The 57671-nt window shown below is 67.0% G+C and carries 49 protein-coding genes, 1 tRNA gene and 1 pseudogene (2 of these 51 only partly in view); 24 read left to right on the top strand and 27 right to left on the bottom strand.

Going from position 1 to position 57671, the window contains the following annotated elements; all coding sequences use genetic code 11:
- The 5 genes from AU193_RS09380 to metG all read right to left on the bottom strand — a co-directional run.
- On the bottom strand, positions 1 to 142 hold the 5' portion of the coding sequence (locus AU193_RS09380; protein WP_064422090.1) for an NAD(P)/FAD-dependent oxidoreductase. 1031 nt of this gene lie to the left of the window's left edge; 142 of the gene's 1173 nt are visible here — the first part of the coding sequence; its start codon is at positions 140 to 142; its stop codon lies off the left edge, out of view.
- Positions 143 to 269: 127 nt separating this feature from the next.
- Entirely contained in the window at positions 270 to 1175 is a 906-nt protein-coding gene (locus AU193_RS09375) for an RNA polymerase sigma-70 factor (protein WP_064422089.1), read from the bottom strand.
- Positions 1172 to 2377: an NAD(P)/FAD-dependent oxidoreductase gene (locus AU193_RS09370; RefSeq protein WP_064422088.1), complete on the bottom strand. Its 1206-nt coding sequence runs from the start codon at positions 2375 to 2377 to the stop codon at positions 1172 to 1174. The genes AU193_RS09375 and AU193_RS09370 overlap by 4 nt, the downstream gene beginning before the upstream one ends.
- A 62-nt stretch (positions 2378 to 2439) precedes the next feature.
- Complete coding sequence (gdhA, locus tag AU193_RS09365) at positions 2440 to 3789, bottom strand: NADP-specific glutamate dehydrogenase (protein ID WP_064422087.1); 1350 nt, start codon at positions 3787 to 3789, stop codon at positions 2440 to 2442.
- Between the two features lie 8 nt (positions 3790 to 3797).
- Positions 3798 to 5345 (bottom strand): methionine--tRNA ligase, encoded by a 1548-nt coding sequence (metG, locus tag AU193_RS09360; RefSeq protein WP_064422086.1) that lies wholly within the window; start codon positions 5343 to 5345, stop codon positions 3798 to 3800.
- Positions 5346 to 5369: 24 nt separating this feature from the next.
- On the opposite strand from metG, the gene AU193_RS09355 reads away from it, so the two are divergent.
- The 3 genes from AU193_RS09355 (at position 5370) to rsmA (ending at position 8356) form a co-directional block, all read left to right on the top strand.
- Complete coding sequence (locus AU193_RS09355) at positions 5370 to 6218, top strand: TatD family hydrolase (RefSeq protein ID WP_064422238.1); 849 nt, start codon at positions 5370 to 5372, stop codon at positions 6216 to 6218.
- A gap of 105 nt (positions 6219 to 6323) precedes the next feature.
- Positions 6324 to 7451: a resuscitation-promoting factor gene (locus AU193_RS09350; protein ID WP_064422085.1), complete on the top strand. Its 1128-nt coding sequence runs from the start codon at positions 6324 to 6326 to the stop codon at positions 7449 to 7451.
- Positions 7448 to 8356: a 16S rRNA (adenine(1518)-N(6)/adenine(1519)-N(6))-dimethyltransferase RsmA gene (gene rsmA / locus AU193_RS09345; RefSeq protein WP_064422084.1), complete on the top strand. Its 909-nt coding sequence runs from the start codon at positions 7448 to 7450 to the stop codon at positions 8354 to 8356. Before AU193_RS09350 ends, rsmA begins: the two co-directional genes overlap by 4 nt.
- A 9-nt stretch (positions 8357 to 8365) precedes the next feature.
- Here rsmA and AU193_RS09340 read toward each other — a convergent pair whose 3' ends face one another.
- Positions 8366 to 9157: a serine/threonine-protein kinase gene (locus AU193_RS09340; RefSeq protein ID WP_064422083.1), complete on the bottom strand. Its 792-nt coding sequence runs from the start codon at positions 9155 to 9157 to the stop codon at positions 8366 to 8368.
- An 80-nt stretch (positions 9158 to 9237) separates the two neighbouring features.
- Between AU193_RS09340 and AU193_RS09335 the strand changes: the two genes are divergently transcribed.
- From AU193_RS09335 to AU193_RS09320, 4 genes are all read left to right on the top strand, one after another.
- Positions 9238 to 10212 (top strand): 4-(cytidine 5'-diphospho)-2-C-methyl-D-erythritol kinase, encoded by a 975-nt coding sequence (locus AU193_RS09335; protein ID WP_064422082.1) that lies wholly within the window; start codon positions 9238 to 9240, stop codon positions 10210 to 10212.
- A 417-nt stretch (positions 10213 to 10629) separates the two neighbouring features.
- On the top strand, positions 10630 to 12264 hold the full coding sequence (locus tag AU193_RS09330) for a fatty acyl-AMP ligase (protein ID WP_064422081.1): 1635 nt from the start codon (positions 10630 to 10632) through the stop codon (positions 12262 to 12264).
- A 108-nt stretch (positions 12265 to 12372) separates the two neighbouring features.
- Positions 12373 to 13335, top strand: coding sequence for an ATP-binding cassette domain-containing protein (locus tag AU193_RS09325; protein ID WP_064422080.1), 963 nt, complete (start codon positions 12373 to 12375; stop codon positions 13333 to 13335).
- A 14-nt stretch (positions 13336 to 13349) separates the two neighbouring features.
- Positions 13350 to 14198, top strand: a complete 849-nt coding sequence (locus tag AU193_RS09320) for an ABC transporter permease (RefSeq protein ID WP_064422237.1) — start codon at positions 13350 to 13352, stop codon at positions 14196 to 14198.
- Here AU193_RS09320 and AU193_RS09315 read toward each other — a convergent pair.
- Positions 14195 to 15244, bottom strand: a complete 1050-nt coding sequence (locus AU193_RS09315; protein WP_064422079.1) for a phosphotransferase family protein — start codon at positions 15242 to 15244, stop codon at positions 14195 to 14197. The two genes, AU193_RS09320 and AU193_RS09315, sit on opposite strands and share 4 nt — an antisense overlap.
- A gap of 47 nt (positions 15245 to 15291) precedes the next feature.
- Entirely contained in the window at positions 15292 to 15852 is a 561-nt protein-coding gene (locus AU193_RS09310; protein WP_064422078.1) for a TetR/AcrR family transcriptional regulator, read from the bottom strand.
- Positions 15853 to 15972: 120 nt separating this feature from the next.
- Here AU193_RS09310 and AU193_RS09305 point away from each other — a divergent pair, with 120 nt between their 5' ends.
- Positions 15973 to 16905: a metal-dependent hydrolase gene (locus AU193_RS09305; RefSeq protein ID WP_064422077.1), complete on the top strand. Its 933-nt coding sequence runs from the start codon at positions 15973 to 15975 to the stop codon at positions 16903 to 16905.
- Between the two features lie 9 nt (positions 16906 to 16914).
- Positions 16915 to 18075, top strand: coding sequence for a hypothetical protein (locus AU193_RS09300; RefSeq protein ID WP_253867709.1), 1161 nt, complete (start codon positions 16915 to 16917; stop codon positions 18073 to 18075).
- Between the two features lie 65 nt (positions 18076 to 18140).
- Here the strand turns inward: AU193_RS09300 and pth are convergent, their stop codons facing one another.
- The 3 genes from pth to AU193_RS09285 form a co-directional block, all read right to left on the bottom strand.
- Positions 18141 to 18752, bottom strand: a complete 612-nt coding sequence (pth, locus tag AU193_RS09295; protein WP_064422075.1) for an aminoacyl-tRNA hydrolase — start codon at positions 18750 to 18752, stop codon at positions 18141 to 18143.
- A gap of 6 nt (positions 18753 to 18758) precedes the next feature.
- Positions 18759 to 19442, bottom strand: a complete 684-nt coding sequence (locus tag AU193_RS09290) for a 50S ribosomal protein L25/general stress protein Ctc (RefSeq protein WP_064422074.1) — start codon at positions 19440 to 19442, stop codon at positions 18759 to 18761.
- A 145-nt stretch (positions 19443 to 19587) separates the two neighbouring features.
- The gene (locus tag AU193_RS09285; RefSeq protein WP_064422073.1) at positions 19588 to 20460 is read right to left on the bottom strand and encodes an oxidoreductase; all 873 of its coding nucleotides are present in this window, start codon (positions 20458 to 20460) and stop codon (positions 19588 to 19590) included.
- A 115-nt stretch (positions 20461 to 20575) separates the two neighbouring features.
- On the opposite strand from AU193_RS09285, the gene AU193_RS09280 reads away from it, so the two are divergent.
- A complete protein-coding gene (locus tag AU193_RS09280) occupies positions 20576 to 21421 on the top strand; it encodes a hypothetical protein (RefSeq protein WP_064422072.1) in 846 nt (281 codons plus the stop codon).
- 83 nt (positions 21422 to 21504) lie between these two features.
- Here AU193_RS09280 and AU193_RS09275 read toward each other — a convergent pair whose 3' ends face one another.
- From AU193_RS09275 to AU193_RS09255, 5 genes are all read right to left on the bottom strand, one after another.
- Positions 21505 to 22185: an LpqN/LpqT family lipoprotein gene (locus tag AU193_RS09275; protein WP_082682899.1), complete on the bottom strand. Its 681-nt coding sequence runs from the start codon at positions 22183 to 22185 to the stop codon at positions 21505 to 21507.
- Positions 22182 to 22538: an arsenate reductase (glutaredoxin) gene (gene arsC, locus AU193_RS09270; RefSeq protein WP_064422071.1), complete on the bottom strand. Its 357-nt coding sequence runs from the start codon at positions 22536 to 22538 to the stop codon at positions 22182 to 22184. The genes AU193_RS09275 and arsC overlap by 4 nt, the downstream gene beginning before the upstream one ends.
- Entirely contained in the window at positions 22539 to 23519 is a 981-nt protein-coding gene (locus tag AU193_RS09265) for a ribose-phosphate diphosphokinase (RefSeq protein ID WP_064422070.1), read from the bottom strand.
- Positions 23520 to 23617: 98 nt separating this feature from the next.
- Positions 23618 to 25111 (bottom strand): bifunctional UDP-N-acetylglucosamine diphosphorylase/glucosamine-1-phosphate N-acetyltransferase GlmU, encoded by a 1494-nt coding sequence (gene glmU / locus AU193_RS09260; protein ID WP_064422069.1) that lies wholly within the window; start codon positions 25109 to 25111, stop codon positions 23618 to 23620.
- 85 nt (positions 25112 to 25196) lie between these two features.
- Positions 25197 to 25268, bottom strand: a tRNA-Gln gene (locus AU193_RS09255).
- 98 nt (positions 25269 to 25366) lie between these two features.
- Between AU193_RS09255 and AU193_RS09250 the strand changes: the two genes are divergently transcribed.
- The 10 genes from AU193_RS09250 (at position 25367) to AU193_RS09205 (ending at position 37407) form a co-directional block, all read left to right on the top strand.
- On the top strand, positions 25367 to 25972 hold the full coding sequence (locus AU193_RS09250) for a TetR/AcrR family transcriptional regulator (protein WP_064422068.1): 606 nt from the start codon (positions 25367 to 25369) through the stop codon (positions 25970 to 25972).
- A gap of 75 nt (positions 25973 to 26047) precedes the next feature.
- Positions 26048 to 29701, top strand: coding sequence for a transcription-repair coupling factor (gene mfd / locus AU193_RS09245; RefSeq protein WP_064422067.1), 3654 nt, complete (start codon positions 26048 to 26050; stop codon positions 29699 to 29701).
- Between the two features lie 107 nt (positions 29702 to 29808).
- Entirely contained in the window at positions 29809 to 30879 is a 1071-nt protein-coding gene (locus AU193_RS09240) for a nucleoside triphosphate pyrophosphohydrolase (RefSeq protein ID WP_064422066.1), read from the top strand.
- Between the two features lie 102 nt (positions 30880 to 30981).
- Complete coding sequence (locus AU193_RS09235; RefSeq protein WP_064422065.1) at positions 30982 to 31713, top strand: lytic transglycosylase domain-containing protein; 732 nt, start codon at positions 30982 to 30984, stop codon at positions 31711 to 31713.
- Positions 31714 to 31813: 100 nt separating this feature from the next.
- Positions 31814 to 33103, top strand: a complete 1290-nt coding sequence (gene eno, locus AU193_RS09230; protein WP_064422235.1) for a phosphopyruvate hydratase — start codon at positions 31814 to 31816, stop codon at positions 33101 to 33103.
- 14 nt (positions 33104 to 33117) lie between these two features.
- Positions 33118 to 33819 carry a septum formation initiator family protein gene (locus tag AU193_RS09225; protein WP_064422064.1) on the top strand — a complete coding sequence of 234 codons (702 nt, stop codon included), beginning with the start codon at positions 33118 to 33120 and terminating at the stop codon, positions 33817 to 33819.
- Complete coding sequence (locus AU193_RS09220; protein WP_064422063.1) at positions 33812 to 34309, top strand: DUF501 domain-containing protein; 498 nt, start codon at positions 33812 to 33814, stop codon at positions 34307 to 34309. The genes AU193_RS09225 and AU193_RS09220 overlap by 8 nt, the downstream gene beginning before the upstream one ends.
- Complete coding sequence (locus AU193_RS09215; protein WP_064422062.1) at positions 34302 to 35243, top strand: Ppx/GppA phosphatase family protein; 942 nt, start codon at positions 34302 to 34304, stop codon at positions 35241 to 35243. The genes AU193_RS09220 and AU193_RS09215 overlap by 8 nt, the downstream gene beginning before the upstream one ends.
- A 127-nt stretch (positions 35244 to 35370) precedes the next feature.
- Positions 35371 to 36366 carry a nitroreductase family protein gene (locus AU193_RS09210; protein ID WP_172798256.1) on the top strand — a complete coding sequence of 332 codons (996 nt, stop codon included), beginning with the start codon at positions 35371 to 35373 and terminating at the stop codon, positions 36364 to 36366.
- Between the two features lie 54 nt (positions 36367 to 36420).
- Positions 36421 to 37407, top strand: coding sequence for an NAD(P)H nitroreductase (locus AU193_RS09205; RefSeq protein ID WP_064422060.1), 987 nt, complete (start codon positions 36421 to 36423; stop codon positions 37405 to 37407).
- Between the two features lie 131 nt (positions 37408 to 37538).
- Here AU193_RS09205 and AU193_RS09200 read toward each other — a convergent pair whose 3' ends face one another.
- Positions 37539 to 38189: a response regulator transcription factor gene (locus tag AU193_RS09200; protein WP_064422059.1), complete on the bottom strand. Its 651-nt coding sequence runs from the start codon at positions 38187 to 38189 to the stop codon at positions 37539 to 37541.
- Positions 38190 to 38277: 88 nt separating this feature from the next.
- The gene (locus tag AU193_RS09195) at positions 38278 to 39339 is read right to left on the bottom strand and encodes a hypothetical protein (protein WP_064422058.1); all 1062 of its coding nucleotides are present in this window, start codon (positions 39337 to 39339) and stop codon (positions 38278 to 38280) included.
- Between the two features lie 181 nt (positions 39340 to 39520).
- Here AU193_RS09195 and AU193_RS09190 point away from each other — a divergent pair, with 181 nt between their 5' ends.
- Positions 39521 to 40411, top strand: coding sequence for a universal stress protein (locus AU193_RS09190; protein WP_064422057.1), 891 nt, complete (start codon positions 39521 to 39523; stop codon positions 40409 to 40411).
- Between the two features lie 17 nt (positions 40412 to 40428).
- Here the strand turns inward: AU193_RS09190 and ppsA are convergent, their stop codons facing one another.
- Positions 40429 to 42753, bottom strand: coding sequence for a phosphoenolpyruvate synthase (gene ppsA / locus AU193_RS09185; protein ID WP_064422056.1), 2325 nt, complete (start codon positions 42751 to 42753; stop codon positions 40429 to 40431).
- Positions 42754 to 42922: 169 nt separating this feature from the next.
- Between ppsA and otsB the strand changes: the two genes are divergently transcribed.
- Positions 42923 to 46627 (top strand): trehalose-phosphatase, encoded by a 3705-nt coding sequence (gene otsB / locus AU193_RS09180; RefSeq protein WP_064422055.1) that lies wholly within the window; start codon positions 42923 to 42925, stop codon positions 46625 to 46627.
- 9 nt (positions 46628 to 46636) lie between these two features.
- Here the strand turns inward: otsB and AU193_RS09175 are convergent, their stop codons facing one another.
- The 3 genes from AU193_RS09175 to fdxA all read right to left on the bottom strand — a co-directional run bounded on the left by AU193_RS09175 (position 46637) and on the right by fdxA (position 48915).
- Entirely contained in the window at positions 46637 to 47071 is a 435-nt protein-coding gene (locus tag AU193_RS09175; RefSeq protein ID WP_064422234.1) for a pyridoxamine 5'-phosphate oxidase family protein, read from the bottom strand.
- A 5-nt stretch (positions 47072 to 47076) separates the two neighbouring features.
- Positions 47077 to 48486: a wax ester/triacylglycerol synthase family O-acyltransferase gene (locus AU193_RS09170; RefSeq protein WP_064422054.1), complete on the bottom strand. Its 1410-nt coding sequence runs from the start codon at positions 48484 to 48486 to the stop codon at positions 47077 to 47079.
- Positions 48487 to 48576: 90 nt separating this feature from the next.
- Positions 48577 to 48915, bottom strand: a complete 339-nt coding sequence (fdxA, locus tag AU193_RS09165; RefSeq protein ID WP_064422233.1) for a ferredoxin — start codon at positions 48913 to 48915, stop codon at positions 48577 to 48579.
- A gap of 145 nt (positions 48916 to 49060) precedes the next feature.
- Here fdxA and AU193_RS09160 point away from each other — a divergent pair, with 145 nt between their 5' ends.
- On the top strand, positions 49061 to 51460 hold the full coding sequence (locus AU193_RS09160) for a glycoside hydrolase family 3 N-terminal domain-containing protein (RefSeq protein ID WP_064422232.1): 2400 nt from the start codon (positions 49061 to 49063) through the stop codon (positions 51458 to 51460).
- A gap of 1 nt (position 51461) precedes the next feature.
- Here the strand turns inward: AU193_RS09160 and AU193_RS09155 are convergent, their stop codons facing one another.
- Positions 51462 to 51914, bottom strand: coding sequence for a DoxX family protein (locus tag AU193_RS09155; protein ID WP_064422053.1), 453 nt, complete (start codon positions 51912 to 51914; stop codon positions 51462 to 51464).
- A gap of 92 nt (positions 51915 to 52006) precedes the next feature.
- On the opposite strand from AU193_RS09155, the gene AU193_RS09150 reads away from it, so the two are divergent.
- Positions 52007 to 52669, top strand: coding sequence for a metalloregulator ArsR/SmtB family transcription factor (locus AU193_RS09150; RefSeq protein ID WP_064422052.1), 663 nt, complete (start codon positions 52007 to 52009; stop codon positions 52667 to 52669).
- A gap of 1 nt (position 52670) precedes the next feature.
- Here the strand turns inward: AU193_RS09150 and narI are convergent.
- The 4 genes and pseudogenes from narI to AU193_RS09130 form a co-directional block, all read right to left on the bottom strand.
- Positions 52671 to 53405: pseudogene (narI, locus tag AU193_RS09145) on the bottom strand (respiratory nitrate reductase subunit gamma); the annotation flags it as partial.
- The gene (narJ, locus tag AU193_RS09140) at positions 53404 to 54057 is read right to left on the bottom strand and encodes a nitrate reductase molybdenum cofactor assembly chaperone (protein ID WP_064422050.1); all 654 of its coding nucleotides are present in this window, start codon (positions 54055 to 54057) and stop codon (positions 53404 to 53406) included. The pseudogene narI and the gene narJ, both read right to left, overlap by 2 nt.
- Positions 54054 to 55721 (bottom strand): nitrate reductase subunit beta, encoded by a 1668-nt coding sequence (narH, locus tag AU193_RS09135; protein ID WP_064422049.1) that lies wholly within the window; start codon positions 55719 to 55721, stop codon positions 54054 to 54056. Before narH ends, narJ begins: the two co-directional genes overlap by 4 nt.
- A protein-coding gene (locus AU193_RS09130) for a nitrate reductase subunit alpha (protein ID WP_064422048.1) crosses the window boundary here: on the bottom strand, positions 55718 to 57671 show its 3' portion. It continues 1742 nt past the right edge of the window; 1954 of the gene's 3696 nt are visible here — the last part of the coding sequence; its start codon lies beyond the right edge, outside the window; it ends in the stop codon at positions 55718 to 55720. The genes narH and AU193_RS09130 overlap by 4 nt, the downstream gene beginning before the upstream one ends.

Raw genomic sequence — 57671 nt, 5'->3', positions numbered from 1 at the left:
GCTGGTGCAGGCGAATACGTTCGACGAACTCGGCGCGCGGGTTCACCACGGTGACGCGGGCGTGCGGGGCGAGCCGGTTGGCCGCCATCACCCCGGCGTAACCGCCGCCGATCACAACGACGTTGTTGGTCATCTCGGTCATGTCGATCTCCTCGGGTCATCCGGCTCGCCGTGGCCGCCGGGGGTGGCGGTTCGGCTGAGAGCCGGTCTAACCTCGAGACACCGGGCACTTGGGCAGTGTGACATCTCGAGCCCGAATGTGGCAGAGGTCACTCGCGGCTGATGCTGCGGGGGATCGCGATGCCCGCGAGTTTATCCGGATTACGCACGGCGTACAGGTTGGTGATCTTGTCGTCGATCACCTCAAAGACGAAGAGGCCTTCCAGGTGATCGCCGGTGTAGATGACGACGGCAGGCGCGCTGTTGTAGATCGCCGTCTCGAAGCGCATCGCCGGCGTCTCCTTGGCCACCGCGAACAGCCGTGCCATGAGCGCGGCCACCCTGCGCGCACCGACCACCGGCCTGCGGATGGCGGTGGCCTTCCCGCCGTGGTCCGCGGTCCAGGTGACGCCGGGGGACAGCAACGACATCAGACCCTCCAGGTCACCGGTGGACGCCGCGGCCAGAAACTGTTCGGTGATCTGCTCGGTGCGCCGTTCGTCCACCGGGCCGAAGCGGTTGCGCCGCGCGTGGACGTGTTCACGAGCGCGGTGCGCCATTTGACGCACGGTCGACGCGGATCTGCCTACCGCGCCCGCGATCTCGTCGTAGTCGAAGCCGAACACCTCGCGCAGCACGAACACAGCGCGCTCGTCGGGTGTCAGTGTCTCGAGCAGCACCAGCATCGCCATTGAAACCGATTCGGCCAGCACGACATCGGACGCGGCGTCACGAGATTCGAGCAGCAGCGGTTCAGGGAGCCACGGACCGACGTACTCCTCGCGCCGACGTGACCTGGTGCGCAGCGCGTTCAGAGCTTCGCGGGTCACCAGTTGCGCCAGGTACGACTTCGTGTCGCGCACCGTGTCGAGATCGACCTCGGCCCATCGGAGATAGCTGTCCTGCAGCACATCGTCGGATTCGGTTGCGCTGCCCAGGATCTCGTAGGCGATCGTGAACAGCAGCGGCCGAAAGACGGTGAACCGCTCGGCATGTTCGCCCTGTGTGGTGGTCACGTCTGCGTGACCACCTTCGAGGGCAGCACCGGCTGGTGAGGCCGCGGACCGCCCTTGAGCCAGAATGTCCAGTCCGGTTTGCGGGCCGAGCGCCGCAGCGCCCACAGCGTGCCCTTGCAGACCGCTTCCTTGAACGTAGCGACCGCTCGTCCCGCGAAGTACACGTTCACCGGGGTGTCGTCCTTGCGAGTGAACTGCACCGTTGCGGCCCGCCGACCCAAGCTGATGCAGGACCCGGCGTACGCGTACTCGAACTCGACCGGCGTGGTCCCGGCTACACGGCTCAGCACGGTGTTCGCCGCCTGCGGGGCGAGCTGCGTCGCTGTGGCACAGCACATCCGCAGCGGCTCGTTCGACGGGGCCGCGCAGTCACCGACGGCGACGATACGCTCGTCGTCAACGCTGGTCAGAGTCTCGTCGGTGATGAGGCGACCTATGTCGTCGGTGCGGAGGCCGCTCACGGTCGCGAGGTCCGGCACGCCGAACCCGGCGGTCCATACGGTGAGTGCGGTCGGGCGCACCGCGCCGTCGGCAAAGACGACCGCGTCGGCGCGTAGCTCGGCGACCGTGTCGTTCTCCATGAGCGTCACGCCGAGCTTGGCCAGAGTCCTGGCGGTGGAGCGTCGGCCAGGTTCGGACAGTGACGGCCCCAGGCGCCCACCGCAGACCAGCGTCACGTTGCGGCCCTGCTCGGCGAGTTCCGCGGCGGTCTCGATACCCGTCAGGCCGGCGCCGACGACGGTGATGGGAGCGGCGGGATGGAGTTGTTCCAGTGCGGTGCGCAGCCGCTGCGCCTGTTCGAGTTCGGCGATGGGATAGGCGAATTGGGCTGCCCCGGGGATGGCTGTCGGAACGGTGCCGGTGCTCCCGACGGCGTAGATGACGAAGTCGTAGTCGAGCTCGCGACCGGAGGCCAGACGGACGGTGCGCGCTGCGGTGTCGATGCGGACCGCGGTGTCGATCACGAGCCGGATGCCCTCGCCGAGCAGCGTGCCGTAGTCGACTCCGGCGTCGTACCCGCCCGCCACCATCTGGTGCAGCCGGATTCGCTCGACGAACTTGGGCCTTGGGTTGACCAGCGTGACGTCGACGTTGTCGCGTACGCGAAGGTGGTTGGCCGCCAGGACCCCGGAGTAGCCGCCGCCGATGACGACGACCCGAGTGAGGTGGAATTCGTGTGTGCGTGCGATGAATCCAGTCATGCCCTCTAGACACCGGCCGTCGGCGGGGCGTGACAATATGTGACGTGCGTCACATCGGTTGCTCAGACCAGGCCCAGCGCCAGCATCGCGTCGGCCACCCGGATGAATCCCGCGATGTTCGCACCGGCCACGTAGTTGCCGGGCTGGCCGTACTCGTCTGCGGTGACGAGGCAGCGGTTGTGGATCCGCCGCATGATCTGCTCCAGGCGCTGTTCGGTTTCGACGAACGTCCAGGAGTCGCGCGACGCGTTCTGTTGCATCTCCAACGCGCTGGTGGCGACACCACCCGCGTTGGCCGCCTTACCGGGCGCGAACGTCACGCCGGCCCTTGCGAAGTGCTTGAGCGCGGTGGGTGAGCACGGCATGTTCGCGCCTTCGGCGACGACCCGGCAGCCGTTCTTGATCAGCGTCAGCGCCTCGTCGCCGTTGATCTCGTTCTGCGTGGCGCACGGCAGCGCGATCTCACACGGAACGTCCCACACGTGGCGGTCTGCGACGAATTCCGCTGTGCCACCGCGCAACTGGGCGTAGTCGGCGATCCGGCCGCGGCGCACCTCCTTGACTTCCTTGAGGATGTCGAGGTCGACGCCCTTCTCGTCGACGACATAGCCGCTGGAATCCGAACACGCGACCACGGTGCCGCCCAGTTCCTGGATCTTCTCGATCGCATAGATCGCCACGTTGCCAGAACCGGACACCACGGCGCGCTTGCCCTCGAACGTATCGTTGTTGGCCCGCAGGATCTCGTTGACGAAGAAGACCGTCCCGTAGCCCGTGGCCTCGGTGCGCACCTGCGATCCACCCCAGGTCAGCCCTTTGCCGGTGAGCGTGCCGGACTCGTAGCGGTTGGTGATCCGCTTGTATTGCCCGAAGAGGTAACCGATTTCACGCGTGCCCACGCCGGCGTCGCCGGCGGGTACGTCGGTGTATTCACCGAGGTGGCGGTACAACTCGGTCATGAACGACTGGCAGAACCGCATGACCTCGTCGTCAGAGCGGCCCTTGGGGTCGAAGTCGGCGCCGCCCTTGCCGCCGCCGATCGGCATGCCGGTCAGCGAGTTCTTGAAGATCTGTTCGAAGCCGAGGAATTTGACGATTCCGAGGTATACCGACGGATGGAACCGCAGGCCGCCCTTGAACGGGCCCAGCGCGGAGTTGAACTCGACGCGGAAGCCGCGGTTGATCTGCACGGTGCCGCGGTCGTCGACCCAGGGCACCCGGAAGATGATCTGACGTTCGGGTTCGCACAGGCGGCGAATGACCTCGGAATCGACGTATTCGGGGTGCTTCTCCACCACCGGTCCGAGGCTGTTGAGCACCTCGTACACGGATTGGTGGAATTCGGTCTCGCCTGCGTTGCGCCTGGCGACCTCTTCGTAGAGGTCGTGCAGTTTGTCGTGTAGTCCGTTCACTTTTCGATTCACTCAGCCTGGTAGCGGGGGAACACACCGGTCGGGGCCGGTAGGGCGGTGCCTGGCTTCAGCCGGATGCTGACAGCGGCGAAGGTTCGTTCGTCGGGGTTCTGTCCGAGCAGATCGAGCAGCTTGGCCGACGAGTCGGGCATCACGGGCTGCGTCAGCAGCGCGGCGATCCGCACGACCTCGAGCGTCGTGTATAGCACCGTGCCGAACCGACGCTGGTCCTGGTCCGACTCAGATTTACGCAGCACCCACGGCTCCTGGGCGGAGAAGTATCTGTTCGCCGCGCCCAGGACGGACCAGATCGCCTCGAGCGCCAGGTGCATCGCGACGGCGTCGTAATGGCCACGCACCCGGTCGGTCAGTGCGTCGGCCGATTCGAGCAGCGCCGCGTCGTCGTCGGTGAAATCCCCTGGCTCAGGGACGATTCCGTCGAGGTTCTTGGCCACCATCGACAGCGAGCGCTGCGCCAGGTTGCCCAGCTCGTTGGCCAGGTCGGCGTTGATGCGGGCGATGATCGCTTCCTCGCTGTAGCTACCGTCCTGACCGAACGGCACCTCGCGCAGAAAGAAGTAGCGCACCTGGTCCAGTCCGAACGTGTCGACGAGGTTCACCGGATCGATGATGTTGCCCACCGACTTGCTCATCTTCTCGCCGCGGTTGAGCACGAAACCGTGCGCGAAAACCTTGCGCGGCAACTCGATTCCCGCCGACATCAGGAACGCCGGCCAGTAGACGGTGTGGAACCGGATGATGTCCTTGCCGATCATGTGCAGGTCGGCGGGCCAGTATCGCTGGAACGCCGCCGATGACGTGTCCGGGAAGCCGACGCCGGTCAGGTAATTGGTCAGCGCGTCGACCCACACGTACATGACGTGGTCGGGATGGTCGGGCACCGGCACGCCCCAGTCGAACGTGGTGCGCGAGATCGACAGGTCCCTCAACCCGCCGGAGACGAAGCTGACGACCTCGTTGCGCCGCCCGTCGGGCTCGATGAACTTCGGATGCGCGCGATAGTGCTCCAGCAGCTTGTCGGTGTAGGCCGACAGCCGAAAGAAGTAGGTCTGCTCTTCGGTCCAGGTGACGGGTGCACCGGTTTCGACCGCGACCCGCACGCCGTCGGCGCCGACGCTGGTTTCGGCGTCGGTGAAGAACCGTTCGTCGCGAACCGAGTACCAACCCCGGTAGGAGTCGAGGTAGATGTCGCCGGCGTCGTTCATCCGGCGCCAGATCTCCTTGGACGCCTCGAAGTGGTCGGCATCCGAGGTGCGGATGAATCGGTCGAACGAGATGTTCAGCTTCTCCTGCAGGCGCTCGAACACATCGGAGTTCTGCCGCGCCAGGTCGGCCGTGGGGATGCCCAGCGCTTTCGCCGCTTCGGCCATCTTCAGGCCGTGCACATCGGTGCCGGTCAGGTACCGGACGTCGAAACCGTCGAGCCGCTTGAACCGGGCGATGGCGTCGGTGGCGATGTACTCGTAGGCGTGGCCGACGTGCGGATCGCCGTTCGGGTAGGCGATCGCGGTGGTGATGTAGAAGGGCTCGCTCATTTGAACTCAGCTTATGGTGTGGCGGTGAACGTGAAGCGCTCAGGCAGAAGGGAGCAGCCCCCGGCCCCGCCTCCGCTGAGCCCGCTGATCGACGCGCACACCCATCTCGATGCGTGCGGTGCGTCGGACGCGGCCGACGTCACCGCCATCGTCGACCGCGCCGCTGCGGTCGGTGTCCGGGCGGTCGTCACCATCGCCGACGACCTCGACTCCGCACGCTGGGTCACCGGCGCCGCGGAGGCGGACGAGCGGGTCTACGCCGCGGTCGCGCTGCACCCGACGCGGACCGGCGGCCTGACCGACGAAGCCAAGACCGTCATCGAGCGACTCGCCGGACATCCCCGCGTCGTCGCGATCGGCGAGACCGGGCTGGACCTGTACTGGCCGGGCAAGCTGGAGGGCTGCGCGGAACCCGCCACCCAGCGGGAGGCTTTCGCCTGGCACATCGACCTGGCCAAACGGACCGGTAAGCCGCTGATGATCCACAACAGGGAGGCCGACGACCAGGTGCTCGACGTGCTGGCCGCCGAAGGCGCCCCCGAGACCGTGATCTTCCACTGCTTCTCCTCGGGTCCGGAGATGGCGCGTCGCTGCGTCGAGGCGGGCTGGCTACTGAGTCTGTCGGGCACCGTCAGCTTCAAGAACGCCGAAGCCCTGCGGGAAGCCGCGAGGCTGATCCCGCCCGGGCAAATGCTCGTCGAGACCGACGCGCCGTTTCTGACGCCCCACCCGTACCGCGGCGCACCCAACGAGCCTTACTGCATTCCTTACACAGTTCGGGCGTTGGCGGAGATCGTCGGTAAGCCGGCCGAGGTCGTCGCGCGCGAAACCACCACCACAGCCGAGCGCGCCTACGGCCTTGCGAGTTGCTGACTCGCGGCCTCTCCGTTACCGTGCCTCTCCGTTACCGTGCTGTGACCGAAAGCGAGCACCGCAAGGGCGCGGCGCTCCGTCCGATAGTCGGGGATACACGACGTTTTGAACACTTTCATAAAGCTCAACGAGGCACGCTCACCGCTACTTCGTCTGCTCGTCGGTGCGACGTTGCTCGCGCTCACGTTCGCCGGCGGCTACGCGGTAGCTGCGCACAAGACCGTCACGCTGACCGTGGACGGCTCGTCGACGACGGTGGCGACCATGAAGTCGCGGGTGATCGACGTGGTCGAGGAGAACGGGCTCGCCGTCGGCGACCGCGACGACCTCTTCCCGGCCGCCGATCAGCCGGTGCACCAGGCGGACACCATCGTGCTGCGCCGCAGCCGCCCGCTGCAGCTCTCGCTGGACGGCGAGGACAGCAAGCAGGTGTGGACAACCGCATCGACGGTCGACGAGGCTCTCGCCCAGCTGCGAATGACCGACAAGGCGCCCGCCGCCGCGTCGCGCGGCAGCCGCGTTCCGCTGGCCGGAATGTCCCTGCCGGTGGTCAGCGCCAAGACGGTGCACATCAACGACGGCGGAACGACGCGCAGCGTTACCCTGGCCGCCCCGAACGTCGCGGGCCTGCTCGCCGAGGCGGGCGTGCCGCTCGAGCAGCGTGACACCGTGGTTCCCGCCGCATCGGCCCCCGTCACCGACGGCATGCATGTCGAGATCACGCGCAACCGGATCGACAAGATCGCCGAGCGCGTGCCGCTGCCGGCCGCCCTCAACCGCGTCGAGGATCCGACGCTGAACCAGAGCCGCCAGGTCGTCGAGGACCCGGGGATGCCGGGCACGCAGGACGTGATCTTTGCCGTGGCGAAACTCAACGGTGTGGAGACCGGCAGGTTGCCAGTAGCCAATGTCGTCGTCACCCCGGCCCGTGAGGGCGTCGTACGAGTGGGCACCAAACCCGGGACCGAGGTGCCGCCGGTGTCCAACGGCGCGACGTGGGACGCCCTCGCGCGGTGTGAAGCCGGAGGTAATTGGGCGATCAACACCGGTAACGGGTATTTCGGCGGGGTCCAATTCGACCAGAACACCTGGGAGCGCAACGGCGGTCTGCGGTATGCTGCGAGAGCCGATTTGGCGACCAGAGAAGAACAGATCGCGATTGCTGAAGTCACGAGGGCGCGACAAGGGTGGGGCGCGTGGCCGACGTGTAGCGGGAGGATTGGTGCGCGCTGACCATTCGACTACTCGGGCGGACCGAGATACGACAACTCGCGAAGGCGATCGACTTCCGGCCGCGTAAGTCGTTCGGCCAGAACTTCGTTCACGACGCCAACACCGTGCGGCGAATCGTTTCGGCGTCCGGTGTCCACAAGCACGACCACGTTCTCGAGGTCGGGCCCGGCCTGGGCTCGCTGACGCTGGCGCTGCTCGACCGCGGCGCGCGCGTGACCGCCGTCGAAATCGACCCCGTGCTCGCCCGGCAACTGCCCACCACGATCGCCGAGCATTCGCACAGCGAGATCAACCGACTCACCGTGCTCAACCGCGACATCCTCGGGTTGCGCCGCGAGGAGCTCGACGAGGAGCCGACGGCCCTGGTCGCCAACCTGCCGTACAACATCGCGGTCCCGGCGCTGCTGCATCTGATGGCCGAGTTTCCCTCGATCCGCACCGTGATGGTGATGGTGCAGGCCGAGGTGGCCGAGCGGCTCGCAGCGGAGCCGGGCGGCAAGGATTACGGCGTGCCCAGCGCCAAGGTGCGCTTCTTCGGCAAGGTCCGACGGCACGGCATGGTCTCGCCGACGGTGTTCTGGCCGATCCCCCGGGTGTACTCGGGCCTGGTCGGCATCGAGCGTTACGAGACGTCGCCGTGGCCGACCGACGAGAGCTTCCGTGAGCAGGTGTTCGAGCTGATCGACATCGCGTTCGCGCAACGGCGCAAGACGGCGCGCAACGCGTTCGCCGAGTGGGCGGGTTCGGGCAACGAGTCGGCGCGCAGGCTGCTCGCGGCCAGCATCGATCCGTCCCGTCGCGGCGAGACCCTGTCCATCGCCGACTTCGTCCGGTTGCTGCAGCGGTCGGAAGCGGTCGGCAAGCCGGCGGCTCAGGAAACCAAGGGTTCGATCAGCATCCGCTGACACGTCGATCTACTGCAATGCCCGGACGACCAGCGCGATGAACTCGCGGCAGGACTGGTAACGGTCCGCGGGCGCCTTCGCCAGTGCCTTCGCCACAACCGAGTCGAAAGCCCGTGGCAGCCAGTCGAACTCACGCGAGAACCGCGGTGGCGGGCGATGCAGGTGCGCCTCGACCAGCCCGACCCGGGAATCCTCGCGGAACGGCGGTGACCCCGTGATCAGTTCGACCGCCGTGCAGGCCAACGCATATTCGTCGGTCGCCTCCGATGGCGCCCGACCCGCGATCAGCTCCGGCGCCGAGTACGGCAGCGAGGCCTCCGCCTGCGTCGGGCGGCGGCCGATGTCGTCGGTGATCTCGACCGCCACCCCGAAGTCGATCAGCACGGCGCGTGAGCCGTCGGGTTCGACCAGGATGTTGGCGGGTTTGACGTCGCAGTGCACGATCGCGCGGTTGTGGATGTAGTCCAGCGCGTCGGCGATCTGGCCGAGGGCGTTCAGGCGCTGGGGAACCGTCGGCAGCCGCTGCACTCCGCCGCCGGGGACGAATTCCATCGTCAGCCATCCCGGGCCCCGCTCGTACACGGTCACGATGTGGGGGTGGTCGAGCCGGTGTGCGAACTCGAACTCCCGCCGCAGCCGCGCAGCGTGGGCCCGATCGCGAGCGTGCTCGTCGAGGATCTTGAGCGCGACGACCCCCGCGCGGTTCCGGGTGTCGTGTACCCGGTAGACGGTGGCGGATCCGCCGTGGCCGAGGACCTCGTCGACCACGTAGTCGTCGAACCGGTCGCCGGCGGACAGCACGAGCTCAGACTAGTGTCGACGACCGGGCGCGCCTCTGAGACGGCTGCCCGCCACCGGTGCCCTTTCGATAGTGTCGTGCCGTGCCGGGCTGGAACGGGAACACCGCCTCCGAGTGGGTGCCGACGGGGTCGGTCACCGTGCGGGTGCCCGGCAAGGTCAACCTGTACCTGGAGGTGGGTGACCGCCGCGACGACGGCTACCACGAGCTCACGACCGTGTTCCACGCCGTCTCACTGCTCGACGAGGTCACCGTCAGCAACGCCGACATGCTGTCGCTGGAGATGTCCGGTGAAGGGGCCGAGTCGCTGCCTGCCGACGAGCGCAACCTCGCGTGGCAGGCGGCGGAGCTGATGGCCGAACACGTGGGGCGGGCGCCGGATGTGGCGATCTCGATCGAGAAGTCCATACCGGTCGCCGGTGGTATGGCCGGCGGCAGCGCTGACGCGGCGGCGGTGCTGGTCGCGATGAACACGCTGTGGGAGTTGGGCGTACCGCGTCGCGACCTGCATGCGCTGGCGGCCCGGCTGGGCAGCGACGTGCCTTTCGCACTTCACGGGGGCACGGCGTTGGGCACCGGTCGCGGTGAGGAGCTGGCGACGGTGTTGGCTCGCACGACGTTTCACTGGGTGCTGGCCTTCGCCGACGGTGGACTCTCGACACCGGCGGTCTTCGCCGAGATCGACCGGCTGCGCGAGTCGGCGGGGCCGGCTCGTGAGGCACCGCCGCGGCTGGACGACCCCGAACCGGTGCTGGCCGCGCTGGCGTCCGGCGATGCGGCTCAACTCGCTCCGCTGCTCGGCAACGACCTGCAGCCTGCGGCACTGAGCCTCGACCCGGGCTTGCGTCGAACGCTGCGTGCGGGCACCGAGGCCGGGGCGTTGGCAGGCATCGTGTCGGGATCGGGGCCGACGTGCGCGTTCCTGTGTGCGTCGGCGGGCCAAGCGGTCGACGTCGGCGCGCAGCTGGCGGGGGCGGGTGTCTGCCGCACCGTGCGAGTGGCCAGCGGACCCGTCCACGGCGCGCGGGTGGTGCCGACGCCATCGGCCTCGGCGTGACCCGTCACTCCTCATCCGCGAGCGCACACTCCGGTACGAATCTGCCGGGAGAGACCTGTACCCAGGTGAGCGCTGGACAGCGGTTTGATCACGACTTGATGTGACCCAGACCTCAAATGTCGCGTGAGTTTGGCGGCTACTTAAGAGTTGCATAAGATGACCGATGGTGAAGATCAGCTCGCATGCATCGGACACGACTTCGTTTCCCGCCGCAGACCTCGGTGGGCGCCTCGTCGGACATGGTGAAGGCGGACATGGCCAGAGCTTGGGTGCATCACCATTTCGAGACGTAACCGCTTCCGATTCGTGTGCGTGCCTTCGCGAACGCGTCTGGGATCAGGCGGAGCATATGACGAGGGCATTTGCGCTGAGCCCCCTGCCGCAGGCGCAGCGGCTCCAGAATCCGAGGAGGTCGTCGTGAGCCGATTCACCGAGAAGATGTATCGCAATGCCCGCACCGTGACGACGGGCATGGTGACCGGTGAGCCGCACGAACCCGTCCGCCATACCTGGGGTGAGGTGCACGAGCGGGCTCGCTGTATCGCGGGCGGCCTCGAGAAGGCCGGCGTCGGCCTCGGCGACGCGGTCGGCGTTCTGGCCGGCTTCCCGGTGGAGATCGCTCCCACGGCGCAGGGTTTGTGGATGCGCGGCGCCAGCTTGACCATGTTGCACCAGCCGACGCCGCGCACCGACCTCGCGCTCTGGGCCGAAGACACGATGAACGTCGTGCGGATGATCGAGGCCAAGGCCGTGATCGTCTCCGAGCCCTTCCTGGTCGCCGTGCCGGTGCTCGAGGAGCAGGGCATCAAGGTCCTCACGGTGTCTGATCTGATGGCGTCCGAACCGATCGACCCGATCGACGTCGGTGAGGACGATCTCGCGCTGATGCAATTGACGAGCGGCTCGACTGGATCTCCGAAGGCAGTCCAGATCACGCACCGAAACATCTACTCCAACGCCGAGGCGATGTTCATCGGCGCCGAGTACGACGTCGAGAAGGACGTCATGGTCAGCTGGTTGCCGTGCTTCCACGACATGGGCATGGTCGGCTTCCTGACCATCCCGATGTACTTCGGCGCGGAACTGGTCAAGGTCACGCCGATGGACTTCCTGCGCGACACCCTGCTGTGGGCCAAGCTGATCGACAAGTACAAGGGCACGATGACCGCGGCGCCGAACTTCGCCTATGCGCTGTTCGCCAAACGGTTGCGCCGTCAGGCCAGGCCGGGTGAGTTCGACCTGTCGACGCTGCGGTTCGCGCTGTCGGGCGCCGAGCCCGTCGAGCCCGCCGACGTCGAGGACCTGCTGGATGCGGGTAAGCCGTTCGGGTTGCGTCCCGACGCCATCCTGCCCGCCTACGGTATGGCCGAGACGACGCTGGCGGTGTCGTTCTCGCCGTGCGGCGCGGGTCTCGTCGTCGACGAGGTCGACGCCGATCTGCTGGCCGCGCTGCGCCGCGCCGTGCCCGCGACCAAGGGCAACACCCGACGGCTGGCCTCGCTGGGACCGCTGCTGCGGGACCTCGAGGCCCGGGTCATCGACGAGCAGGGCAACGTGATGCCTCCGCGCGGCGTCGGCGTCATCGAGCTCCGCGGTGAATCCCTGACGCCCGGCTACATCACCATGGGCGGATTCATCCCGGCGCAGGACGAGCACGGCTGGTACGACACCGGCGACCTCGGCTACATCACCGAGGAAGGCAACATCGTCGTGTGCGGCCGCGTCAAGGACGTCATCATCATGGCGGGCCGCAACATCTATCCCACCGACATCGAGCGCGCCGCATGCCGTGTCGAGGGGGTCCGGCCCGGATGCGCCGTCGCCGTGCGCCTCGACGCGGGCCACTCCCGGGAGACGTTCGCCGTCGCCGTGGAGTCCAACTCCTGGCAGGATCCCGCCGAGGTACGCCGGATCGAGCAGCAGGTCGCACATGAGGTCGTGGGCGAGGTCGACGTCCGGCCGCGCAACGTCGTCGTGCTCGGTCCCGGCACCATTCCGAAGACACCGTCGGGCAAGCTGCGCCGCAGCACCTCAGTCTCGCTCGTCACCTAGTTCCTCTGTTGGCGCGACCGTGCGAACAGCAATTTGCGCACGGTCACGCCGGGCCCACGCGCAGCCGGGGATAACGAGCTGTCGGTGAATGTCGATACGGTCGGTGTCATGCCTTCCGCTCCCGCCATCGAGGCGATCGACCTGGTGAAGCGCTTCGGCGACGCCTCCGGCGGACCCGCTGTCGACCGGGTCAGCTTTGTTGTTCCGCCCGGCACCGTTCTCGGCCTGCTGGGCCCCAACGGCGCCGGAAAGACCACCACGGTGCGGATGATGACGACGTTGACCGAACCGACCAGCGGCACCGCCCGCGTCGCCGGCTACGACGTCGTCCGCGAACCCGACCAGGTGCGCCGCAACATGGGTCTGACCGGTCAGGTCGCGACCGTCGACGAACTGCTCACCGGCCGCGAGAACATCCGGATGATCGGCGGGCTCTACGGCATCGGCAGGAAAGACCTCGCGCGGCTGGGTGGCCAACTGCTGGAACAGTTTTCACTCGACGACGCCGCGGATCGCGTGGTGAGGTCCTACTCGGGCGGCATGCGCCGCCGGCTCGATCTCGCGGTGAGCCTGCTCGCCTCACCGCCGGTGTTGTTCCTCGACGAGCCGACCACCGGGCTGGATCCGCACAGCCGCAACCAATTGTGGGACGTGCTCAGGGATCTGGTCAGGCAGGGCACCACGCTGCTGCTGACCACCCAGTATCTCGAGGAGGCCGACCAACTCGCCGACAACATCCTGGTGATCGACAAGGGCCGCATCATCGCCGAGGGTTCGCCACTTCAGCTCAAACAACAGGCAGGCAACGCCAGCCTCGTCGTCACCGTGACGAAAGCCGAGGATCTTCCCGCCGCCGAGGCGCTGCTGGCCAAGGGCGGCACCGAGGTGTTCGTCAACGTCGGCGCTCGTGAATTGACCACAGCCGCAGACGGTCTCGACGACATGATCCGCGTCGCGGGCTGGTTGCGGGAAAGCAACATCGCCGTCGACGACATCGGATTGTCGCGACCGAGCCTCGACGACGTGTTCCTCTCGCTGACCGGCCACCGCAGCGAAAAAGAGGACGCATGACAACCAAGAGGGACATGACGATCATGGCGCCACCTGCGCAGGCCCCCGAGCGACGGGTCGCGGTTCGACGCACCAACATAGCTCAGCAATCGTGGATCATGGTCAAGCGCAACATGATCCACACCAAGCGCATGCCCGAGATGCTGAGCGACGTCACCGCGCAGCCCATCATGTTCGTGCTGCTGTTCGCGTTCGTGTTCGGCGCCTCGATACCCAACCCCGGAGGCACCAATTACCGCGAGTTCCTGCTCCCAGGCATTCAGGCGCAGACCATCGTGTTCTCGGCATTTGTCGTGGCATCCGGTATCACCGCCGACGTCGAGAAGGGCATCATCGACCGGTTTCGGTCGCTGCCGATCTCGCGGTCCTCGGTGCTCATCGGTCGCAGCATCGCCAGCTTGATCCACTCGTCGCTGGGCGTGGTGGTGATGGCGCTGACAGGCCTGGCGATCGGCTGGCGCATCCGCGGCAGCGTCGCCGAGGCGGTACTGGCCTTCGCTTTGGTACTGGTCTTCGGCTTCGGAATGATCTGGTTCGGCATCCTGGTCGGCTCACTGCTGCGCAGCGTCGAAGCCGTCAACGGTGTGATGTTCACCGTGTTGTTCCCGATCACGTTCCTGGCCAACACGTTTGTGCCGACCGAGCCGATGCCGCACTGGCTGCGGGTGATCGCCGAGTGGAATCCCGTTTCGTCGCTTGCGCAGGCGATGCGCCAGTTGTGGGGTAACGGCGGACCCGCACCGGAGAGCGCGCAGCTGCCGCTGCACCATCCGGTGCTGGCAACCGTCATCTGGTCCCTGTTGCTGACGGCGGTCTTCGCACCGTTCGCCCTGCGCGCCTACGCCCGCCGCACCGGTGGCTAGGCGCGAATCGCCACCACCGTCCAGGCGGGCAGGATCGGCGCCCGGGTGAGGAAGTGATCCGACTGCCCGGTCGCCCGCAACAGCACCTGCGTTCGCAGAATGCAACAGCCCATGCGGACCATCGCGAAGATCTCATACCAGTCGAGATCCTGCAGTGGCCTGCCGAGCATCTCCTCATAGCGTCCGATCACCGAATCGCGGCTGTCGAAGCCTTCCAGTTCGGGGTCGAGGTCCAATCCGTTGACCTCGAGCATCTGCTTGCGCGTGGCCAGCCACCACGCGACATCGGCCTCAGCGGGACAGACGCAGGCCTGTTCCCAGTCCAACGCGCCGACGAGTTCGCCGGAATCGTCGAAGATGGCGTTGGACAATCGCGCGTCACCCCAGCAGATACTCAAATCCGCTGTGGCAGAGGGTTGGCGACGCGTCAGCCAGTCGAAGGCCTCGGTGACGTCGTCGGGGACGTGGTTGTCGGTGCCCCATTTCACGTATTCCCGCCACCAGTCGAGTTCAGCGCTGACACCGACACCGCCCGGCCGCGCCAGCCACGGAGCCTGCCCGGGGGGCACTCGATGTAGGCGCGCCATGGTTTCCAGGAACGAGTCGTGCACTCGCCGTTGGACGGCCACGCCTGCGTCGTGCAACCAACCCCGGGTGGCGTAACTGGTGTCGGACGGCGTGTGGCCGACAATGCGCGGCATCACAAGGAATTTCGATCCGATCCACGATTCGTCGGGTTCGTAGTGAATCGGCGACGGTGTCGCGACACCGTGTTCGCGGAGAAGTCGCTGCGTCGCGGACTGCGCGTTGAAGTCGTAGTCGGGAAAGATCCCGCCGCCCGCGGGCGGTATCCGGATGACGTGCTCGCTGGAGCGCCCGCCGATGTCGACCGAGAACACCAGCGTCTCGCTCGACCACCCAGCGGCCCGGTTCGCCGGTCGGAGTTCGGATACGACCACCTCGTCGGCGTGCCCGTGGGCGAACCAGTCGCGCAATCTCGCGCGGGTGGCCTCGAGGTCGCGTCTGACCAGAGCGATGCCCGCCATGCAAAGTAGGGTTACACGACGATGCTGCAATGTAAAGGCTGCGGCTATTACATCCGATGGTCGGTATCTGATTCGCTTCTCGACGTGACCCGACGGCCTGCGGCGTGGCGCAGCTCGGCGAGGAAACTCTCGGGACTGCCGCCTCCGAGCAGATAGTGGCACACGGCGATGCGGACGACGGCCGCGGCGGCGACATCGTTGTTGTCGCCGGGAATGATCCGCGCGATCCGCTCGTGCATGATCGGCAGCACACGCCTCATCTGATGAAGCACGTGTTCGGGTTCCACATCGGCGAGCGATCCGAGCGAGTACGTGCTCTGAAACTCGACGACGAACCGCAATGCCGCATCGAGGCGTTCGGGACCCACGAGGCCTGCCATCGCGGTTGCGATCCCCGCATCGAAGTTGTCTTGCTCGTAGAGGCCGAACGCCTCGAGCAAGCCCTCCTTCGAACCGAAGTGGCGGTACAGCGTCGGGCGGGAGACGCCTGCTTCGGCGGCGACATCGGATAGTTGCAACTTGCGCCGGCCATCGCGGGCCAGCACGACGAACGTGGCGGCGAGGATGCGTCGCCGCGTCGACTGCTCGGCATCCTCGGTACGGGCCACGACCAACCTTTACATTCAGGGGGTCAAATGTCACACTGACGCTACATCATGCCCGAGCGTCCCATTGACGGGTGAGTCACCGGACAGCGCACGTCACGTCCGGTGCGGAGGAGAGCAACGGTGACCGACCTCATCGTCCGCAAAATCGGATGGGAGTTCGACATGTCGGTGCCGTTCATGTGGCAGCCGGCCAATCCGAACTTCGGACTGTTCTGTAACGCGTTCACGTTCATCGCGGTGCCGTTCGAGCGCTACATCGTCAGCGCGGTGCGGATGGCCGCGGACCGGTTGGCCGAAAGCCCGCACGTCGCGGCGGAGGCCGAGGGGTTCCTCAAGCAGGAAGCGCAGCATGCCGCGGCGCACCGCAAGCACATGCTCGCGCTGATCGACCGCTATCCGGACCTCGAACAGTGCTACGCCGACGCCTGCGCGGCCTATGACGAGCTGTTGAAGAACGAGCCGGTCGCCTTCCACCTCGCCTACGTCGCGAACCTGGAAGCGACGTTCACCCCACTGTTCAAAGTGATTCTCGACCACCGTGATTCGCTGTTCGGCGGGGGCGATGCGCGGGTCGCCTCGCTGATGATGTGGCATTTCGTGGAGGAGATCGAGCACCGCAGTTCGGGGCTGATCCTGTGCAATCACGTCAACCCCCACCCGTGGTCCCGCGTCAAGTACATCAAGAGAACGTTCAGCCACGTCGGGGCTGTAGCCGACGCGATCGCGAAGGCGTTCGACGAGGTGGTGCCGATCGAGGATCGCGGCGTCTCCACCCGCGAATTGTTGTCCGGCGACTTCTTGACGGGTGAGCTCAAACACCGCCTGCCCATCGTGCGTCGCCTCCGCGACGGCGGGGTTGCGCCGACGATCTTCCAACCGGTTCCGACCGCCGACCTGGCCAAGATGGTTTGGCGGCTGGCGCTTTCGCAGATGCCGTACCACGATCCCGCCGATCAACCGCTGCCCGCGTGGGCGCAGACCTGGATGAGCGCCTACGACAGCGGCGCGGACATGACGACGTTCGCCCGGTCGTCGGGCACCAGGGGAAGGTGACATCGATTGTTGACGACGAACTACGGCGGTCTGGTACCCGAAGACGAGTCGCTCACCCACCAGATCGTCGATACGTTCGCGACGGTCAGCCAGTCGGATCCGTCGTGGACGGAGAAGATATGGACGCTCGCGCATGCGCGTGACAATTCGCTGCAGGTCGTTCTCGGCGTCGGGAAGTACACCAACCGTGGGGTTTTCGACGGTGCCGCGGGGGTGTGCCGCGGCACCGAGCAGTGGACAGTGCGCGCCGGCCGGCGTCTGTCAACCGATCCCTCCGCGACCGAGGTCGGGCCGATCCGTTATCGCGTGCTCGAACCGCTGCGGTCGATTCAGGTGAGCCTGGAGCCGACCGAACACGCGCCGATCTCCTTCGACGTCGTCATGTCAGGCAGCTTCGACGCGGCGCTGGAGGACCCGTGGCCCGACCGCAGCCCGGACGGCTACCGCGTCACCCATAATGTGTTGCGCTACCACCAGATCGGTGTGGCGTCGGGCTGGGTCGAGGTCGACGGCCGTCGTACCGAGATCCGACCCGACGAGTGGATTTCGGTACGGGACCACTCCTGGGGCCTGCGACCCGGTGTCGGCAAACCCATTCCCGGCCTGCCCCGAGGGGGTCGCAAGATCAAGCAGATGTTCATGACCTGGCTGCCGATGACGCTGACGCGCCCCGACGGATCGGCGTATTCGCTGTTCGTGATGTATCAGGAGGAGCGCGGCGACGGCTTCCTCGAAATTCGTTGCCAGGCAGAGCAACAGAATGACGACGGCACATCGCACCGGTTCGTCTCGGTGGAGCAGGATCTGCATTTCAACGACGAGAACCGGCGATTGACCCACGGCACGGTCACGTTGATCGACACCGACGGGTCCCGGAGGCCTCTGACGATCACCGCGGCCGGACCGACGGGCTTTCACCTCGGCACCGCGGGCTACTACGGCTGGAACGACTGGGTCTACGGCCAGTGGGTGGGCGATCTGCGGGTCGAGGGTTATCACGTGACCGACTGCGACACCGCGGAGAACGCACGCAAGCTGCATCAGCTGCGGGATCTGCTTGTGCGCGTGGACGATCCGGTGGGTGGCGGTTCCGGGCTCGGTAACGCCGAGACGTTCGCGCTCGGGGAGTTCCCCGAGCGAGGCCTCACCGCCGAGAACTCGTTCCTCTGAGTCACGCGGGACCGAGACGCGGCCGGTGCGGGTCCGTTGTGCTGCAACGGAAACGACGTGACGGCTCAGCCCCACGCGTGCACGATGTTCTGCGCCGGTTCCACGCCCTGGGCGACCAGGATCTCCGTGGCGTCGGCGGCCTGCTTGCAGATCGTCGGGACGTCTTTCCACTCGGCGGAGGTGAAGGTGCTCAAGACGAACTTCGCACCTTCGGTGCGGCCGGGCGGGCGGCCGATGCCGATGCGGATACGCGCAAAGTCGTTGCTGCCCAACGAAGAAGCCACCGACCGTAGTCCGTTGTGTCCTGCCACGCCGCCGCCGAACTTCAGCCGGATGCGGCCGAAGTCGATGTCGAGCTCGTCGTGGATCACGACGATATCGGCCGGCGGCACCGAGTAGAACTTGGCCAGCGGGCCGACCTGCCGCCCCGACTCGTTCATGTAGGTGCGCGGTTTGGCCAGCACCACCGAGCGTCCGGCCAGCCGGCCGGTGACCACCTCGGCGCCGGACTTCTTGTGCACCTTGAATCCCGAGCCGATGCGGTCGGCGAGGATGTCGGCGACCAGGAACCCGAGGTTGTGCCGCGTGGTGGCGTATTGCGGTCCCGGATTGCCCAGACCGACCACCAGCTGGGGACCCGTCCCGCCCGCCCGCGGGCGGGGGGATGGCTCGGCCATGATGGATTACTCGGATTCTTCGGCGGGGGCCGCTTCGGCGCCCTCGCCCTCGCCCTCGCCCTCGTCGGCGGCCTCGGCGACCTCGGCGGCTGCCTCGTCGGGCGTCTCACCGCCGCCCTCGGCCTCGAGCTCCTCGGCGGACGGCGCTTCGACGACGTTGACCACCAGCATCTCCGGATCAGAGATCAGCGTGACGCCGGAGGGCAGCTCGATGGCACCCGCGCTGAACTGCGTGCCGGCCTCGACACCCTCGACGTTGACGGTCAGCTGCGGGGGGATCGACAGCGCGTCGGCCTCGACCTCGATCGTGTTGGCGTCCTGGGTGACCAGCGTGCCGGGCGCCGCCTCACCCTCGACGACGACAGTGACCTCGACGGTGACCTTCTCGCCGCGACGCACCACGAGCAGATCGGCGTGCGTGATGGTGCGGCGGATCGGGTGGATGTCGAGTGCCTTGGTCAGCGCGAGCTGCTCCTTGCCGTCGAGGTCGAGCGTCAGCACCGCGTTGGTGCCGGCGCGCCGGAGAACGGCCGCGAAGTCATGGCCGTCGAGCTCGAGGTGCTGCGGATCGGAGCCGTGACCGTAGAGGACGGCGGGCACCTTGCCGTTACGGCGGGCGCGGCGCGATGCGCCTTTGCCGGTCTCGGTGCGGACCGTGGCGGTCAGGTTGTTGGGGGCGTTCTTCGCCATGAGATGGGTGCTCCTGTCGTGTGCTCAGCACGGCCAGGGCTCAACCACAAGAGGTTCGCGTCGATAACGGTGGCCTCCGCATAGTGCGGCCACCCTCGCCGTGATCACCGGCCAGGGTAGCCGGGAATGCCGGTCAGGCCCAAATCTAGAGCGGAAACTTGGTGTCGGTGAGCTGTTCGGAGAGCTCCCACAGTGCCGTCGCCGTCCGGGCATCGCGGGCCAGCGGGCTGCGAAACGGCGTCGGCCCGGTGGGACCGCGGCTGCCGAATCGCGGGCCGACGAACGTGTTGCCCGGTACGTCCTCGGCCACCGCGTACAGGGTCTGGCGGGCCCCGAACTCCGGGTCGGTGGCGAACACCCGGTTGGCTGCGAGCCAGAAGCGGGTCCCGATCGGGTTGCCCGTCTGGCCCTGCAGGTTGGTCGCGGAGTAGCCCGGATGTGCGGCGATCGCTCGGATCGATGAGCCGGCTTCGTCGAGTCGGCGTTGCAGATCCTTGGTGAACAACAGGTTCGCGAGCTTCGACTGACCGTAGGCCGGCCACGCCAGATAGGGCCGGGCCTTCCAGTTGAGGTCTCTGAGATTGATCCGGCCGATCAGATGCATGATCGACGACACCGTCACGACCCGGTCGCTGATCTTGGGCAGCAGCAGGTTCGTCAGGGCGAAGTGACCGAGATGGTTGGTGCCGATCTGGCTCTCGAAGCCGTCGACCGTCAACGCGTACGGAACGGCCATGATGCCGGCGTTGTTGACCAGCACGTCGACCGCGTCGACACCGTCGGCGAACGCGCGTACCGACGCCAAATCCTGCAGGTCGAGCTTGCGAACCTCGACGTCGCCCGTGATCGCCGCCGCGGCCTGGTCACCTTTGGCGGTGTTGCGCACAGCGAGGATGACCTTGGCGCCGGCACCGGCCAGTTCGCGCGCGGTGATCAAGCCGATGCCGCTGTTGGCGCCGGTCACGATGACGGTGCGCCCGGTGAAGGAGGGGAGATTCGCGGCGGTCCAATCGCTCATGGCGACCACCCTAATGAGTTCGCGCGAAATGGCGTTCCAGCAGGCCCTCACTCGTACTTTTGCTGCTGGAACGCAATTTCGCGGCATTGTCGGGGCAGGTCAGCACAATCTGGCCATGGGGGAGATATTCATCGGGTCAGAGGCAGTCGCCAACGGCATCGTCACTCGACACGAACTGGCCCGGTGGTATCGGCCGGTGCATCCGGATGTCCATGCCCGGCGGGGGCGAGATTTGACGGTTGAAGATCGCACGTTCGCGGCATGGCTGTGGTCGAAACGCGGCGGGATTGTCACCGGCGTCGCGGCCTCAGCACTTCACGGCGCGGAGTGGGTCGACGACACCGCGATCGAATTGGTCTACGACTGCGCCCGGCCCCCGAAAGGAGTCATCACCCGCAATGAACGCATAACGGGTGACGAATTCGTCTGGCAACACGAGCTATTCCTCGCGACTCCCGCGCGCACCGCTTTCGACCTCGGTCGGCACCTGCCTCGAGGACGGGCAATCGCGCGGCTCGACGCCCTGCTGCGCGCGCAGCCATTCTCGATGGAGGACGTGTTGCTCCTGGCCAAGCGGTATCGGGGCGCCCGGGGTGTCAAACGGCTCAAGGAGGCGTTGCCGCTGGTCGACAGCGGTGCCGCGTCACCCCGCGAGACGTGGCTGCGGCTGCTGTTCATCGACGCCGGACTGCCCAAGCCGAGCACTCAGATCCCCATCGTCGACGAGTTCGGGAACGTACTTCGGACGGTCGACATGGGCTGGGAGGATTTCAAGGTGGTTGCCGAGTACGACGGCGATCAGCACCGCACGTCGCGCGCTCAGTACGTCAAGGACCTGCGAGTGATACCGCAGATCGAGCGGCTCGACTGGATCGTGCTCAGAGCGATCAAGGAAGACCATCCGCAGTACTTGGTCAGGCGGGCGTGGGACGCGCTGGTGTCCCGCGGCTGGCGACCCTGAACCCCCAATCCCCCGAAATTGCATTCCCGCAGGGCGCTACTCGCACTTCTTCTGCTGGAATGCCATTTCGCGGAAAACAGGGGCTACTTCGGCGGCGGCTTGGGAACGGCGACGTTGAAGCCGCCGATGATCTTCTCGATGTCGGGGGCCTCCTCGACGGCCTTCTCGGCGTAACCCGTCACCGTGAACTGAACGAGGTAACGCTGCTTGGCGGGCGGTGCGCCGGTCGCGATCACGATGCGGTTGTAGCTGTGCATCCGCGTGCCGTTGAGGTCGTAGCTGCCCTCGATCATCGCCGAGGGAAAACCCTTGAAGTCGTTCATGGACGCGTTGAGGCGCTTGAAGTTCTGCGACATCTCGGCGTCGACATACCCGTGCTTGATCGCCTCGGGCGGATCGAAGTCGCCGGTCAACTTCATCACCACCAGCATCGCGATCGGGTACGTCTCGCCCTTGGCGATCACCCTGGTGCCGGGAGCGAAGTTGGTGTTGAAGTACGGCTCCCACCCGGCCGGCGTGGGATACGAGACGGTCAGGTCGGTGAGCTTTTCGGGAAACACGGGCTGGCCGGTCACTCCGGCCTGTTCCAGATACGCCGCGATGGGCACCGGCTTGTCATCCGGCTTGGCGGTGGACGTCGGCGACGACGACGTCGACCACACCGACTGGTAGTTGGGCGGTTCCGTGCCGCAACCGGATCCAGCGGCAATCGCGCCGGCGACCGTCAAGGCAGCGGCGAGAACCTGAAAGCCTCGCCGTTTCACAGAATCTCGCGCACCGCGTCGATCGGGCGGGCCAGGCGGGTACCCTTCGGCGTGACGACGAACGGCCGCTCGATCAGGATCGGGTTGGCGACCATCGCGTCGAGGAGCTCGGCGTCGGAGGCGTCGGCCAAACCCAGTTCACCGTAAAGGGATTCACGTTTGCGCACCGCGGTGCGCACGTCGATACCGGCGTCGGAGATCATCTTCTTCAGCTCGGCACGGGTCGGCGGCGTCTTCAGGTATTGCACGACCGTCGGCTCGATTCCGTTCTCCCGCAACAAGTCCAGCGTCTTACGTGACGTCGAGCATTTCGGGTTGTGGTAGATGACGGTGTTGTCGACTTCGGACGACATCTACGCAGACCCGTCGAAAAGGCTGGTGACCGAGCCGTTGTCGAACACCGCGCGGATCGTGTTCGCCAGCAGCGGCGCGATCGACAGCACGGTCAACTGCGGGAAACGTTTGTCCTCGCCGATGGGCAGCGTGTTGGTGACGATCACCTCGCAGGCACCCGACTCGGCAAGCCGGTCGCGTGCGGGGTCCGAGAGCACACCGTGTGTCGCCGCGATGATCACGTCACCCGCGCCGTCCTGCTTGAGCAGCTTGACCGCACCGGCGATCGTGCCGCCGGTGTCGATCATGTCGTCGGTCAGCACACAGGTCTTGCCCCGCACATCGCCGACGACGCGGTTGGACACCACCTCATTGGGTTTCAGCGGGTCGCGCGTCTTGTGGATGAACGCCAGCGGGACGCCGCCGAGTGAATCCGCCCACTTCTCAGCGACGCGAACCCGGCCGGAGTCGGGCGAGACGACGACCATGTCGTGGTCGGAATAGTGCTCGGCGATGTAGCCGGTGAGCAGCTTCTGAGCTCGCATGTGGTCGACCGGTCCGTCGAAAAAGCCCTGAATCTGGTCGGTGTGCAAGTCGACGGTGACGATCCGGTCGGCCCCCGCGGTCTTGAGCAGGTCGGCGACCAACCGCGCCGAGATCGGTTCGCGGCCGCGGTGCTTCTTGTCCTGGCGTGCGTACGGATAGAAGGGAAGGATCGCCGTGATTCGCTTGGCGCTGCCGCGCTTGAGCGCGTCGAGCATGATCAGCTGTTCCATCAGGTACGCGTTCAGCGGTGCTGGATGGCTCTGCAGCACGAAGGCGTCGCAGCCGCGGACGGATTCGTCGAACCGGACGAAGATCTCGCCGTTGGCGAAGTCGCGCGCGGTCTGCGCCGTCACGGGGACGTCGAGTTCCTTGGCGACCTGTTCAGCGAGTTCGGGGTGCGCCCGACCCGAGAACAACATCAAGTTTTTGCGATTGTCGGTCCACTCGGTGCCCACAGTGCGCCCTCAAGGTCGGGGATCGATACCGGCCAATCCTACGTAGAGTGACGCGCCGGGCGTGGCCGGGTGGTCAGATCGTGAACGGCGCGGGAAGTTCACCGCGGTTCGGGGTCGTCGGCATCGGCTGGCCTGCCCTTTTCGGCCGATGCCTGCTCGGCGGCCCGTGCCGCCGCCGACCCCGGTCGCTTGCGCGTCACCCAACCCTCGATGTTGCGCTGCGGTCCCGCGGACACGGCGAGCGCACCCGGCGGCACGTCGTCGCGCACGACCGTCCCCGCCCCGGTATAGGCGCCGTCGCCGACGGTGACCGGGGCGACGAACATCGTGTCCGAGCCGGTGCGGACGTGTGAGCCGATCTTGGTGCGGCTCTTGGTCTCACCGTCGTAGTTGACGAAAACGCTCGACGCCCCGATGTTGCTGTGCTCGCCGATGTCGGCGTCGCCGACGTACGTCAGATGCGGCACCTTGGTTCCGGCGCCGATCGTCGAGTTCTTGGTTTCGACGAACGCGCCGAGTTTGCCGTCGGCGCCCAGCACGGTGCCCGGCCGCAGGTAGGTGAACGGTCCGACCGTCGCGCCGTCGCCGATCGCCGACGAGGTGCCGTGGGTGCGGCACACCGTCGCGCCGTCACCGACCGTGACGTCGGCCAAGGTGGTGTCGGGCCCCACGTCGCACCGGCTGCCGATGCGGGTGGCCCCGAGCAACTGGGTGCCCGGCTTGACGACGGTGTCGCGGCCGATGGTCACCTCGACGTCGATCCACGTCGTGGCGGGATCGACCACCGTCACCCCGGCCCGCTGGTGCGCGGCGACGATGCGCCGGTTCAGCTCCCGGCCGAGCTCGGCCAGCTGCACGCGGTCGTTGACCCCGGCCACCAGCATCGAGTCGTCGACATGCTTGGCCCGCACGACCTGACCGTCGGAACGCACGATCGCGATCACATCGGTCAGATACTGCTCCTGCTGGGCGTTGTCCGAGCGCAGGCGGCCCAACGCGGACCGCAGCGCGGCGACGTCGAACGCATACACCCCGGCGTTGACCTCGGTGATCGCCCGCTGTTCAGGGCTGGCGTCGGCCTGTTCGACGATGCCGACCACGTCGCCGTCCTGGGTACGCAGGATGCGACCGTAACCCGTCGGGTCGGGCAACGTGGTGGTGAGCACGGTCGCCGCGGCGGGTCCGGCCCCGGACTCCGCAGTGTGCGTGCCGATCAGGTCGGCCAGCGTGTCGGCGTCGAGTAGGGGCACGTCGCCCGAGGTCACCACCACGGTGCCGCTGAAGTCGGGGGCGAGTGCCGTCAAACCGCACTGCACGGCGTGTCCGGTGCCGAGTTGCTGCTCCTGATACGAGGTGGCGATGGGGCGGCCGAGCTCGGCGGCCAGCTGCTCGACCACGGGCGTGACCCGGTCCCGGTCCTTGCCGACCACGACGATCAAATGTTGCGGAGCCGCCTTGGCCACCGCGTGCAGGGCGTGCGCGAGCATGCTGCGACCCGCCAGCGTGTGCAGCACTTTCGGGATGTCGGACCGCATCCGGGTTCCGGCGCCGCCCGCGAGGACCACGACGGCGGCTTCGCGGGGGGCCGTCATAGGTCTCCTTCCCGCGAGCGACCGTGTCCGTCCGGCGACACGCCGTCCCGCCGTGTCATCTTGCGGTCGCTCGCCGCTGTATCCGCTCCGTCGCCAGGACTCGAACCTGAACTATCTGAACCAAAATCAGAGGTGCTGCCGATTACACCACGACGGATCGATCAACTCGTGATGCTAGTCCAACGCGGCCATGGGGCATCTAACCTGATAACCGTGGCAGCACTCGACAAGGAGGTCCGGGCGCCGCGGGCGCGGATGACGGGCGCCGAGCGGCGCCACCAGCTCATCGACGTCGCGCGCAAGCTCTTCGCCGAACGCGGCTACGAGGGCACCTCCATCGAGGAGATCGCCCAGCGCGCGAACGTCTCCAAGCCCGTCGTCTACGAGCACTTCGGCGGCAAAGAGGGCCTGTATGCGGTGGTCGTCGACCGCGAGATGTCGGCGCTGCTCGACGGCATCACCTCGTCGCTGACCCGGATGACCAACAACCGCTCGCGGCTGCGCATCGAGCGCGTCGCGCTCGCACTGCTGACCTATGTCGACGAACGCACCGACGGCTTCCGCATCCTGATCCGCGACTCCCCGGCGTCGATCACCTCCGGCAGTACCTATTCGACCCTGCTCAACGAGGCCGTCAACCAGGTGTCCTCGATCCTGGCCGGTGACTTCTCCCGCAGGGGGCTGGACCCGGAGATGGCCCCGCTCTATGCGCAGGCGTTGGTCGGCTCGGTGTCGATGACCGCGCAGTGGTGGCTCGATGTGCGCGAGCCCAAGAAAGAGGTCGTCGCCGCACATCTCGTCAACCTGTGCTGGAACGGGCTGATGCATCTGGAGAACGATCCACTGTTGCTCGACGAGTGACGTAGATCTCGTCACCGGATCCGGCAAACCCTCGTCGCGGCAAGCGTTTAGGCGCACGCCTACGATGGATGCATCATGACCGCATCGGGGACCCTGTCCGTCCCAACCCCGATCGCCGGGCTCGTCGAACTGGCCCTACGAGATCCCTCCCTCAACGAGATCTCGCGCCGTGCCGCCGACAAGCCCGCCGATCTGGCCATCGTCGGCCCGGCCGCCGCCCGGGTGTTCGTCGCGTCTGCCGTCGCGCAGGCGTCCGGACTGGTCGTCGTGACCGCGACCGGGCGGGAGGCCGACGATCTGACCGCCGAACTGCGTGGCGTGTTCGGTGAATCCGTCGCCATGTTTCCCTCGTGGGAGACGCTGCCGCACGAACGGCTGTCTCCGGGCGTCGACACCGTCGGTGCGCGGCTCATGTTGTTGCGCAGGCTGACCCATCCCGACGACGCGCGTCTCGGACCGCCACTGCGTATGATCGTCACGACCGTGAGGTCGCTGCTGCAACCCATGGCGCCCGACGTGGCCGACGTCGAACCGGTGACCCTGAGCGTGGGCGTCGAGGCGGAGTTCGACAGCCTGATCGCCCGACTCGTCGAACTCGCCTACACCCGCGTCGACATGGTCGCCAAGCGCGGCGAGTTCGCGGTGCGCGGCGGCATCCTCGACCTGTTCCCGCCGACGTACGAGCATCCGGTGCGCATCGAGTTCTGGGGCGACGAGGTGTCCGAGATGCGGATGTTCTCGGTGGCCGACCAGCGGTCGATCCCCGAGATCGACGTCGAGGACGTCATCGCCGTGCCGTGTCGTGAGGTCCTGCTGACCGAGGACGTCCGCGAGCGCGCCGTCGAACTCGCCCGCGAGCACCCCGTTCAGGAGAACACGCTGCCCGGGACCGTGCCCGACATGCTGGCCAAGCTCTCCGAGGGCATCCCGGTCGACGGGATGGAGGCGTTACTTCCACTGTTGCGTTCCGACGCGTTGTCGACGTTGTCGGATCTGCTGCCGGCGGGCATGCCGCTGTTGATCTGCGATCCGGAGAAGGTGCGCACCCGGGCCGCGGACCTGATCAAGACCGGCCGCGAATTCCTGGAGGCGTCCTGGTCGGCCGCCGCGCTCGGCGGCGGCGAAAACACAGTGCCGATCGACCTCGAGGCGCTCGGCGCGTCCGGATTCGTCGAACTCGGCGACGCCCGCACCGCGGCCCGCCAGGGCGGCCACCCCTGGTGGACGTTGAGCCAGCTGTCCGACGAGGCCGGTTTCGAGGTGGACATCCGGCCCGCGCCGTCGGCCCGCGGCTCACAAGCGAGCATCAGCGAGATCTTCGCCATGCTGCGCGCCCACGTCAGCACCGGCGGTTATGCGGCCGTCGTCACGCCCGGCGCGGGCACCGCACAGCGCGTCGTCGAGCAACTCGCCGAATCCGACGTTCCCGCAGGGATTTTGGAGCCCGATGTCGCGATCAAGGACGGCGTCGTCGGTGTGCTCAAGGGCCCGCTGCACGACGGTGTGGTGATTCCAGGCGCGAACCTGGTGATCATCACCGAGACCGATCTCACCGGCAACCGCGCCGCGGCCACCGAAGGCAAACGGCTGGCTGCCAAGCGCCGCAACGTCGTTGACCCGTTGGCGCTGACCGCCGGCGATCTGGTGGTGCACGACCAGCACGGCATCGGCCGGTTCGTCGAGATGACCGAGCGCGTCGTCGGCGGCGCTCGCCGCGAGTACCTGGTGCTCGAGTACGCATCAGGACGGAGGGGCGCTGGAAAAGACAGCACCGACAAGCTCTACGTGCCGATGGACTCGCTGGACCAGCTGTCCCGCTACGTCGGCGGGGAGTCGCCGACGCTGTCCCGGCTGGGCGGCAGCGACTGGACCAACACGAAGACCAAGGCGCGCCGCGCAGTTCGCGAGATCGCCGCCGAATTGGTGTCGCTGTACGCCAAGCGGCAGGCGTCGCGGGGACACGCGTTCGCGCCCGACAGCCCGTGGCAGGCCGAGATGGAGGACGCGTTCGGCTTCACCGAGACCGTCGACCAGCTGACCGCGATCCAAGAGGTCAAGGTCGACATGGAAAAGCCCGTCCCGATGGACCGGGTGATCTGCGGCGACGTCGGCTACGGCAAGACCGAGATCGCGGTGCGGGCGGCGTTCAAGGCGGTGCAGGACGGTAAGCAGGTCGCGGTGCTGGTGCCGACGACGCTGCTGGCCGATCAGCATTTGCAGACCTTCTCCGAGCGGATGGCGGGGTTTCCCGTCACGGTGAAGGGGTTGTCGCGCTTCACCGATCCCGCCGAATCGCGTGCGGTGCTCGAGGGCATGAAGGACGGCAGCGTCGACATCGTGATCGGCACGCACCGACTGCTTCAAACCGGCGTCACGTGGAAGGACCTGGGCCTGATCGTCGTCGACGAGGAGCAGCGTTTCGGCGTCGAGCACAAGGAGCACATCAAGTCGATGCGCACCCACGTCGACGTGCTGACCATGAGCGCCACCCCGATCCCCCGCACGCTGGAGATGAGCCTGGCCGGCATCCGGGAGATGTCGACGATCCTCACCCCGCCCGAGGAGCGCTACCCGGTCCTGACGTACGTCGGGCCTCACGACGACAAGCAGATCGCCGCGGCGCTGCGCCGCGAGCTGTTGCGCGACGGGCAGGCGTTCTACATCCACAACCGCGTCAGGTCCATCGACCAGGCGGCCGCGCGGGTGGCGGCGTTGGTACCCGAGGCGCGCGTCGTCGTCGCACACGGTCAGATGCCCGAAGAACAACTCGAGCGCACGGTCGAGGGATTCTGGAACCGCGAATACGACATCCTGGTCTGCACGACGATCGTCGAGACCGGCTTGGACATCTCGAACGCGAACACGTTGATCGTCGAGCGCGCCGACACCTTCGGCCTGTCCCAGCTGCACCAGCTGAGGGGCCGCGTCGGGCGCAGCCGTGAACGGGGTTACGCGTATTTCCTGTATCCGCCGGAGGTTCCGCTCACCGAGACCGCCTACGACCGGCTGGCCACCATCGCGCAGAACAACGAATTGGGCGCGGGCATGGCCGTGGCGATGAAGGACTTGGAGATTCGCGGTGCCGGCAACGTGCTCGGAGTCGAGCAGTCCGGGCATGTCGCGGGCGTCGGCTTCGACCTGTACGTACGCCTGGTCGGCGAGGCGGTCGAGGCCTATCGTGCGGCCGCTGACGGCAAAACCGTTGCCGCACCGGAAGAACCGAAGGACGTGCGGATCGACCTGCCCGTCGATGCGCACCTGCCTCCGGACTACATCAGCAGTGACCGGCTGCGCCTGGAGGGCTATCGCCGGCTGGCGGGGGCTCCGGACCAGGAGGCGGTGGACGCCGTGGCCGAGGAGCTCGTGGACCGCTACGGCCCGCTACCCGAGCCGGCTCGGCGCCTGGTGGCCGTCGCGCGCCTGCGGTTGTTGCTGAAGGCGTACGGCGTCACCGAGGTCAGCTCGGTCTCGGAGTCGACGGTGCGGCTCTCACCGCTGCAGCTGATGGACTCCCAACAGCTTCGGCTCAAGCGGATGTATCCGAGTGCCGGTTACCGGGCCACCACCTCGACGGTGCAGGTGCCGATCCCGCGTTCCGGCACCGGAATCGGCGCACCACGCATCCGCGACCTCGAGCTGGTGCAGATGGTCGCCGACCTGATCCTGGCGCTGAACGGCAAACCGCAAGGCAGCGTCGACATCATTTCGACCCCGCATTCTCCGGCTTGATGACCGGTGGGCCGCCGCTTGCCGTTCTCCCGGCTCCGCGGCGTGACGAGGTGTTGGTATAACCGAGGTCAGCGGTTCGGACAAAACGCGTGAGGGGGTGTGGCCCGATGACCGTCGTTTTGGTCGATCCCCGGCGCCCGTCTCTGATCCCGATCGACGCGATCGATCTGCTGTCCGGCGACGTCCAGTACACCGAGGAGATGCCGATCAAGGTGCCCTGGTCGTTGCCGTCCGCGCGGCCCGCCTACGACGGTGAGGATGCGCCCGTGCTGCTGTCCTCGGACCCGCAACATCCCGCGGTCAAGGCCCGGTTGGCGGCCGGGGACAGGGTGATCTCGGCGCCCGAAGCCGCGCCGGGCGAGCGTCTGGTCGACGCCGTCGCGATGATGGACAAACTGCGCACCTCCGGGCCGTGGGAGAGCGAGCAGACGCACGACTCGCTTCGCCGCTACCTGCTCGAGGAGACCTACGAGGTCTTCGACGCGGTGCACAGCGGTGACGCCGATGCGCTGCGCGACGAACTCGGAGACGTGTTGCTACAGGTGCTCTTTCACGCCCGCATCGCCGAGGACGCACCGCAGAATCCGTTCGGCATCGACGATGTCGCCGACGCGCTGGTCCGCAAGCTGGGCAACCGGGTGCCGGCCGTGCTCGCCGGCGAATCGATCTCACTGGACGACCAACTCGCCCAGTGGGAGGAGCGCAAGGCGCTGGAGAAGAAGGCCAAGCGGGCGCATTCCACGATGGACGACGTGCCGACCGCTCAGCCCGCTTTGGCGTTGGCGCAGAAGGTCGTTGAACGGGTGAGCGCGGCCGGATTGCCCGCGGACCTGATTCCTGAGGCCGTCACGACGGTGACGGTGGCGGTGGGCAGTGATGCCGAGAACGCTTTGCGCTCGGCGGTGTTGGAGTTCATGGACACGGTGCGACGGGCGGAGCGGGCGATCGCCGTGGACCGTCGCGGTGACGAGGTGCCCGAGGAGCTCGACGTCTCGACGCTGGGCACCGTGACCGAAGACGAGTGGCGCGCGCACTGGCCGTCCGAGGACGCGCAGGAAACGGACGGCGAGGACGAGGCGATGAAAACAGATGAGACCGATGACGACGCGGATGAGACCAACGAGGCAACGGTGGCCGACGAGGCTGCTGGGACCGAAGTTGCCGATTCCGCGTCCTGAACCGCAGAACATTTGTGCACCCGAATCGCTCCCGGCGCTGAGTCGCGTCGTCCCGAACACGTGGGACCATGGGCAGCGATCGAATTTGGTTGAGGGAGTTTGGTGTCGCCGGTGCGTTGGCTGCGTGCTGTCGCTGTATTAGGGGCGACGGCGCTGCTCTTGGCTTCTAGCTGCTCGTGGCAGCTGGGGACACCCATCCCTGAGGGCGTTCCGCCGCCCCCGGGTGATCCGGTGCCCAAGATCGACACCTACGCCAAGGGCCGCCCGGCCGATCAACTTCACGAATGGGCCGCCGAACGCGCGCCCAAGCTGGGAATTCCGGTCGCCGCGCTGGAGGCATACGCCTATGCCGCGCGGGTCGCCGAAGTGGAGAATCCCGACTGCAAGGTGGCCTGGACGACGCTCGCCGGGATCGGGCAGGTGGAAAGCCACCACGGCACCTACCGCGGGGCGGCGATCGGGGCGAACGGGGACGTCGAACCGCCCATCCGCGGTGTCTGGCTCGACGGCACCAACGGCAACCTCGAGATCTTCGACGACTCCGCGATCAGCCATGAAGGTGAATCGAAACACGCTCGCGCGATGGGCCCCATGCAGTTCATCCCCGAGACCTGGGGGCACTACGGCGTCGACGCCAACAACGACGGCCAGATCAGCGCCGACAACATGGACGACGCCGCCCTGTCCGCAGCCGGTTATCTGTGCTGGACCGGCAAGGACCTGGCCACGCCGCGCGGATGGATGAACGCCCTGCGCGCCTACAACCATTCCGACCAGTACGCCCGGACGGTGCGGGACTGGGCGACCGCTTACGCCAACGGGCACCCCCTCTAGACACGCCTGCCGAACAGGGAGGCTCTAGGCTCGTCGGTTGACGCGAAAACATCTCGCCCGCACCACCGAGGACAGCACCGAGGACATCAAGGAGACGCCAGTGCCCACTATCGATCAGGTCGGAGCCCGAGAGATCCTCGACTCCCGGGGAAACCCGACGGTCGAGGTCGAGGTTCTGCTGGGCGACGGGTCGTTCGCCCGCGCCGCCGTGCCGTCGGGCGCCTCGACGGGTGAGCACGAGGCCGTGGAACTGCGCGACGGCGGTTCACGGTACGGCGGTAAGGGCGTCCAGAAGGCGGTCGAGGCCGTGCTCGACGAGATCGCCCCGGCCGTCATCGGTCTGCAGGCCGACGACCAGCGGCTCGTCGACCAGGCGCTGCTCGACCTCGACGGCACCCCCGACAAATCGCGGCTCGGCGCCAACGCGATCCTGGGCGCCTCACTGGCCGTGGCCAGGGCCGCGGCCCAGGCGGCCGATCTCGACCTGTTCCGCTACCTCGGCGGCCCGAACGCCCACATCCTTCCGGTGCCGATGATGAACATCCTCAACGGCGGCGCACACGCCGACACCGGCGTCGACGTGCAGGAGTTCATGGTCGCCCCGATCGGCGCCGCGTCGTTCAAAGAGGCGCTGCGCTGGGGCGCCGAGGTCTACCACTCGCTGAAGTCGGTGCTCAAGGCGCAGGGCCTGGCGACCGGACTCGGCGACGAAGGCGGATTCGCCCCCGACGTGGCCGGCACGACGGCCGCACTCGACCTGATCCTGTCGGCCGTCGAGTCCGCCGGGTTCAAGGCGGGCTCGGACGTCGCGCTCGCGCTCGACGTGGCCGCGACCGAGTTCTACACCGACGGGCAAGGCTACAAGTTCGAGAACGAGGTGCGCACCGCCGAACAGATGGGCACGTTCTACGCGGGTCTGCTCGACACGTATCCGTTGGTGTCGATCGAGGATCCGCTGTCGGAGGACGACTGGGACGGCTGGGTCGCGCTGACGTCGGCCATCGGGGATCGGGTGCAGCTCGTCGGCGACGACCTGTTCGTCACCAACCCGGAGCGACTCGAGGAGGGCATCCAACGGGGCGCCGCCAACGCGCTCTTGGTGAAGGTGAACCAGATCGGAACGCTGACCGAGACGCTCGACGCGGTGGCGCTCGCCCACAACAGCGGATACCGCACGATGATGAGCCACCGCAGCGGCGAAACCGAGGACACCACGATCGCCGACCTCTCGGTCGCGGTGGGCAGCGGCCAGATCAAGACCGGCGCACCCGCGCGCAGTGAACGTGTCGCCAAGTACAACCAGCTGCTGCGCATCGAGGAGAACCTCGGCGACGCCGCCCGCTACGCCGGTGACCTCGCCTTCCCGCGCTTCGCCATGGAAGCCAGATAGCCCGGTAACGGCCCGTGCCCGAATCGAAACGGCCCGATCCGAAGCGCCGGTCACCGACCTCCCGACCCGGAAAGTCGGGCAAGGCCGGCGGTGCGGGGACGGGCCGTCCGCGGATCGGGGCACGTCGCGAGCCCCGCGCCGAACGGCCCGCGTCCGAGGCCGCGGCCGATGCCCCGGCGAAACCTCAGGAATCCGGCGTCGTCATCCGCCGCGCCATCGCGGAATCGGCCGAGCAGCAATCCGAGCAGCGGTTCGGATCGGCGGCGCGGCGCGCGGCCATCCTGGCGGTGGTGGTGTGCGTGCTGACGCTGACGATCGCGGGGCCGGTCCGCACCTACTTCGCGCAGCGCACGGAGATGAAGCAACTCAAAGCCACCGAACAACAGTTGAGGGCCCAGATCGCCGACCTCGAACAGCAGAAGGTGAAGCTGGCCGACCCGGTGTTCATCGCCGCGCAGGCTCGCGAGCGGCTCGGGTTCGTGATGCCGGGCGAGATTCCGTACCAGGTGCAGTTGCCTCCCGGCGCGGTGGTACCGGGCACACCCGATCAGGAGCCGCAGGCCGTCAACCGCGACCAGCCGTGGTACACGGCGCTGTGGCACACCATCGCCGACGAACCGCACGGGGTCACACCCGGCCCGCTGCCCGGCGTACCACCGGCCGCACCCGATGCGCCTTCACCGCCGCCTCCGCCCCCGCCCACTCCCGGTGGTTGACCCCGAAGACCTCGACGCCGTCGAGCGGCAACTCGGCCGCAGGCCGCGCGGGGTCCTGGAGATCGCCTACCGATGCCCCAACGGTGACCCCGGGGTGGTCAAGACAACGCCGAAACTTCCTGACGGGACACCGTTTCCGACGTTGTACTACCTCACGCACCCGGTGTTGACCGCCGCCGCGAGCAGGCTCGAGTCCTCGGGCATGATGCGAGAGATGACGGAGCGGCTGCAGAACGACGCGGACCTGGCGCGGGCGTACCGGAAGGCGCACGAGTCGTATCTCGCCGAGCGCGACGCGATCGAGCCTCTCGGGACGACGTTCTCCGGTGGCGGCATGCCGGAGCGGGTCAAATGCCTGCATGTGCTGATCGCCCACTCGCTGGCGAAGGGACCGGGCACCAATCCGCTCGGTGACGAAGCGCTGGCGGCGCTGGCCGGCGATCCCGCGATGGACGGCATTCTCGATCCGCAGAGGTGGACGCATGGGTAGGGTCGGCGCCGTCGACTGTGGTACCAACTCGATCCGTCTGCTGATCGCCGACCGGGTCGGGGGCAAGCTGGCCGATGTGCACCGCGAGATGCGCATCGTCCGGTTGGGCCAAGGCGTCGACGCCACAGGGCGATTCACGCCGGAGGCGCTGGCGCGCACCAAGTCGGCGTTGACGGACTACGCGGAGCTGATGCGTCACCACGGTGTCGACGGCGTCCGGATGGTGGCGACCTCGGCGACCAGGGACGCCGCCAACCGAGACGTCTTCTTCGCGATGACGGCCGAGGTGCTGGGTGCCGTCGTGCCCGGTGCGATCGCCGAGGTGATCACCGGCGCCGAGGAGGCGGAGCTGTCGTTCAACGGTGCGGTCGGCGAACTGGACTGCGCTGCAGCACCTTTCGTCGTCGTCGACCTGGGCGGCGGGTCCACCGAAGTGGTGCTCGGTACCGACCAGGTGACCGCCGGCTATTCGGCGGACATCGGATGCGTCCGACTCACCGAACGCTGCCTGCACTCGGATCCGCCGACCGCTGAGGAGATCGCCGCGGCGCGTGCCGTGGTGCGCGAAGGGCTCGATGAGGCGTTCCGGGCCGTGCCCGTCGAGCAGGCCCGCACCTGGGTGGGCGTGGCGGGCACCATGACGACGCTCTCGGCGCTGGTGCAGAAGATGCCCGTCTACGACTCGGATGCGATTCACCTGTCCCGTGTTCCGTTCGACGAACTGCTGAGCGTGTGCGAGGGGTTGATCGCGATGCCGCGGGCCGAACGCGCGAAGCTCGGACCGATGCACGAGGGGCGCGTCGACGTCATCGGCGGCGGGGCGATCATCGTCGAGGAACTGGCCGACGCCTTGGGCCGGCGGGCAGGTATCGAGGAGTTGACCGTCAGCGAGCATGACATCCTCGACGGCATCGCGCTGTCGATCGCCGGCTGAGCAGTCGACCACCCGACACGTCGACGGGCCAGGAGTACCTCGAGAAGGGGACTTCTTGCCCTGTTTCGATCGCGTCGGACGGCGCATCCTTCGTTACATGACCGTTTTCTCTGAGGTACCCGAAGTACTGCCGGCCCAATTCCCCGATGACGAGACGCTCCGGACGGTGTTGTCGTTGGCGACCCGTGCCCCTTCGGTGCACAACTCGCAGCCTTGGCATTGGAAGATCGGACAGGAAAGCCTGCATCTCTATGCTGACCGATCGCGCCACCTGCCGAAGACGGATGCCGACGAGCGTGACCTGATGGTCAGCTGCGGAATGGCGCTGCATCACGCCACCGTTGCGCTGGCCGCCGTGGGGTGGCGAGCGAAGGTTCATCGCTTTCCCAACCCGGTCGACCGCAACCACTTGGCATCGCTCGAACTGAGCGCCTCGGAGCCCAGCGCCGCCGACGTCGCCCTCGCGGCCGCCATCCCGCAACGCCGGACCGACCGCCGCCACTACAGCGCCTGGCCGGTATCACTGGCCGACATCGCGACGATCGGAGTGCGGATCGCCAGAATGGGGATCGTCATGCGACGAGTCGAGGTGTCCATCGATATCAAAGCGATTGTGGCCGAGGCTGTTTGGCGCCATGCCCATGATGAGGCATACCTGGCCGAACTCGCCGTCTGGAGTGGAAGGCATGCCGCGACGTCCGGCGTGCCGGCGCGCAGCATCCCCCCATCCGACCCGACGGCGCCCATCCCCGGTCGACTGTTCGCAGGCGGGACGCTGGCCCAGCCGAAGGGTGCAACGGCTCGCGACGACCACGCCACCCTGTTGGCGCTGGGTACTGCCGGCGATGACGACCTCGCCCGACTGCGGGCCGGGGAGGCGTCGAGCCTGCTGCTGTTGACCGCCACCTCCTTGGGGTTGGCGAGCTGTCCGGTCTCCGAGCCGCTCGAGATCGATGACACTCGCCAAGCGCTCATGGACGAGGTGTTCGACGGCCGGGACCACCCGCAGATGATGTTCCGCGTCGGTTGGGCGCCTGTCGCTGCGGATCCGCTGCCGTCGACGCCGCGACGCCCTCTCGAAGACGTCGTCGGCGCCCTCGACGGTGTGGCAGCGAGTTTGTGATGGGCATGTCGGCCGTCGATCACCGCAGCGGCGCGTCACCGGGGACTTCATAGGATGAACGCACATCATCCGAACTCCGAGACGATCCGCTCCGCACTGATGCTGGCGGTGAAGGCGCCGTCGGTGCACAACACCCAACCATGGCGGTGGCGCGCGGGCGAGCGGAGCGTCCACCTCTACGCCGCCCGTCGGCTACACCTGCCGAACACCGATCCGGACGCCCGGGACTTCATGCTCAGTTGCGGCGCCTCACTGAACCACTGCGAGATCGGTTTTGCCGCTCTCGGCTGGCGAGCCGAGATCCACAGATTTCCCAATCCCGACGATTCGGATCACCTCGCGGCACTGGATCTTCACCGGCACAAACCGACAGACGCCGAAATCGCGCTTGCCGCAGCCATTCCGCGACGTCGAACCGACCGCAGGCGGTATGGCTCATCGAGGGTTGCGCAAGCAGATCTCGATCTGATGACGAGCAGAGCTGCTGCGACCGGGGTGACACTGCGTCGGGTCGACGATCTTCCGGCGTTGCGGAAGATCGTGAGCGAGGCGGCGCGACGCCATGCGGCCGACCACGGCTATGCCGCCGAGCTGGCGACGTGGAGCGGCAGGCACGCGGCAACCGCCGGGGTGCCCGCGCGTAGCGCGCCCAAGAGTGACGGCAGCATTTCGGCGCGCGCATTCGCGGGCGGGGGCCTGTCTCAACCCGCGGGGTCCGAAGCGGAAACCGACAATGCGGTGGTCCTGGCTCTCGGCACCGACGACGACAGCGAGCTCTCACGCCTTCGTGCGGGCGAGGCGGCCAGCCTGGTTCTCCTCACTGCCACCGCGCTCGGGATGTCGAGTTGCCCGATCACAGAGCCCTTGGAGGTCAGCGAGACCCGCGCTGCTGTTCGGACGGAGGTCTTCGATGGCGGCTTGCACCCGCAGATGCTGTTCCGGATCGGTTGGGGGCTCCTGGACGCCGACCCGCTGCCGCCCACTCCACGACGACCGCTGTCCGACGTCGCCGCGCGGCTCGACGGGTCACCACTGTTGTGACAGGCGGTGACTCGGTTGCATCGTCGAAGGAAGTCCATCGTTCGGGTGAAGAAGCATGAACGGCCACCATTCTTCGGCCGCTGAATCAGCCTGCATGCCAATGATTGTGGTGCGACCGTCGTGAGCGGACTTCAGAGATCGCGGTCGGAGTGAGACCGCTCCAGCTTGGAAATGTAGACCGCTGCCTGCGTGCGTCGCTCCATACCGAGCTTCGCCAACAACCGTGAGACATAGTTCTTGACCGTCTTCTCGGCGAGAAACATTCTGGCCGCGATCTGCTTGTTCGTCAGGCCCTCACCCAGTAAGTCGAGCAACACCCGTTCCTGGTCGCTGAGCTTGGCCAACGGGTCGGAATGCTCAGCGGCCCCCCGCAGTTTGGCCATCAAAGCGGCGGCGGCACGGTTGTCCAGGAGTGAACGGCCGGCGCCCACATCTTTCACTGCCTGTGCCAGTTCCATGCCCTTGATGTCCTTGACGACATAGCCGCTGGCGCCTGCGAGTATCGCGTCCAGCATCGCCTCATCGGAGGTGAATGACGTCAACATCAAGCAGCGCAGATCTGGCATACGGGAGAGAAGGTCTCGGCATAGCTCGATGCCGTTTCCGTCGGGGAGTCGAACATCGAGGACAGCGACATCGGGTTGGAGTGCGGGAATCCGCGCCATCGCCTGCGACACAGACCCTGCCTCGCCGATCACCTCCAGCTCCGGGTCGGCGCTGAGGAGGTCGATGAGACCGCGCCGAACTACTTCATGGTCATCGACAAGGAAGACCTTCACCATCGACGTCTCACCTGAGTTTGAGCCACGGTGTCTCACAATACGGTCTGCGGTTGGCAGATCAAGACCGAACAGTGCGGCGACCACCCCGTTATCGCTCGACTGGCTGCGGATCGCCGTCGTCACCGTCATCCGCCGCCGGGGCCGCGTTCGGCGGAGGCTGATGCCGCCGTTTGATCTCCAGCACCTCTGCGATCGGCCGCCGCGGCGTCGCCGGCGGTCGGTCTTCCAACGTGGGCGAGGACCCGATGCGGATCAGTACTTGTGGCGTTGTCTGCTGACCGATCAGCGACGCCACGATGTCGCGGCTGGCTCTCAGCTCAGTGATATGTGTCAGCGGGCAGGTGGCCAGTCCGGCAGTGGTGGCATCCAGCAGAACCGCCGACAGCATCTCTCCGCATCGAAGTACGCTCTCGCGGTCGTCGTCATAGGTCGACAGCACAACGATTTTCGACTTGTCCTGACCGTAGGCCCGGCGTCTGTCCCGCTCGTCGTGGGAGACGGGGAAACTGCGTCCCACATCGACGCGATCGCTCTCGGCCGCTGTCGGTAGAGCGTCCGGGGGGATACCTTCGCTCACGGAGAACGGAGCTGTCCACCAATGCATTTCCTCGTGGTAATACGGGTTGTCGAAGCGCAGCGACTCGGTGAGCCGCGAGGCTTGGGCCAGTTCGGCACGCAGTTCGTCGGCGATCACGTCCAGGCGGACGCGCTCGGAGGTGACGGTTCGCCGTAACTGCGCCTCGATGGTGTCCCAGTCCAGAGGTTCTGCGAAGGGCAGTCGATCTGTGCGCCGAATCAACATCGCGTCAGCGCGACGACGGTGCCATTCGGTGACGACGGTCATCGGGGAGAAATCGACGGACGCCAGGTGCACCGTGTCGTTCGGATCCGGATAGCGGTCGATGTGGGCGCTCCATCCGGCTGCGGCCATCGCCACCCCGAAGTGGTCGAGTACCGCACCACAACTCAACAGTGCTTCGCGTCCGTAACGATCGGTCGAGTACAAGACCCGGTTCCTGTCGAGGAACAACTCGACCGAGGAACCGTCAATCGTCCAGTGCCACGGCTGGCTGTTGTGCAATGACGGCGCCCGGCACGCCACACGTACGGCATTGGTGATGACGTCGGTGTCGACGAGGGTGTCATGCATGACTCGATCGTGGACTGGGGGCGCCGGTGATACCAGGGCCAATGGTCCCCTTCGCGGGGCCTTCCGGCCCCTGGTTGCCGCGGCGCGGCAGAGCGACCATCGGTCGTGACGGTCGACTCGGATAGCCGGGGAAGGCCACCATGCGTGCCCGGCGAACCGGGACTGCGAGAGGGGTTTTCGGATGGCCGACGAGAAAAAGCGCCGCGGTGTCGTGGTCGGCACCGACGGCTCCGCCCCGGCGGAGGCAGCGATCAAATGGGCCGCCCGCGACGCGAGCATGCGTAAGCTTCCGCTCACCGTCGTCCATGCCAACTCCGTATCGACGGTGGCGGCGGCCATGGTCGCGTGGCCTGCCGGTCATATCCCGGAGCAAGTCCTCGAGCAACAGGAAGACGAGGCGCGGACCATTCTCGCAGACGCTGTCGAGCTGGCGAGGGACAGCGCTGAGGACGCGAAGCGGTTGACCGTAACCGGTGAGATGTTCTTCGGCTGGCCCGTGCCGACGCTCCTCGACGCCTCGAGGGAGGCGGAGCTCGTGGTTGTGGGTTGTCGGGGCCGGACCGGACTGCGTCGCGCGCTGTTGGGCTCCGTCAGCTCCGGGCTGATCCATCATGCACAGTGCCCGGTCGCGGTCATTCACGATGAGGACGCGCCGTCCAGACGGCTTCCCGTGCTGGTCGGAATCGACGGCTCACGATCGTCTGAATCGGCAACCGCGATAGCGTTCGACGAAGCTTCCCGGCGGGGAGCCGATCTCGTTGCCCTCCATGTCTTCAGCGACGCCGACATGCCGGCCTCCAGCATGGACTGGACCGACGTGCTGGCGACTGCTCGCAGGACGCTGTCCGAGCGCCTCGCAGGTTGGCGGGAGCGGTACCCGGACGTGAAGGTGACCGAGCGGGTGGAGGTCGAGGGTCCGGCACGCACGCTGCTGGAACTGTCGGACCGTGCGCAGCTGGTCGTCGTCGGAAGTCACGGGCGTGGTGGCTTCGCGGGAATGCTGCTCGGCTCGGTGAGCACGGCGGTCGCCGAGGCGGCTCGCGTCCCGGTCATCGTCGCCCGGGGGAATTGAGTCGGCGCGCCGTCCTCTCAGCCCGTGCGTTCCGGTCCGCCGGTGCGACCGGCCAGCGTCGACTCCAGTATCAGCCGCCGCTCGGCGGCTGCGACGGTGCGCCGCGCCGCCGAGGCGGCATCCGGGTTGACCGACACCGACGTGATGCCCATGCGCACCAGGTGCTCGGCGAACGCCGGGTTGGTCGAGGGCGCCTGACCACACAACGAGGAGGTGATGCCGAATCTGCGTGCGGTACTGACGATTTGACCGATCGCGTCCAGAACGGCCGGATCGGATTCGTCGAACAGCTCTGCGCAGATGTCGGAGTCGCGGTCGACACCCAGCATCAGTTGGGTGAGGTCGTTGCTTCCGATGGACACTCCGTCGATCCCCATCCCGATGTACTCGGGTAGCCAATGCACGACGGAGGGCACCTCCGCCATCACCCAGCGGTGAAATCCCCGCTGGCGGCCGAGGGGACTGGAGTCGACCAGCACGAGGCACTCCTCGAGCTCCCAACGGGTGCGCACGAACGGGATCATCAGGTGCAGGTTCGGCGACTGTTCGCGCACCCGCGCAAGCGCCTGTAGCTCGAGGGCGAACAGGTCGGGTTCCTTGACGTAGCGGTAGCAGCCGCGGTAACCGATCATCGGGTTGTGTTCCACCGGCTCGTACGATTCGCCGCCGACCAGACCGCGGAACTCGTTGCTGCGGAAGTCGGTTGCCCGGTACACGACCGGACGCGGCGCGAAGGCGGCGGCGATCCGCCCCACCGACGCCACCATTTTCTCGACCAGGGTGTCCTGCTCGCCGCGGGTGATGAGGTCGCGCGGGTGGCGTCCTCCCAGCGCCTCGGTGAGCATGAACTCCGCCCGCAGCAACCCGACGCCGTCGACGCCCTGGGCGGCGACGGTCTCGGCGTTGTCGGGCATCGCGATGTTGACGTAGATCTTGGTGCCGGTCACTTCGTCAGGCGTTACGGTCACCGGTTGGGGTTGAGCCGTAACGGTCACCGCGGGGGTGGTGGCGACTCGACCGGCAAGGACCCGTCCGTGGGTTCCGTCGACGGTGACAGTGGTCCCGTCGTGCAGATCCTTTGTCGCACTGCGCGCACCGACGATGCACGGCACCCCGAGCTCGCGGGCGACGATGGCGGCGTGGCACGTCATGCCGCCGGTGTCGGTGACCAGGGCCGCGGCCCGCCGGATGGTGGGCAGCCAGTCCGGGTTGGTCATCTGCGCGACGAGTATCTCGCCCTCCAGAAGTCGGTTGCCCTCGTCCGGGTTGTCGAGCACCCGGACCTTGCCGGTCGCGCTGCCCGGCGCCGCGGCGAGTCCGCGCGCGAGCACGGCGTGCTTCTCCGACGACGGTGCCGCGGTGTGCTTCAAGGTGGTGATGGGCCGCGCCTGTACGAGATATGTCCGGCCTCCCTCGATCGCCCACTCGGTGTCCTGCGGGCAGCCGTTGTGGCGTTCGGTGGCAATCGCCAGCTCGGCGATCGTGTGCAGCTCGCGGTCATCGAGCACCCGGGCGTCGGCCTGCGCGTCGTCGAGGTCGACGTTGGTGTCGTTACCGTCGGGACCGCGCACGATCTTGAATGCCTTGTGTCCCAACCGGATATCGAGCACGGCGAGGTTCTCTTTCGAGATGATGTAGGTGTCGGGCTCGACCTCGCCGGACACCACCACCTCGCCCAGGCCGAAGGCGCCCTCGATGACGACGCGGTCCTCGGCGCCGTTGCTGGGGTCGGCGGTGAACGCCACCCCGGCCTTCTCGGAGTTGATCATCAGTTGGACGACGACCGCCATCGCCGGGTCGGCGGTGAAGTTGCGGCTGGCCCGATAGGTGACGACGCGCGGGCTGAACAACGACATCCAGCAGCGCAGCACCGCGTCGACGAGGGCATCGTCGCCGCTGACATTGGTGATGGTGGCGTTCATGCCGGCGAACGAGGCGTCCTTGCCGTCTTCGCCGGTGGCTGAGGACCGAACGGCGACCAACGCCCCGTTACCGAGCCGGTGATAGAACGTCAGGATCCGCTCGCGCACGGCATCCGATACTCCGGCTTTTTTCACGAGACTCTGCATGCGTTCGCACATCTCGGAAAGGCGGGTCGTGTCGGCGGCGTTGGCCACCGCCTCGCGGTGTAACGCCGACAGCTCGGTGTCGACACCGGCGGCGCGCATCGAGTCGCGATAACAGTCGCGAAGCAGAACGAAACCTGGTGGAACGGGCAGCTGCGCCGCCACCAGCTCACCCATGTTCGCGCCCTTGCCACCGGCCTCTTCGGCGTCGGTGATGCGCAGCGTCGCGATGTCGCGGACGTAGTTGTCGAGACCTTTGGAACCGTCAGGATTCATGAGGACATCCTCGCTTCCTCATGTTTCGGCGGCCTAGCGTCCGAGGGCCGCATACGATGTGGCCTAAGTCAGCAATCAGCAGGGCACAAGGTCACCCGGTTCGTCCCAGACACCTCCAATGACTTTCTGCCCTACCGCGCGTGTGTCGGAAGGTAGTCGGATCAGGCTCGTGAACAAACCGGTGATCATCGACCCACGCCTGCACGACGCCGTGCTCTTCAATCTCGACGCCGTCGTCACCCACACCTCCTCGGTCAGGCCCGTCGCCTCGACAGTCAGCCTGGCGCGCAAGCTCGTCGACGCCGGGCTCGGGACAGCCGTGTTCTCCGCGGCCCGCGATGCCGGCGAGATCCTGGCCGCCGCGGGTTTGGAGGACCTCTTCGCCGTCAGCATCGACGCCGCGGTCGCCGAAGCGCTCGGAACACCCGACACGCCCGATCCGACCGTCCTGGTGGAGGCCAGCGCCAGGCTGGGGACGGTACCCGGGCGCGCGGTGGTCATCGACCACACCGAACCCGGTGTGCAGGCCGGCCATCGCGGCGGTTTCGCGCTCGTGATCGGTGTCGGCGGGGCCGACCGGGCCGAAGACCTCGTCGGCAGCGGCGCCGATACCGCCGTCTCGGACCTCTCCGAAGTCACCGTGCGATCCGGGGACCGGCGGTTGTCCACCGTGCCGAACGCCCTCGACACGTACGGGCAGATGATCGGCGCCATCGACGGGAGGCGGCCGTTCGTCTGCCTGGACTTCGACGGCACCCTGTCGGGAATCGTCAACGATCCCGACGCCGCCACGCTCGTCGACGGCGCCGCCGAGGCGTTGAGCGCGTTGGCCGAGCAGTGCCCGGTGGCCATCCTCAGCGGCCGGGATCTCGCCGACGTCCGCGCGCGGATCGGCGTGCCGGGCCTCTGGTATGCCGGCAGCCACGGCTTCGAGATGGTCGGACCGGACGGCACCGAGTACCACAACGACGCCGCCGCCGACGCGGTTGCCCCGCTGCAGCGGGCCGCCGACTCGCTGCGCGAGCAATTGAGCTCCATCGCCGGGGCACACGTCGAGCACAAGCGATATGCCGTTGCCGTGCATTATCGCAACGCGCCCGACGACCGGGTGACCGAGATCGTCGCCGCGACGCGCGACTACTGTGCCCGATTCGGCCTTCGCGTGACGACGGGGCGCAAGGTGGTCGAGTTGCGCCCGGACATCGACTGGGACAAGGGCTCGGCGCTGAAGTGGGTGCACGACCGGCTGCCGCACGAGGCTCGTTCGGTCACCATCTACATCGGTGACGACATCACCGACGAGGACGCGTTCGACGCACTTCGCGCCGGCGGTATCGGTATCGCGGTGCGGCACGACGAGGACCACGATCGACCGACGGCGGCAAGCTTCACGCTCGAGAACCCCGACCAGGTCCGGGAATTCCTGGACCGCGGGGGTCGCTGGCTGGCGCTACAGCACGCCACCTCGAACGTGGCCTGGACCCTGACCTTCGACGGTTTCGACCCCCCGGCCGAGAAGCTGCGCGAGGCGCTGTGCACCGTCGGCAACGGTTACTTCGCCACCCGCGGTGCCGCTCCTGAGTCGAAGGCCGGCCAGGTCCACTATCCGGCGACGTACGCCGCGGGGGTGTACAACCGCCTCGACGACGAACTGGCCGGCAAGAAGCTCGAACACGAAAGCCTGGTGAACCTTCCGAACTGGCTTCCCCTGACATTTCGTATCGACGGCGGCGACTGGTTCGACGTCGGCGCCGTGACGCTGCACTCCTACCGTCAGACCCTGGACCTGCGCGGCGGGACCCTGACCCGTGCCCTGCGCTTCAGCGATGACGACGGACGCATCACCTCGGTGACACAGCACCGGTTGGTGTCGATGGACCAGGCGCACGTCGCCGCGCTCGAGACGACGATCGTGGCCGAGAACTGGTCCGGGGTCATCGAGATCCGGTCGACGCTGGACGGCGATGTCTGCAATTGCGGAGTGGAACGCTACCGCGGACTGGCCAGCAACCATGTGGAGGCGCTCGAGAGCGCCGAACTCGCCGACAACTCCGTGTTGATGACGGTACGCACCAACCAGTCACAGATACCCATCGCGCTCGCGGCCCGGACCACGGTGTGGCAGGGCGAGGAGCCCGCTGTCGCGAAATACCGTCTGGTCGAGGATGACTTCGAGATCGGCCACGAGGTCTCCGTCGACATGGCCAACGGCCAATCGTTGACCGTCGAGAAGGTCGTGACGCTGGTGACGGGCCGCGACGTCGCCACGTCGGATCCCGCCGCGGGCGCAGAACGCCGGTTGGCTCGACAAGGCCGATTCGCCGAGATCCGAGAGGCGCACACGCTGGCCTGGGCGCACATCTGGGAGCGCATGTCCATCGAATTCGACGGTCACCCAGAGGAATTGAGCATCTTGCGACTTCACCTGCTGCACTTGGTGCAGACGGTGTCGCAGCACAGCGAGGACCTCGACATCGGCGTTCCCGCGCGGGGCCTGCACGGGGAGGCCTACCGCGGCCATATCTTCTGGGACGAATTGTTCATCTTCCCCGTTCTGAATCTGAGGTTCCCGACGATCACGCGGGCACTGTTGCGGTACCGGTATCGGCGGCTGGTAGAGGCCCGACGCGCGGCGGAGCTGGCCGGTTATGCGGGGGCGATGTTCCCGTGGCAGTCGGGCAGCGACGGTCGCGAGGAAAGCCCGTCAGTGCATCTGAACCCACGGTCGGGCCGGTGGAACCCCGATGCGAGCCATCTGGCGCACCACATCGGTATCGCGGTCGCCTACAACGTGTGGCAGTTCTATCAGGTCACGGGCGACCTGGCCTACCTGATCGACTACGGGGCCGAGATGCTGATCGAGATCGCCCGGTTCTGGGTCAGCAGAACCACTTACGACGAGAAAACCGGTCGTTACTCGATTCTCGGCGTGATCGGACCCGACGAGTTCCATTCCGGCTATCCCGATCGTCCCTTCACCGGCGTCGACAACAACTCCTACACCAACGTGATGGCGGTGTGGGTCATCCTGCGCGCGATCGACGCTCTGCAGGAGATGCCGCTGCCCAACCGCCTCGACCTACGCGAGAAGCTCGGGCTCACCGACCACGAACTCGAGCGTTGGGATCATGTGAGTCGACGCATGTTCGTACCGTTCCACGACGGGATGATCAGCCAGTTCGAGGGCTACGACGCGCTCGAGGAACTGGACTGGGAGGCGTATCGGGCCCGCTACGGCAACATCCAGCGCCTGGACAGGATCCTGGAGGCAGAACAAGACGACGTCAACCGGTACCGTGCCTCCAAGCAGGCCGACGCGCTCATGCTGCTGTACCTGCTGTCGTCGGACGAACTTCGCGAGCTGCTGACCCACCTCGGCTATCACCTTGCCCCACAGATGATTCCGGTGATGGTCGATTACTACATCGCCCGCACCTCGCACGGCTCGACGCTCAGTGCCGTCGTTCATTCCTGGGTGCTTGCCCGGGCCAACCGCGATCGCGCGCTGGACTTCTTCCGCGACGTCCTCAAGTCCGATGTCGACGACATTCAGGGCGGCACGACATCGGAAGGTGTGCACCTCGCCGCGATGGCGGGCAGTGTCGACTTGATGCAGCGGTGTTTCACCGGTCTGGAAATGCGTGGCAACCGCATCGTGTTGTCACCGTACTGGCCGGAATCGTTGGGCGCGCTCGGTTTTCCCTTCCACTATCGCGGCCACCACCTGCACCTGAGGGTCAGCGGGCGTGGCGCCGAAGTAAGTGTCGGGCCGCAGCAGGTTCCGCCGGTCGTCATCGAATGCCGCGGGCGGGTCCAGACGCTGACCCCCGGAAGCGTCATCCGGTTTCCCGCCGAGTCGAATCGGCAGGACTGAGGCTGCGCTCTAACCGATCCGGCGATACTGCGGGTGGTCGCGCTCAAGGAATCGCCGTCCGGTGATTCTCTCCGAGCGGATGCGCACGAAGTGATCACGCGTGCCTTTGACCCACGGCTGCACGAACGTTCCCGCCACTTCGGTCAGTTCTTCGATGCTGCTGATCTCATCGGCATGCCCGACGACCACCACACTCCAGCCGGTCCGCAGGTCGGAATCCAATTCGTCGGCCTCGAACGCCACAACCTGATTGTCGGTGGCCGCGAGCAACTTCGGACCCCCGGCGACGCGGATCACCACGTCGTCACGCCACAGCCGGAAGTTCACCGGCTGCACCGCGGGCAACGCGTCCTCGGTGAAGACCAGCCGACCCACCCGCACGCCGCCGAGCAGATCCAGACACTGCCTGCGGTTGAGGGTCTCCAGTTCTTGACCTTTGACCATGGTCATCAGCCTCCTTGGACCAGAGCGAGGGTGCCGACGGGGGTGCAACGCCAGTGACCGTTGCTCAGGTCGGCCAGTCGGGTGATGGCTCGTTCGATGCCATCGGCGAGCTCGTTGACGTCAGGTGCGGCGTCGTAGTCACCGATGATGCCGAACGCGAGGTGGTCGGCGTAGCTGAGGATCGCGATGCCGGTCCGCAGCCGAAGAGCCAGCGGCGGAATCGGCAGCAGCCGAATGACTTCGCGCCCTTTGAGCCGCATCCGCTTGCGGGGACCGGGCACATTGGTCGCCAATGTCACGACGCCGCGCTGCGGTAGCCGGGTCAGCGCCCGAACTGCCCACGCCGTCAACGGGAAGGGGATCGCGTTGGCCGCGGACACGAAGAGGTTTCCGGCCTCGCGCTGGCCGCTCGTCTTGGACTTGCCCAGTCGAGCGTGCACGGCTTGCAACTGCTGGATCGGGTCGGCCTTCTCGACAGGAAGGTAGGGCAGCATCACCGAGACCCGGTTGTCGGGTTCGTCGGCCGCATCCGCGGACCGCACCGACACCGGGACCAGGGTGCGCAGCGACGTGCGCCCGGGCTTCTCGCCGCGACGCAGTAGGATCGTGCGAAAGCTGTCGGTGATCGCCGCCAGCGCGACGTCGTTGACCGTGACGTCGAACCGCTCACAGATGCGGTGAACATCGGGCATCGACACCTCGACGGAGGCGTAGCGGCGCATGTCGGACACCGGACCGGTCAGCGACGACGAGGAAGCCGGCCGCAGCAGCCCACCGGCGATCTCGACGGCCCCGTGCAGCGCCTGCGTCGCGGTGGAGGTCACATCGCGGGATGTCCGCCACGCCGAAGTCATCCAATCGACCGGGTTGAGCGACAAGGCGGGCAGCCGCCACGGTTTCGGCGCAGGTTGAGCAGCGTGCAACGCCGTCACGAACGTCTCGCCGCCATACCCGTCGCAGAGGTGCCCGAGCAGATGCGTGGCAGCGACCCCGTCGGCGATGCAGTGGTGGATCTTCATCAGCATCGCCCACCGGTTGTGCGCCAGACCGTCGACGATCCAGCATTCCCACAGGGGCCGGTCGCGGTCCAGGCGCCGCTCCATCACCTCGGCGGCCCAGCGGAACAGCGCCGTATCGTCGCCGGGCCGCGGCAGCGCCGCCCGGCGGATGTGGTGAGACATGTCGACTGCCGCGTCGTCCACCCACTCCGGTGCGCCGAGGTCGAGCGGGCGGATGCGAAGGATCTGCCGAAAGCGGGGTACGGCCGATACGCGTTCGGCGAGATCGGCGACAAGCGAATCGAATTGGGGCATCGGCCCGGCGAGGACGGCGATGGCGCCGATCGCCAGGCTCACGTGAGGATCGGAGTCCTCGGCCTGTAGAAATCCCGCGTCCAGTGTGGTGAGCTGCTCCATACCCTTACTCTCGGCGACCGGCCGATTGCGCAGTAGGGCCTTAGGTCCCTACTTCACCGGGTCCTATTTCGAGGTCTTTTTTTCGCGTGATCAGCGGGGCGGCATCGCCGCGACGAGGGGAGTGTCAGCGCCGACCGGGCCGAGCTTGGCCGCGCCGCCGGGTGAACCCACGGGCGCGTCGCGGCCCGGAAGGATCTCGGTGAAAAACGCGGCGTTGTCGGCGAGGTGGCGCAGTTCGTCGTCGGGAAGATCCGTCTCGAAGTAGATCGCGCCCTCTTCGCACGCCAGTTTGCACGCGCCGCAGTCCACGCATTCGTCGGGATTGATGTACAGCGATCGCGCGCCCTCGTAGATGCAGTCGACCGGGCATTCGGGCACACACGATTTGTGCATCACGTCCACACACGCACTACTGATCACGTAGGTCATGGCCGCAGTGTAGGAATCGCCGGGGCCGATCGTCGCGGGGCGAAGGCCCGTTGATTCGAGGACCAATGACCCTGGCGCAGCGCGCTGGAACCGGTCCGTCCGCACGTCGGCGACGGGATACTGAACCACTGTGGCGGCTGACCCGATGGCACGTGCGGAAGATCTGTTGCGTCAGATGACGGTGGCCGAGAAGGCGATGCAGCTGTCCTCGGTGTTCCCGTTGGCGCTTTTCACCCCGGAGGGAACCAACCGCGACCGGCTCGACGCCCTCCTCGGAAAGGGCATCGGGCACGTCTGCGCTCTGGGGATGATCGGCCACAAGACACCTGAAGTTCTCGCCAAGGCGGTCAACGAGATTCAGCGCTACCTCGTGACGGAGACCCGACTAGAGATTCCCGCCATCTTCCACAACGAGGCGATGAGCGGTGTCGTGGCGCCGTGCTTCACCGCATTCCCCTCCCCGATCGCGCTGTCCGCGGGTTGGGACGCCGCGGCAGTGGAGGAGATGACGGATCTCCTTCGTCGCCAGCTGCGCTCGGTCGGCCTTCGCCAGGCGCTGGGACCGGTGATGGACATCGCCCGAGATGCCCGCTGGGGCAGGGTCGGCGAGACGTTCGGTGAGGACGCTTATCTCGTCAGCGCGATGAGCGTGGCGTACACACGCGGCCTGCAGACGTACGACCTGGCACAGGGGGTTTCGGCGACCGGTAAGCATTTCGTCGGCTACGGGGTCACCGAAGGTGGACAGAACATGGCGGCGACGGTGGTCGGGGTCCGCGAACTGCACGACGTCTATGCCCGCCCTTTCGAGGCCGCCATCCGCTTGGCCGGCCTGGCGAGCGTGATGCCCAGTTACAGCGAGGTCGACGGCGTGCCGGTCTCGGCCTCCCGTGCGGTGCTGACGACCTTGCTGCGTGACAAGCTGGGATTCACCGGGACGACGGTGTCCGACTACTTTGCGATCGGGTTTCTGCAGACAAGGCAGCGGGTGGCCGAAACAGCCGAGGACGCAGGCGCTCTGGCGCTGACGGCGGGGCTGGACGTCGAGATGCCGGAAGTCTTCGGTTACGGGCAGGTGTTGGCGGAGGCCGTCCGGCGGGGCCGGATCGACGAGTCGGTACTGGACCGCTCGGTCCTCCGGGTCCTGCGTGAGAAGTTCGCGCTCGGGCTGTTCGACGACCCGTACGTCCCGGAGGATCCGATCGCCATCACGTCGCTGGCAGGTGAGGGCGCGGACCTGTCGGCCCGGCTGGCCGCACAGGCCGTGACGCTGCTCAAGAACGACGACGACCTGCTGCCGCTGAGCACCGACGCCGGGCGGGTCGCGGTCATCGGTCCCCACGCCGACGATGTGGCGTCGGGGTTCTCGACCTACACGTTCGCCGACGCGGTCAAGATGCTCCAGGCGCGAGCAACCGGCGGCGAAATCTCCATGGCGGGAATGGAACTCGGCGGGGACGTGCCGCACGAGGCGCTCGTGGCGATCGCGGGCGAGCTCGGGCCGGTGTTCGCGACGGACCGCCGCTCCTACATCGAGTTCCACTACTCGGCCGTCTCGCTGGTGGAGGCGGTCCGGCGACTGCTGCCTCACGCGGAGGTGGTCGCCGTGGCCGGCACGGGTGTGACGCCGGCCGAGCCGGTCGATATCGCCGTCGCCGTCGCCGCCGCCAAGGCAGCCGACGTCGTCATCTTGGCCGTGGGAGGACGATCGTCATGGTCCGGCGCGCGCACGGAGGGAGAAGGGTCCGACACCGCCGACATCACCCTGCCCGCCCAGCAGGCGGCGTTGATCGAGGCGGTGACCGCGGTCGGTAAGCCGACCGTCACCGTGCTCTCGATGGGACGACCGTATGCGCTTGGCGGCGTCATCGACGAGTTACCCGCCGTGCTGACCGCGTTCTACGCCGGTCCGCACCAGGCCACCGCGCTCGCCGATGCCATCTTCGGAGTCACGAATCCCGCTGGGAAGCTTCCGTTCACGATGCCGTGGCACGTCGGCCAGGTGCCGATCCATCACGGCCACAGAACCGGCAGCGGCTACCGGCGCACCGACGCGGACCCCCACACCGGCTATCTCGACATGGCCGCCACGCCGCTGTTCGGATTCGGTCACGGCTTGAGCTACACCACGTTCAGCTACGGTCCGCTGCAGCTCGCGAACGACACCGTCGACACGGGCGGCGCGGTGACCGCGACCGTCGTCATCACCAACTCCGGCCAGCGACGCGGATCCGATGTCGTGCAGTTGTACGCCGCCGACACCGCGACCGGTGTCACGTTGCCCGCCCAACAGCTCGTCGGGTTCGCTCGTGTCGACCTGGAGCCAGGTGCGTCCAAGTCGGTGATGTTCACGCTGCCGTTGAGTGTTCTTGCCTACACGGGTATTTCGGGCGAGCTCGTCATGGAGCCGGGTCCGGTGGAGTTGCGCGTGGGCACGAGCTCGATGGACATTCGAGCTCGTGCCATGGTCACCGTCACCGGCGAGACACGCATCTTCGGCGGTGACGAGCGGGCGTTCTTCTCCTCCGTGGCAGTCGACGCCTAGCTCATCGCGTGACCCGGGTGTGCAACGGGGCGTCGTACACGGAGGCCAGCCTGCCGAGCGTCAACGCACCCAGTAGCAGACCGAAGTCGCGCATCGCGACGTCGTAGAAGCCGGGATAGGTCAACAGGTTGACGATGATGCCCGCGAGCCAGAGCGCGACGACGTACGCGGCGTAGCGCGGTTTGACCGCGACCGCGATGCCGGCCACGATCTCGATCACGCCGACGATCAACATCGTCTGGTGCGCGGTGAGCGGGCTGAGGTCGACGATCCACGGCGCGAGGTAACCCTCCCAATTCGTCAGCACGTTGGTGAACTTGTCGAGGCCCATCACGATCGGCAGCACCGTGAATCCCACCCTCAGGATCAGGTAGGCCGCGTAGACGGGATCGGTGCGGGCGCGAAGCAGCGGGCTCGCCGAGTGGTCGACCGAAGACGCATTCGAGGTGGTCATGACGCCGTTCCTTTCTATAAACAAATGTTATGCCCTTTAGAGCACACCTCCTGTCGGATTTTGTCAAGAGTTTTTGGTGATAGAATTTCCCGGTGGCCGCGCAGTTCACCGACCCCGCCTCCTTGGCGGCATTGACCAGCCTGGACGATCCGGTTCGCCGTCGGCTGTACGAGTACGTCGTGGAGCGCGACGAGCCGATCTCGAGGGAGGCGGCCGCCGCGGCAGTCGGGATCGGTCGCACCCTGGCCGCCTATCACTTGGACAAACTCGCCGACGGGGGGTTGCTTGCCGTCAGTTATCAGCGCCCCGCCGGGCGGGGCGGCCCCGGCGCCGGGCGCCCCGCCAAGCTCTACACCCGGACCGCGGACGAGATCGTCGTCAGCGTCCCGCCGCGCGACTACCTGCTGCTCGCTCGGCTGCTGGTCTCGTCGATCGAGCAGGACGCCGGGGGAGCGGTGCGGTCGGCCCTGAGCACGGCCGCCCGCGCAACCGGGCGGCAGGCTGCGGTCGACGCCGACGGTGACATGGTGGCCGCGCTGCGCGACTGCGGATATCTACCCCAATCGGATGCCGACGGCTCTATCACCTTGCGCAACTGCCCGTTTCACTCGGTGGCGAAGGACCATCTGGAGGTCGTCTGCGGGCTGAACCTCCAGCTGGTCGAGGGTGTGATCGACGGCAGTTCAGCGCCCGGCGCGCGTGCGGAACTCAGCCCTCGGCAAGGCCGGTGCTGCGTGCTGGTGCACGGCGCCTGACTCACCAACCGCGGCGATGCGGGCGCGCTCCGACCAACTCGCCCTCGTCGACGACATCGCGGCTGCGATAGACGATGTAGGGCCGGAACAGGTAGCCGATCGGTGCGCTGAACACGTGCACCAGCCGGGTGAACGGCCAGAGGCAGAACAGCACCAGCGCGATGATCACGTGGATGTGGAACCACAGCGGCGCCTGGGCCATCAGGTCGCCGCGCGGTTGCAGGATCCAGATGGACCGGAACCACGGCGACACCGTCTGCCGGTAGTCGTGCTCGGCGCCGACAGGGGTCGCGCCGATCAGTGTGCATGACAGGCCCGCGACGATGGCCAGCACCAGGACCAGATACATCACCTTGTCGTTGGCGGTGGTGGCGAGGAACACCGGGCCGGTGGTGCGGCGGCGGAAAACCAGCAACGCGATACCCGTCAGCGTGGTGACACCGGCGATCGCGCCGAGCACCATCGCCTGGACATGGTAGGCGTGATCGCTGAGTCCGATTGCGTCGGTCCATGATTCAGGGATCACCAACCCGATGATGTGTCCGACGATCACCACCAGAATACCGAAGTGGAACATCGGGCTGCCGATGCGCAACAGCCGTGATTCGTACAGTTGCGACGAACGGGTGGTCCAGCCGAACTTGTCGTAGCGGTACCGCCACCAGATCCCCACCGCGACGATCGCCAGCGTCACGTACGGCACCACATCCCAGAAGATCTCCCAGCCCGACATGTCAAACTCCTTGCGCGCGTCGTGGCGGCACGGTCAATGTAAAGGGTTCCAGGCCAACCGATTCGGTCGGTGGGCCGGCAGCGGCCAGCCGCTGAGCCCGTTGGATGTCCTGCTCGGTCCGGGCCGGAAGGGTGCTGCAGACGGCGGCCACGGCGTGTACGTAGGGGGACGCGGACTGCTCCAACGCATCGCGCAGCAGGTCGATCGGAGCCCGGTGCTCGACGAGCAGGCGCCGCCCCGCTTCTGGGTCGACGGTCGCGGCGAACTCCAGCACCACCGGCAGGTAGTCGGGGGCCTCGCGTCGTGGCGGGTCGACGCCGGCCTGCCGGTAGGCGCGAGCGAACGCCAGCATGTGGTTGCCGCGGTTGCGGGTGTCTCCCGCCGTCCAGTACGTCAGATACATCGTGGTGCGCCGTCGCATGTCGAAGGTGTCCACATAGTCGACCTGCGCCTGCATCGGGTCCTTGGTCCGCAACGCCGTGACGGTGCTCGCGAGGAGGTTTGCGTGCGCGGCCGGGAGGTGGTTCAGCATTTCCTCGACGGTGGTCAGCCGCTCGGCGTGCTGCTCGTCCGGATAGGTCAGCAGCAAGGCGGCCGCCTGCCACACGAGGCGATGTTCGAGGGTGGATTCCCGTCTGCTCCGGAGCAGTTTCATCGATCTGCGCTCCGCTCGGGAAAGATTCCACTGGGTTCGCCCCGGCCGTCCCAGTTGAGCAGGTTCACCCGCGACGGGCGCGACTCGGTGACCGCGATGCCCTCACTCGTCTGGCGATGGTGCAGCGCATGGAAGCTCTCGACCGCGACGGGCACCGGGGCGCCGCTGGCCTCACCGAACGGACCCGACTCGTACATGCCGGGTCCGCCCTCGAAGGACAGTGAGCAGCCGGGCTCCTCGAGCGCCTGCGCCTCCAGGGCGTGGGCATCGGCGATGTATGCGGTCGGAATGACGTAGCGCTCTTCGTATTTCGCGAGGGCGAGCAGGCGGTACATCTCGTAGATCTGTTCCTCGGACATGCCGACCGCCTGGGGGATGTGCGGTTGGGTCTGCCGCCCCAGGTTGATGTCGCGCATGTAGGACCTCATCGCGGCAAGGCGTCGCAGCACGCCTTCCACCACCGCGGTGTCCCCGGCGGTGAACAGCCCGGCGAGGTACTCGATCGGGATGCGCAGCGCCTCCAGGGCACCGAACAGGTTTCCGAGTGCCTCGCCGTCATGGCCGTCGCGGGCGACCGCGTCGACCACGGGGGACAGGGGCGGGATGTACCAGACCATGGGCATGGTCCGGTACTCGGGATGCAGTGGCAGCGCGACCTGAAAGCGGTGGATCAGTGCGTACACCGGTGAGCGTTGGGCGGCCTCGATCCACTCCTCGGAGATGCCCTCCGCGCGGGCGCCCGCGATGACCTCGGGATCGTGCGGGTCGAGGATGATCGACTTCTGCGCTTCGTACAGGTCGGTGTCGTTCTCGGTCGCCGCCGCCTCGAGTACCCGGTCGACGTCGTAGAACACCAGGCCCAGATACCGCAGCCGGCCGACGCAGGTCTCCGAGCACACCGTCGGCAAGCCGACCTCGATGCGCGGGTAGCAGAACGTGCACTTCTCGGCCTTACCGGTCTTGTGGTTGAAATACACCTTCTTGTAAGGACATCCGGAGACACACATTCGCCAGCCCCGGCAGCGGTCCTGGTCGACGAGGACGATGCCGTCCTCGGAGCGCTTGTAGAGCGCCCCCGACGGGCACGACGCGACGCACGAGGGATTCAGGCAGTGCTCGCAGATCCGCGGCAGGTAGAACATGTACGTCTGCTCGAGTTCGAGGCGGACCTGCTCGTTGACCTTGCGCAGCACCGGATCTCCGGACACGATCTCCGGTGAGCCGCCGAGGTTGTCGTCCCAGTTCGCCGACCATTCGACCTTCATCGGCTCACCGCTGATCAGGCTCCGGGGCGGCGCCACCGGCATGTGCTCGCCCAGAGGTGCGTTCGTCAGGTTTTCGTAGTCGTAGGTCCACGGCTCGTAGTAGTCGTTGATGCTGGGCATCTTGGGGTTCGCGAAGATCCGCAACAGTTTGTTCAGCCGGCCGCCGTCGCGCAGCCTCAACCGACCTCTGCGGTCGCGTATCCATCCGCCACGCCACCGCTCCTGATCCTCATAGGTTCGCGGATAGCCTTGTCCTGGGCGGGTTTCGACGTTGTTGAACCAGACGTACTCGGTACCGGGCCGATTGGTCCAGGCCTGTTTGCAGGTCACCGAGCAGGTATGGCAGCCGATGCACTTGTCGAGGTTCATCACCATCGCCATCTGCGCCATGACTTTCATTGGTAGACCACCTCCTGGCTGCGCCGCCGGACGACGGTCACCTCGTCGCGCTGGTTGCCGGTCGGCCCGAGATAGTTGAACGCGAACGCCATCTGGGCGTATCCGCCTGCCAGATGGCTCGGCTTGATCAGCAGCCGGGTCAGCGAGTTGTGGATACCGCCGCGCTTCCCGGTCGTCTCGCTGAGCGGCACGTCGATCACCCGCTCCTGCACGTGGTAGACGAACACCACGCCCTCAGGCATCCGGTGTGACACGATGGCCCGGCACACCAACACGCCGTTGCGGTTCACCGCCTCCACCCAGTCGTTGTCGCGCACCGCGATCTTGGACGCATCGGCCGGGCTCATCCACATCGTCGGCCCCCCGCGCGACAACGACAGCATGAACAGGTTGTCCTGGTACTCCGAGTGGATCGACCACTTCGAATGCGGCGTCAGGTAACGGACCGTCAGCGCCACACCGTCGCGCTCACCCACCGCCGACTCGCCGAACAACCGCGACATGTCCAGCGGCGGACGGTAGATCGGCAACTGCTCGCCGAGTTCCTCCAGCCAGTCGTGGTCCAAATAGAAGTGCATCCGGCCGGTCAGCGTGTGAAACGGTTTGAGCTCCTCGATGTTGACGGTGAAGGGTGCATAGCGGCGCCCACCGGTCTCGCTGCCCGACCACTCCGGGCTGGTGATCACCGGAACCGGCCGCGCCTGGGTGTCGGCGAACGTGATGCGGCGCTCCTCACTGCCGCCGGCCAGATGGACCAGTCGGCGCCCGGTCCGCCGCTCCAATTCGCGGAACCCCTCGACGGCCAGCCGTCCGTTGCTGGTCCCGGACAGCGCCAGAATGGCCTCGGCCATCCGTTCTGCGGTGTTGATCGCCGCACGTCCCTGAGCGCGACCGGAGTTCATCACACCGAACTTGGCCGCCAGCTCGTCGACCTCCTTGTCGGGACGGACGGTGACACCCTTGGTGGTCAGCCCCAGTTTCTCCACGAGCGGCCCCAACGCCGCCCACTTCTCGGCGACCGCCGGGTAGTCACGCTCCACCACCGCCATCGGGGCCATCGTCTTACCGGGTACCGGGATGCTCCCGTCGGCGCGCCAATCCTTCTCCACGCCACCGGGATACGCCATCGCGCCGGGTGTGTCGTGCTGCATCGCGCCGAGCACCACATCGGAGCGCACACCCAGATGCTTGGCCGCCAGCGCGCTGAACACCCGGGCGATCGCGCCGAACGCCTCGAAGTCGGAATGGGTTTCCCAGGGCGGGTCGACGGCCGGGTTGAACGCGTGCACGTAAGGGTGCATGTCGGTGCTGGACAGGTCGTGCTTCTCGTACCAGGTGGCCGCGGGCAGCACCACGTCGGACAACAACGTCGTCGAGGTCATTCGGAAGTCGATCGACATCAGCATGTCGAGCTTGCCCTCGGGGATCTCGTCCGTCCACGTAATGTCGTTGGGCCGCATCGCTTCCGGCGTCGGCTCGGCTCGAAGATTCGAGTCGGTGCCGAGCAGATGACGCAGGAAGTACTCGTTGCCCTTACTCGACGAGCCCAGCAGGTTGGCCCGCCAGACCGACAGCACCCGAGGCCAGTTCGCCGGGTTGTCCGGGTCGGTGACTGCGAGTTTGAGCCGGCCTTCGGCGAGCTTCTCGGTGACATAGGTGGAGATGTCCTGACCGGCGGCGCGGGCCTCGTCGGCGACGTCGAGACTCGAGCGGTCGAACTGGGGATAGAACGGGCTCCAGCCCATCGCGGTCGACGCGGCGAGCACATCCATGGTGTGGCGGTTCCGGAACCGGCCGCGGCCCAGCGGGCTGGACAGCGCGTCGGCCCGGTAGCCGTCGTAACGCCACTGATCCGTGTGGGCGTACCAGTACGAGGTGCCCGGCATCTGTCGCGGCGGCCTCGCCCAGTCGGTGGCCATGGCCAGCGCCGACCATCCCGTCACGGGGCGG

It is taken from the genome of Mycobacterium sp. GA-1285, assembly GCF_001499905.1.
Taxonomy (GTDB): domain Bacteria; phylum Actinomycetota; class Actinomycetes; order Mycobacteriales; family Mycobacteriaceae; genus Mycobacterium.
This window is presented reverse-complemented; position numbering and strand designations above follow the sequence as displayed.

Coding starts and splice junctions, on each gene's coding strand:
- fdxA (WP_064422233.1), bottom strand. CDS start 48,915: ATGACCTACGTGATCAGTAGTGCGTGTGTGGACGTGATGCACAAATCG.
- narJ (WP_064422050.1), bottom strand. CDS start 54,057: ATGAAACTGCTCCGGAGCAGACGGGAATCCACCCTCGAACATCGCCTC.
- metG (WP_064422086.1), bottom strand. CDS start 5,345: ATGAGCGAGCCCTTCTACATCACCACCGCGATCGCCTACCCGAACGGC.
- AU193_RS09315 (WP_064422079.1), bottom strand. CDS start 15,244: ATGGCGGGCATCGCTCTGGTCAGACGCGACCTCGAGGCCACCCGCGCG.
- AU193_RS09285 (WP_064422073.1), bottom strand. CDS start 20,460: ATGAGCGATTGGACCGCCGCGAATCTCCCCTCCTTCACCGGGCGCACC.
- AU193_RS09170 (WP_064422054.1), bottom strand. CDS start 48,486: ATGGAGCAGCTCACCACACTGGACGCGGGATTTCTACAGGCCGAGGAC.
- AU193_RS09215 (WP_064422062.1), top strand. CDS start 34,302: ATGGGTAGGGTCGGCGCCGTCGACTGTGGTACCAACTCGATCCGTCTG.
- AU193_RS09240 (WP_064422066.1), top strand. CDS start 29,809: ATGACCGTCGTTTTGGTCGATCCCCGGCGCCCGTCTCTGATCCCGATC.
- AU193_RS09280 (WP_064422072.1), top strand. CDS start 20,576: ATGGGGGAGATATTCATCGGGTCAGAGGCAGTCGCCAACGGCATCGTC.
- pth (WP_064422075.1), bottom strand. CDS start 18,752: ATGGCCGAGCCATCCCCCCGCCCGCGGGCGGGCGGGACGGGTCCCCAG.
- AU193_RS09320 (WP_064422237.1), top strand. CDS start 13,350: ATGACGATCATGGCGCCACCTGCGCAGGCCCCCGAGCGACGGGTCGCG.
- AU193_RS09325 (WP_064422080.1), top strand. CDS start 12,373: ATGCCTTCCGCTCCCGCCATCGAGGCGATCGACCTGGTGAAGCGCTTC.
- AU193_RS09155 (WP_064422053.1), bottom strand. CDS start 51,914: ATGACCACCTCGAATGCGTCTTCGGTCGACCACTCGGCGAGCCCGCTG.
- mfd (WP_064422067.1), top strand. CDS start 26,048: ATGACCGCATCGGGGACCCTGTCCGTCCCAACCCCGATCGCCGGGCTC.
- arsC (WP_064422071.1), bottom strand. CDS start 22,538: ATGTCGTCCGAAGTCGACAACACCGTCATCTACCACAACCCGAAATGC.
- AU193_RS09200 (WP_064422059.1), bottom strand. CDS start 38,189: ATGGTGAAGGTCTTCCTTGTCGATGACCATGAAGTAGTTCGGCGCGGT.
- AU193_RS09195 (WP_064422058.1), bottom strand. CDS start 39,339: ATGCATGACACCCTCGTCGACACCGACGTCATCACCAATGCCGTACGT.
- AU193_RS09290 (WP_064422074.1), bottom strand. CDS start 19,442: ATGGCGAAGAACGCCCCCAACAACCTGACCGCCACGGTCCGCACCGAG.
- AU193_RS09160 (WP_064422232.1), top strand. CDS start 49,061: ATGGCACGTGCGGAAGATCTGTTGCGTCAGATGACGGTGGCCGAGAAG.
- AU193_RS09205 (WP_064422060.1), top strand. CDS start 36,421: ATGAACGCACATCATCCGAACTCCGAGACGATCCGCTCCGCACTGATG.
- ppsA (WP_064422056.1), bottom strand. CDS start 42,753: ATGAATCCTGACGGTTCCAAAGGTCTCGACAACTACGTCCGCGACATC.
- glmU (WP_064422069.1), bottom strand. CDS start 25,111: ATGACGGCCCCCCGCGAAGCCGCCGTCGTGGTCCTCGCGGGCGGCGCC.
- AU193_RS09250 (WP_064422068.1), top strand. CDS start 25,367: ATGACGGGCGCCGAGCGGCGCCACCAGCTCATCGACGTCGCGCGCAAG.
- AU193_RS09190 (WP_064422057.1), top strand. CDS start 39,521: ATGGCCGACGAGAAAAAGCGCCGCGGTGTCGTGGTCGGCACCGACGGC.
- AU193_RS09370 (WP_064422088.1), bottom strand. CDS start 2,377: ATGACTGGATTCATCGCACGCACACACGAATTCCACCTCACTCGGGTC.
- narH (WP_064422049.1), bottom strand. CDS start 55,721: ATGAAAGTCATGGCGCAGATGGCGATGGTGATGAACCTCGACAAGTGC.
- AU193_RS09175 (WP_064422234.1), bottom strand. CDS start 47,071: ATGGTCAAAGGTCAAGAACTGGAGACCCTCAACCGCAGGCAGTGTCTG.